The organism is Ructibacterium gallinarum (assembly GCF_014982785.1).
GTDB classification, from domain to species: domain Bacteria; phylum Bacillota; class Clostridia; order Monoglobales; family Monoglobaceae; genus Ructibacterium; species Ructibacterium gallinarum.
Map to the genome: position 1 here is coordinate 1 of NZ_JADCKB010000018.1, position 57671 is coordinate 57671.

Annotated in this window: 40 protein-coding genes and 1 pseudogene (1 of these 41 running past the window's edge); 33 read left to right on the forward strand and 8 right to left on the reverse strand. The window is 39.5% G+C overall.

The window, feature by feature from the left end; all coding sequences use genetic code 11:
- The first annotated feature begins 153 nt into the window (after positions 1-153).
- The 4 genes from INF28_RS08835 (at position 154) to INF28_RS08850 (ending at position 5449) form a co-directional block, all read left to right on the forward strand.
- Complete coding sequence (locus INF28_RS08835) at positions 154-567, forward strand: PrgI family protein (RefSeq protein ID WP_226393107.1); 414 nt, start codon at positions 154-156, stop codon at positions 565-567.
- Positions 485-2821 (forward strand): VirB4-like conjugal transfer ATPase, CD1110 family, encoded by a 2337-nt coding sequence (locus INF28_RS08840; RefSeq protein ID WP_226393108.1) that lies wholly within the window; start codon positions 485-487, stop codon positions 2819-2821. The genes INF28_RS08835 and INF28_RS08840 overlap by 83 nt, the downstream gene beginning before the upstream one ends.
- 13 nt (positions 2822-2834) lie before the next feature.
- Positions 2835-3011 carry a hypothetical protein gene (locus INF28_RS08845; RefSeq protein WP_226393109.1) on the forward strand — a complete coding sequence of 59 codons (177 nt, stop codon included), beginning with the start codon at positions 2835-2837 and terminating at the stop codon, positions 3009-3011.
- Positions 3012-3235: 224 nt separating this feature from the next.
- Positions 3236-5449 carry a C40 family peptidase gene (locus tag INF28_RS08850; protein ID WP_226393110.1) on the forward strand — a complete coding sequence of 738 codons (2214 nt, stop codon included), beginning with the start codon at positions 3236-3238 and terminating at the stop codon, positions 5447-5449.
- Between the two features lie 393 nt (positions 5450-5842).
- On the opposite strand, the gene INF28_RS08855 is transcribed toward INF28_RS08850, so the two are convergent.
- The 3 genes from INF28_RS08855 to INF28_RS08865 all read right to left on the reverse strand — a co-directional run bounded on the left by INF28_RS08855 (position 5843) and on the right by INF28_RS08865 (position 10640).
- Positions 5843-6796 (reverse strand): Gfo/Idh/MocA family protein, encoded by a 954-nt coding sequence (locus tag INF28_RS08855; RefSeq protein ID WP_226393111.1) that lies wholly within the window; start codon positions 6794-6796, stop codon positions 5843-5845.
- Between the two features lie 506 nt (positions 6797-7302).
- Positions 7303-8889: a response regulator transcription factor gene (locus INF28_RS08860; RefSeq protein WP_226393112.1), complete on the reverse strand. Its 1587-nt coding sequence runs from the start codon at positions 8887-8889 to the stop codon at positions 7303-7305.
- Positions 8886-10640 carry a sensor histidine kinase gene (locus INF28_RS08865; RefSeq protein WP_226393113.1) on the reverse strand — a complete coding sequence of 585 codons (1755 nt, stop codon included), beginning with the start codon at positions 10638-10640 and terminating at the stop codon, positions 8886-8888. The genes INF28_RS08860 and INF28_RS08865 overlap by 4 nt, the downstream gene beginning before the upstream one ends.
- 183 nt (positions 10641-10823) lie before the next feature.
- Between INF28_RS08865 and INF28_RS08870 the strand changes: the two genes are divergently transcribed.
- The 18 genes from INF28_RS08870 (at position 10824) to INF28_RS08955 (ending at position 40357) form a co-directional block, all read left to right on the forward strand.
- The gene (locus INF28_RS08870; protein ID WP_226393114.1) at positions 10824-11912 is read left to right on the forward strand and encodes an extracellular solute-binding protein; all 1089 of its coding nucleotides are present in this window, start codon (positions 10824-10826) and stop codon (positions 11910-11912) included.
- 14 nt (positions 11913-11926) lie between these two features.
- A complete protein-coding gene (locus tag INF28_RS08875; RefSeq protein ID WP_226393115.1) occupies positions 11927-13411 on the forward strand; it encodes an ABC transporter substrate-binding protein in 1485 nt (494 codons plus the stop codon).
- Positions 13412-13703: 292 nt separating this feature from the next.
- Entirely contained in the window at positions 13704-16067 is a 2364-nt protein-coding gene (locus INF28_RS08880) for a hypothetical protein (protein WP_226393116.1), read from the forward strand.
- Positions 16068-16084: 17 nt separating this feature from the next.
- On the forward strand, positions 16085-19447 hold the full coding sequence (locus tag INF28_RS08885; protein WP_226393117.1) for an endo-1,4-beta-xylanase: 3363 nt from the start codon (positions 16085-16087) through the stop codon (positions 19445-19447).
- Between the two features lie 8 nt (positions 19448-19455).
- On the forward strand, positions 19456-22239 hold the full coding sequence (locus INF28_RS08890) for an endo-1,4-beta-xylanase (protein ID WP_226393118.1): 2784 nt from the start codon (positions 19456-19458) through the stop codon (positions 22237-22239).
- Between the two features lie 14 nt (positions 22240-22253).
- Positions 22254-23867, forward strand: a complete 1614-nt coding sequence (locus INF28_RS08895; protein ID WP_226393119.1) for an S-layer homology domain-containing protein — start codon at positions 22254-22256, stop codon at positions 23865-23867.
- 10 nt (positions 23868-23877) lie between these two features.
- Positions 23878-26430, forward strand: a complete 2553-nt coding sequence (locus INF28_RS08900) for a hypothetical protein (RefSeq protein WP_226393120.1) — start codon at positions 23878-23880, stop codon at positions 26428-26430.
- A gap of 52 nt (positions 26431-26482) precedes the next feature.
- Positions 26483-27442, forward strand: coding sequence for an ABC transporter permease (locus INF28_RS08905; RefSeq protein ID WP_226393121.1), 960 nt, complete (start codon positions 26483-26485; stop codon positions 27440-27442).
- An 11-nt stretch (positions 27443-27453) separates the two neighbouring features.
- Positions 27454-28341, forward strand: coding sequence for a carbohydrate ABC transporter permease (locus INF28_RS08910; RefSeq protein WP_226393122.1), 888 nt, complete (start codon positions 27454-27456; stop codon positions 28339-28341).
- Between the two features lie 69 nt (positions 28342-28410).
- Positions 28411-30876, forward strand: a complete 2466-nt coding sequence (locus tag INF28_RS08915; RefSeq protein ID WP_226393123.1) for an Ig-like domain-containing protein — start codon at positions 28411-28413, stop codon at positions 30874-30876.
- Between the two features lie 121 nt (positions 30877-30997).
- Positions 30998-32323, forward strand: a complete 1326-nt coding sequence (locus INF28_RS08920; RefSeq protein ID WP_226393124.1) for an endo-1,4-beta-xylanase — start codon at positions 30998-31000, stop codon at positions 32321-32323.
- A 27-nt stretch (positions 32324-32350) separates the two neighbouring features.
- Complete coding sequence (locus INF28_RS08925; protein WP_226393125.1) at positions 32351-34600, forward strand: polysaccharide lyase family 8 super-sandwich domain-containing protein; 2250 nt, start codon at positions 32351-32353, stop codon at positions 34598-34600.
- 752 nt (positions 34601-35352) lie between these two features.
- Positions 35353-35565: a hypothetical protein gene (locus INF28_RS08930; RefSeq protein ID WP_226393126.1), complete on the forward strand. Its 213-nt coding sequence runs from the start codon at positions 35353-35355 to the stop codon at positions 35563-35565.
- Complete coding sequence (locus tag INF28_RS08935) at positions 35565-36935, forward strand: mandelate racemase/muconate lactonizing enzyme family protein (RefSeq protein WP_226393127.1); 1371 nt, start codon at positions 35565-35567, stop codon at positions 36933-36935. The genes INF28_RS08930 and INF28_RS08935 overlap by 1 nt, the downstream gene beginning before the upstream one ends.
- On the forward strand, positions 36935-37624 hold the full coding sequence (locus tag INF28_RS08940) for an MBL fold metallo-hydrolase (RefSeq protein ID WP_226393128.1): 690 nt from the start codon (positions 36935-36937) through the stop codon (positions 37622-37624). Before INF28_RS08935 ends, INF28_RS08940 begins: the two co-directional genes overlap by 1 nt.
- Position 37625: 1 nt before the next feature.
- The gene (locus INF28_RS08945; protein WP_226393129.1) at positions 37626-38354 is read left to right on the forward strand and encodes an SDR family NAD(P)-dependent oxidoreductase; all 729 of its coding nucleotides are present in this window, start codon (positions 37626-37628) and stop codon (positions 38352-38354) included.
- Entirely contained in the window at positions 38351-39253 is a 903-nt protein-coding gene (locus INF28_RS08950) for an RraA family protein (protein ID WP_226393130.1), read from the forward strand. Before INF28_RS08945 ends, INF28_RS08950 begins: the two co-directional genes overlap by 4 nt.
- 18 nt (positions 39254-39271) lie before the next feature.
- Positions 39272-40357 (forward strand): serine hydrolase domain-containing protein, encoded by a 1086-nt coding sequence (locus INF28_RS08955; RefSeq protein WP_226393131.1) that lies wholly within the window; start codon positions 39272-39274, stop codon positions 40355-40357.
- A gap of 93 nt (positions 40358-40450) precedes the next feature.
- Here INF28_RS08955 and INF28_RS08960 read toward each other — a convergent pair whose 3' ends face one another.
- Entirely contained in the window at positions 40451-40687 is a 237-nt protein-coding gene (locus INF28_RS08960; RefSeq protein ID WP_318961751.1) for an IS3 family transposase, read from the reverse strand.
- A 33-nt stretch (positions 40688-40720) separates the two neighbouring features.
- Between INF28_RS08960 and INF28_RS08965 the strand changes: the two genes are divergently transcribed.
- The 9 genes from INF28_RS08965 (at position 40721) to INF28_RS09005 (ending at position 51272) form a co-directional block, all read left to right on the forward strand.
- Entirely contained in the window at positions 40721-41893 is a 1173-nt protein-coding gene (locus INF28_RS08965; RefSeq protein ID WP_226393132.1) for a glycoside hydrolase family 2 protein, read from the forward strand.
- Positions 41894-41963: 70 nt separating this feature from the next.
- Positions 41964-43205 (forward strand): FAD-dependent oxidoreductase, encoded by a 1242-nt coding sequence (locus INF28_RS08970; RefSeq protein WP_226393133.1) that lies wholly within the window; start codon positions 41964-41966, stop codon positions 43203-43205.
- Between the two features lie 25 nt (positions 43206-43230).
- Positions 43231-43395: an aldo/keto reductase gene (locus tag INF28_RS08975; RefSeq protein WP_318961753.1), complete on the forward strand. Its 165-nt coding sequence runs from the start codon at positions 43231-43233 to the stop codon at positions 43393-43395.
- Positions 43396-43639: 244 nt separating this feature from the next.
- Entirely contained in the window at positions 43640-44050 is a 411-nt protein-coding gene (locus INF28_RS08980; RefSeq protein ID WP_226393134.1) for an RNA polymerase sigma factor, read from the forward strand.
- Positions 44051-44639: 589 nt separating this feature from the next.
- Complete coding sequence (locus INF28_RS08985) at positions 44640-46109, forward strand: hypothetical protein (RefSeq protein WP_226393135.1); 1470 nt, start codon at positions 44640-44642, stop codon at positions 46107-46109.
- A 17-nt stretch (positions 46110-46126) separates the two neighbouring features.
- Entirely contained in the window at positions 46127-47770 is a 1644-nt protein-coding gene (locus INF28_RS08990; protein WP_226393136.1) for a hypothetical protein, read from the forward strand.
- 59 nt (positions 47771-47829) lie between these two features.
- Entirely contained in the window at positions 47830-49173 is a 1344-nt protein-coding gene (locus INF28_RS08995; RefSeq protein WP_226393137.1) for an S-layer homology domain-containing protein, read from the forward strand.
- Positions 49174-49423: 250 nt separating this feature from the next.
- Positions 49424-49600 carry a hypothetical protein gene (locus INF28_RS09000; RefSeq protein WP_226393138.1) on the forward strand — a complete coding sequence of 59 codons (177 nt, stop codon included), beginning with the start codon at positions 49424-49426 and terminating at the stop codon, positions 49598-49600.
- Between the two features lie 58 nt (positions 49601-49658).
- Positions 49659-51272 (forward strand): recombinase family protein, encoded by a 1614-nt coding sequence (locus INF28_RS09005; RefSeq protein WP_226393139.1) that lies wholly within the window; start codon positions 49659-49661, stop codon positions 51270-51272.
- On the opposite strand, the pseudogene INF28_RS09010 reads toward INF28_RS09005, so the two are convergent.
- The 3 genes and pseudogenes from INF28_RS09010 to INF28_RS09020 form a co-directional block, all read right to left on the reverse strand.
- A pseudogene (locus INF28_RS09010) lies at positions 51259-51444 on the reverse strand (manganese catalase family protein); the annotation flags it as partial. The gene INF28_RS09005 and the pseudogene INF28_RS09010 overlap by 14 nt on opposite strands.
- 14 nt (positions 51445-51458) lie before the next feature.
- Positions 51459-51707, reverse strand: coding sequence for a spore coat protein CotJB (locus INF28_RS09015; RefSeq protein ID WP_226393140.1), 249 nt, complete (start codon positions 51705-51707; stop codon positions 51459-51461).
- Positions 51704-51913 carry a spore coat associated protein CotJA gene (locus INF28_RS09020; RefSeq protein ID WP_226393141.1) on the reverse strand — a complete coding sequence of 70 codons (210 nt, stop codon included), beginning with the start codon at positions 51911-51913 and terminating at the stop codon, positions 51704-51706. The genes INF28_RS09015 and INF28_RS09020 overlap by 4 nt, the downstream gene beginning before the upstream one ends.
- 254 nt (positions 51914-52167) lie before the next feature.
- On the opposite strand from INF28_RS09020, the gene INF28_RS09025 reads away from it, so the two are divergent.
- Together INF28_RS09025 and INF28_RS09030 are read left to right on the forward strand one after the other, a co-directional pair.
- On the forward strand, positions 52168-52590 hold the full coding sequence (locus INF28_RS09025; protein WP_226393142.1) for a MarR family winged helix-turn-helix transcriptional regulator: 423 nt from the start codon (positions 52168-52170) through the stop codon (positions 52588-52590).
- 52 nt (positions 52591-52642) lie between these two features.
- A complete protein-coding gene (locus INF28_RS09030) occupies positions 52643-56977 on the forward strand; it encodes a 2-hydroxyacyl-CoA dehydratase (protein ID WP_226393143.1) in 4335 nt (1444 codons plus the stop codon).
- Between the two features lie 58 nt (positions 56978-57035).
- Here the strand turns inward: INF28_RS09030 and INF28_RS09035 are convergent, their stop codons facing one another.
- A protein-coding gene (locus INF28_RS09035) for a Gfo/Idh/MocA family protein (protein WP_226393144.1) crosses the window boundary here: on the reverse strand, positions 57036-57671 show its 3' portion. 558 nt of this gene lie beyond the right edge of the window; the window shows 636 of its 1194 coding nt (coding positions 559-1194); its start codon lies beyond the right edge, outside the window; its stop codon occupies positions 57036-57038.

Consider the following 57671-nt stretch of genomic DNA (forward strand, 5'->3'; position numbering starts at 1 on the left):
GGTATAATTTTATCCATGAGATCTTGATCTCCTTTCTCTGATTTTCAGGGAGGTATTCGGGTTTGGGGTAAAACCATTATACCATAAGGAGTTCAAGGTCTCAATTTTCATTTAACTTAACAAAACGGTTTGGAACATAAGGAGGGAAACGTTGTGGAAATACGAATCAACAAAGAAATCAAGGACTATCACGAAAGTCTGTTTTTCGGACTGTCGGTACGGCAGTTTGTGTATTCCGCTCTGGCAGTCGGTGCGGCGGTCGGGATATACTTCGGGCTAAAAGACATTGTCGGCAAGGAAACGGTGTCGTGGCTGTGTATTGCTGCGGCTGCTCCCATTGCCGCTGCCGGATTTTTCAAATACAACGGAATGAACTTGGAAGAATTTATTAAAGCCTTTATTTACAGCGAATTTCTGTGCGCCGGTGTGCGGAAGTTTGAAAGCGAAAACTTTTTATTCAATATGTGCAAGGAGGGGTTAAGCGATGTTGCTGTTCGGAAAAAGAAACCGCATAAAAAAGCAAAAGCGAAAAATACCAAAGACAGTACAGCAGTCAATCCCGATTGATACGCTGTACCGCGACGGAATATTCAGAACAGGCAGGCTGTTTTCAAAGACTTGGAATTTTACGGACATCAACTATGCCGTTGCTTCCGATGAAGATCAGCTGCAAATGTTTCTTGCACATTCTGCGATATTAAACGGGTTGCCCACCGACGCTATGGCGGAAATCACCATCTATAACCGTCAGCTTCACAATCAATACTTTGAGCAGATGACAACACCCAGCGAAGATAAAAACTATTTGAAGTATGCGCACGAGCTAAACGGGATTTTGTGCGATAAAATGGCGGAAAGCAATAACATTGTTCACGAGAAATATATCACCGTCGCAACAGACAAGAAAAATGTTGAAGAAGCCCGCACATTCTTTACCCGTGTCGGCAATGACTTAACCGCCGATTTTGCAAAGGTATCATCAAAGGTGACAGAGCTTGGGTATAAAGACAGGCTTCGTGTGTTTCATGATTTTTTCAAAACAGGGGAAAATGAAGAATTTAACTTTGACTTAAAAAGTGCTATGGCAAGAGGCATAGATTTTAAGGACTGTATCTGCCCCGACAGTTTGGAGTTTAAGAAAGACCATATACGTATCGGTGATAAATTTGCCCGAACGATCTTCTTGAAAGAATATCCGTCCTTTTTAAAGGACAGCATGGTTTCAGAACTGACCGATTTTTCAAGAAGCATGATGCTGTCTATCTCCATTCAGCCGCTCCCCACCGATGAGGCGGTTAAGATTGTTCAGAAAAAGCTGCTTGCCATTGAAACAGATATTACAAAATGGCAGCAGAAACAAAATATGAACAACAACTTTTCTGCCAATATTCCGTATGAAATGGAACAGTTGAGAAAGGAGATCAAAGAATTTTTGGACGACCTCACTACCCGCGACCAGCGAATGATGTTCGTGACCGTGTCACTTCTGCATATTGCGGATACTTTGGAACAGCTCGACAATGATACGGAAACGTTGATGTCCATCGGCAGAAAACATTTGTGTACCTTTGGTGTATTGAAATATCAACAGGAGGATGGTATGAAAACAGTACTGCCCTATGGCTTGCTTGAGATTAAAGCGACAAGAACGCTAACCACCGAAAGCACGGCGGTATTGTCGCCGTATAAAACGCAGGAGATTATTGATAAAAACGGCTTGTATTACGGTATCAATGCCATTTCCCATAACCTTTTGATGTGTAACCGCAAACTGCTGTTAAACGGAAACGGCTTTATTCTCGGCGTGTCCGGTTCGGGTAAATCCTTTGCGGCGAAAATGGAAATCCTGATGGCGGCGCTGTTCTCAAACGACGATATTATTATCGTGGATGCAGAACGGGAATACAGATCCCTTGTGGGAAATTTGAACGGTGCAATTATCAAGCTGTCGGCTGCATCGGAAAACCACATCAATGCGCTTGAGATCAACAACGACATTGATATGGACGAAAGCCCGGTATCAATCAAGTCGGAATTTTTAATTTCGCTGTTTGATCAGCTACTAAAAAGCGGCGATGCGCGCTTGGGAGGCGGGGTTGGCGCAAAAGACAAGTCGATTATTGATCGCTGTGCAATTAAGGTTTACAGTGATTTCCTAAACGGAAAATCCGACTATATGCCCACACTTGCGGATTTCAGAAACGAGCTTTTACAGCAGCCGGAGGACGAAGCGCAAGACCTTGCTCTGTCGCTGGAGATGTTCACCACCGGCTCGCTCAACGCCTTTGCGCATCAAAGCGACGTCAACGTCAACAGCAGAATTGTCTGCTATGATATTTTGGAACTTGGTGAACAGATGAAGTCCATCGGTCTTTTGATTATGCTGGACAACATCTTTAACCGTGTGATGGCAAACAGGAAACGAGGAAAGTATACAAGAGTTTATGTAGATGAAGCGCACTTGTATTTCAAAAATCCATACAGCGCCGACTTCCTGCTCAAATGCTGGAAGCGTTTCAGAAAATACGGAGGACTGTTAACGGGTATTACACAGAATATTTCCGACTGTCTGCTGAACGAAACGGCAAGAGGTATGCTTGCAAACAGCGAATTTCTGCTGCTTTTGAATCAGTCAGCTTCGGACCGGAAGGATTTGTCGGAACTGCTGAGTATATCCGATACGCAGATGAGTTACATTACCAACGCAGGAGCCGGACGGGGACTTATCAAGGTGGGCGGCTCTATCGTTCCTTTTGTGAACGAGTTTCCAACCGATACGGAGCTTTACCGTCTGATGAGCACCAAACCTGGTGAAAACTGATAGGGAGGCTGCCATGAAAAAGAAAAAATATAACCCACAGCTTTGTCCTATATGCAAAAAAGGCAGAGACAGTTATCTGATGGATAACCACAGCCCTTTTTGCCCATATCTGCACTATCATAATGGTAAAACTTGCAGCCGGTTTGAAGAACTAAAGAAAAGTAAATTTAATATAACCATTGATGAATAAAATATAATTTACGCACAAGATGTTCCTCTCTGCCTCTTTAGGTGGAGGGGAACAGTGGAATTTCAAGAATACAAATTCCACTAAATAAAAGAAAAAAATAGAATACATATTTTACAGCGTACAGAGCGTTGACGAACAATCAGTGCTCTTTTTTTTATGTGTAAGGCGAGGTGATACCGTTGAATGAAAAGGATATAAAAACAAAACCACAGAGTTCGCCGAAAATGAAAAACAACCCGAAAACCTCTGAATATGGAAAAAATGCCGCAAGAGATATTAAGGCGGTTGCAAAAGATGTTCTGGTAAAAAATACTGTTCGGCAAAAGGCAGATGAGGTTAAACAGGAAAAGCAGTCAGAGCGAGCCGAGGTACAGGCAACCGAAAGCGTTGAACATTCTGCATATTCTGCTGTAAATACAGTTTATGCAAAGGGTAAGGCTTTTGCTCAAAATAAAATCAAACAGCATTATGAAAACAAAAAAATACAGAGCGTAAGCGAAACAGTAAACGAGACGAAAACGTCGGATAATCTTCTAAAAGAGCGTGTTGTAAAACAGGTGCAGGAGAAAACGCAAAATGCACAGGTTAAGACAAAAGAAAATTATCTGAAAGCACAATTAAATACCACTATGCCCAATTCTGCTCCTGAAATGAAAGTGAAAACAAAGCAGAACGATATACAAACCCATTTTGCGAATACCAAGCCGGCAGATTATGGAAATTCCTCTTTCGGTCAAGCAAATCAAAAAAATCCCCAACAGGCACGTCGGGAATATGTAGAAAATAAATTGAAAACAAAAACGGAATATGAGCGTATGCACGCTGAAAATGCTACAGACATTACGCCGCATACCGAACCTGTCGATACTATCATTCTGCCCAAGGATAAACGGTTGATGCAGATTGAAGCGACACATACAAGCCAAACTGAACTGCTTCCGAAATCGCCGGTCAAGACCAAGGCAAGCTATATGCAATCTTTGCGCAAAGAAAAAGCGGAAAATATAAAAGTACAAAGCAATCAAACCGTACTTTCTTCGCCAAAGGAAAAACCACAGAGCGCTTTGCGCAGTACAGCAAACAAAAATAAAGAGGTCAAGACAAAACAAAGCGTTTCAAAAACCAGCAAAGGTGTGAAAATTGGTAATATCTATCAAACCCCGAAATATGCTCGAAAATCGGCAAATAAAGCAAAAAAAGTAGCCGTGAAAACCCAGAAAGAAGTTACTAAAAAGGCCGCAAAGCAAGCGGCGAAATGCTCAAAAGAAATGGCACAAAGGGCGGCACAGGCAACAAAAGCGGCAACAAGAGCCGCTGTAAGAATAACGGTTAGAACCGCGCAAATGGTAGCCGCAGCGGCAAAAGCAATCATTTCCGCATTGTCTGCGTTCGGCGGCTGGGCGGTACTGCTGATTGTTTTAATTATTATTATCATTGTTGCGGCGATTGCCGCAAGCCCGTTTGGCATTTTCATCTCTGATGAAGCGGCGGACAGCGACAGTATCCCTGTTTCCTCCATTGTGGCAGAGTGTAATCTGGAACTGTCCGCACGACTTGATGAGATTGAGAACGGCGCAATGGCGGACCGTGTTGAAATGGAGGGTGAACAGGCAAACTGGAATGAGGTGCTGGCGATCTTTGCAGTGAAAGTTGCCGGTACAGACGACGGAACCGCCGAGGATGTAGTCGTCATTGATGAAGCGAAAAAGCAAAAGCTGAAAGCGGTCTTTTGGGATATGAACAGCATTGCGTCAAGGACGGAAACTGTTCAAAACGGCGAAACCTCCGAAACAGTCCTTTATATCACCATCTACGCAAAGACAAAGGACGATATGATTGACCAATATGGCTTTACTGCAAAACAGCAGGAAGCGCTTGTTACCCTTTTGGAAAACAGCGACGTATTAGACGGTGCAGTACAAAGCCTTGCCATTTCCGACGCAACCGCCAAAGAGGTTTTGAAAAGTCTGCCAGGCAGTTTAGCCGCAGACAGAAAGGCTGTGATCAAAGCGGCGTGTTCCCTTGTCGGCAAGGTCAATTATTTTTGGGGCGGAAAATCCTCCGCCATCGGCTGGGATAGTGAATGGGGCAAGCTGAAGGTTGTTTCGGCGGCGGGCAGTAAAACCACCGGTACAAAACGTCCGTTTGGCCTTGACTGTTCCGGATTTGTCACCTGGAGCTTTCTTAATGCCGGGAAATCAGCAAACGCTATCGGACATGGTACACAGGGGCAGATTGCAAAATGTACCCGCATTTCTTGGAGCGCGGCACAGCCGGGCGATTTGGCGTTTTTATCTGATTTGTCTCACGTTGGCATTGTTGCCGGCAGAGATAAAAATGGTAACGTTCTTGTGATTCATTGCTCCGGCGGCGCCAACAATGTGGTCATTACTACCAATGCTATTTTTGGCTTTGCCGCAAGACCGAATTGTTATTAATGTAAAAACAGGAAGCAGGCATCAACAGCTTGCTTCCCGTTTTTCGTCATGAGACATTCATAGAGATAATCCATGTAATGTTCAACTCTTTCTTTAAGAGTTTCGAAACATAAGATGGTGTTACGTTTAATAATTTAGCCATATCTTCTAAAGTTATTCATTCAGTCTAATGTTCATCAATATCGCTTAAATCTGTTTTAAGCTTAGATTTAATCTGAGACCGGTATAGTATAGACATAGCCGTGGGGCGACAATATAAGCAGTTCAAGATTATGTCCGCGGTTCCCGGCCATGTCCGCATACCCTGCTCAGTATGCCTGCATCCCCCGTTTCCACAAATACGAGATTCTCTCGATTATCGCCCCTTCTCGCATCTCCTTATCCCAATTCAAATTAAACAATATTTTTATATGCTTTTTCCATCATGCAAGTAAGTCTTTTCGCATCTTGAATGGAACAGCCGGGTTGAATATTATCTGTAAGAAACTGAATGATTGGTGAAGGAAGGCCTTTTTCAAGAGAGACTTTAACAACTTTTCCATTTGTAGATGATGTGCACTTAAAAACGTTTTCTCCTTCCATGCGTACATAGCCGTTTTCGCCACTTACTTCGAGGAAAAGTGGTGATTTAAAAGACACAAATCCGGTTTCGTTAATTGCGATACAACCATTTTCATAGCCCATTAGTGTTACGGCATTGTCTTCAACTTTATCACTGTTTTTTATAAGAGTCTCCTGATTTTCACAGGCAAGCGTAAATATAGAAGTAAATGTATCTGGTATTCCTAAAAGCCAATCGATAAGATACATTCCATGAGCTCCTAAGTCTATCATTGCACCGCCGCCGCACTCGGGTTTGTTATAAAAATGTTTGGGAAGCCAGTTTGCACTGCTGCCGGAATGGCAGTTGCGATATCTTAAAAAATTGATTTTCCCAAGTTCTTTGCTTTCTACAATTTTTTTTATTGTTTGTTGCGGGCCACAATATTTTTGAAAAAAAGATATGACAAATTTTACTCCGGATTGATGGATTGCCTTTTCGATTTGGACACATTCTTTTTCGGTCAATGCAAGAATTTTTTCCGTAAAAATATTTTTTTTTGCATTTGCAATTTTTATGATGTCATTTGTGTGTGTATTGGTTGCCGAACAAACAATTACCCCTTCTGCGTCACTTGATAAAAGATCTTCAAAGGAAGAAAACTCTTTTAAATTAAATTCGCTACAAAATTTTTTTCTTTTTTCAGTATCTACGTCATAAACTCCAATAACCTGTCCATGCTCTAACGCAGATTTTACATAGGATGAAGCATGGACGTGCCATACACCTAATAATGCTGTTTTCATTTGAAATATACCGCCTTTCCGGTTTTAATAATGTGTAAATTTCCGATACTACTTGCCCTTGTTTGAAAAGAACTAGCAAATTTGTGTCTTCTATAATTGACTTTATCCAGTTATATACTTCGGTATCTGCCGGTGAAGCCGATAGAACTGCATAAAAAGTAACGCCGCCTTTATTGGTATTAATTGCAAGTTAATTGTTTTTAAGAGAAAGTCAGGCTTTACTTCCGCAAAGAACGCAGCTACTATTTTCGCTGGACTCTGATGTATTAAGAGCCAGCTTGTTTCAAGAAAAATGGTTGCACCGTTTCCCATTTTTATAAATGCATATGCAGCTTCTTCAATAGGGGTTGTGCTTACCCCGTTATCGCCCCATATATTGCCTGTCTCTGGATGTTCAAGTTTTTTATGTGTTTTTCTTTAAAAATAATCACAAATATATTATATGGAGAGTAAAAGAATTTGTCCGCACACTCCGCTTGCATTATATGTGTTAAGTTTTAGTGTTACTAATCTGTATGATTTTTACGATATTGAGACGGTAAACAGCCAACAACATTGTTGAATAAATTGCTGAAATAACGAGTATCCTCATACCCGACAGCGTGTGCAATTTCATAAATTTTATTATTCGTACCTTGCAATAGTTCCTTTGCCTTTTGAATTCTTACTGAAGTAAGGTAGTCTTTAAAATTAACCCCTGTTTCTTTATAAAAACATGTACTGATATAATTTGGTGAGAGGCCAATAGCCTCTGACAGTATTTCGAGCGTTATGGTGTTTTGATAGTTATCTGAAATGTAGTTTTTTATTTTATATACAAGACTTATATTTTTCTTTTGCAGAATATTCTGAATTTGCTTGGATATATTGAGTGAAAAATAAGTTAATATATCGCACAGGGCAGATATGGAGTGGCAATTATTAATTTTATTCAGAAAATCAAAGTTGATTATTCCAGAAAAAGTTTCTGGACTGGCTTCACAAGCTACTGATGTGGCACTTGTCGCGAAGCTCAAACAATATTGACGTACAGATTGAAGCGATACATTTGAACTCTCAAAAAGAGAAAACAGATCCTTTAAAAGTTCAGAAATTTGCATATCACTTCCATGAGAAAGCAGGATTGAATATTTTTTCTGAATATTTTCGTAGATGTTAAATAAATCATCTGCAAACTCTAAGTCACCGGCATAAATAATTTGTTTATCTTTTTTTGTTAAATCATAAAACATAGTATTTTCAGCTGAAATATTACAACGAGAAATATTGGTAATTCCGTTTAAAACCTTACCAATGGCTATTGTGAAGGGATAAAATGTATTAAACGATAAAAAAGTATGAAGTTTATCGCAAATTTCTAATACAGTAACGGGTGCTTTAGAAAAATCTGAATCAAAACGAAATACCAAGGTTATAATATTATTGTTTAAGAAAGGAATCACTTCTGCATCACAAAATTGTAGAACATTCAGTAATTGCTGAAAAAGCGTATAATAAACAAACTGCTCATTCGATTTGGCAGTATCAGATTTTAGTTTTATAAGTACAACACAAAATTGTCCGTTTGAAAGCGAAGTTCCTAAAAAATCAAAATTTTCGTTTATGTCATGTGTTGAATAAAAAGCAGATACCATATCAAAAAACCACGATTTCAAAAAGAATTTGCATTCTTTCAGATTATTATAAAAAACCTCCATTTGATAATCGGATTGCTTTTCGTTTATTATTGTATCACGCGTTTTTGTGACTAATCCCAAAAGTTCGGATTTTTTTATGGGTTTAAGTATATAATCCGATACTTTTAATTGTAACGCTTTATGTATATACGCAAAAGTATTAAATGCTGTCAAAAAAATAAATTTTGTGCGAGGATAAATTGTAAGCACATTTTCAGCAAGCCATAGTCCGTTTTGATTTGGCATTTCAATATCAGATATTACAATATCCGGATGTAGCTGTTTGATTTTTTCGAGTGCATCTACGCCGTTTTCAGCAGTACCCAGAATATCAATATCGTATTCATCCCATGGCAAAGAGAGAAGTCCATTACGTATAAGTTCTTCATCATCTACAATAAAAAGCGTTATATTCATTGTGTAAAATACCTTTCTTTCAATTTGGCGGTTACATCAATACCGCCTAAATCATTTTCTTTGTAATACAGTCCGCATTCTTCGCTAAAGTATAGTCTAAGACGCTGATTTACATTGTTTATACCATATTTTTCTATAGGTTCGTTTGGAATAAAACCTTTATTAAGAAGTTTATTTATTCTATCAATATCTCCGCCTCTGCCGTTATCACTGACAGTAATATAAATATATCCTTCTTTTCTGAAGCCTGTAATATTTATTATACCTACATATTCAAATTTGTCAAAGCCGTGTACAATGCAGTTTTCAACTAATGGTTGCAGAGTTAATTTGGCAATCTGACATTTGAGTATATTATTGTCAATATCAAATGTAACAATCAGTTTATCTTTAAAACGTATTTTTTGGATTTCGATATAGTATTGGATTTGATTAAGCTCATTTTCAATAGTTGTGAGTTCCATGCCTTTGTTAAGAGAATATCTGAAGAAACTGCCCAAGGCTGTTACAATATGTGATATATCATCACAACCTGATTGCTGTGCCATCCAATTTACGGAATCAAGTGTATTATAAAGAAAGTGAGGGTTAATCTGCGCTTGCAGTGCCTTTAATTCTAATATTTTTTGCTGCTTAAACAAAGTATTAACGTCAGTAATCAGATTGTCCATAGTACTCATCATAACATTGAAAGAAGAATATAGCTTTCCTATCTCATTTGTATAGGGCACTTCGCAACGGAAGGAGGTGTCTTTTTTGAAAAGTTTCATAATGGTACACAAATTATAAATAGGCTTGGTTATTGAATGAGACATTAGCGACATCAATAACAGAGAAAGCAGAATGCTTATAATAGAGATAATTATAATAGTTCTCTCCATATATCGCCCAATAATGTTGAGGATACTTAAGTTAAAAATTCCGACAACGGAAAATTCAGTGTTACGGATAGCGGTTTTGCTCAAAATATAGCGTTGTCCGTTGTATGATTGTATTGTGTTTTGTGTGCTATTGTCCGAAAGGAAATTCACGAGGGTAGTACTGTTTTTGATATCATCGAGATATGATTTATCAAACATACACACTAGCTGCGTATTATTTAGAAGAAGAATATCTCCTGTATTGTGTAGCTGTATCTCGTTAATACTATTAAGGAATGAAGTCAAATCAATTTTAATGGTGGCAACGGCGATAGGGCTCTTAGTGTGAAAATCGCGGATAAGCTGAGATGCTTGAATATATCCGTAAGTGCCGGATGTATGAAAAACCGACCAGAAAGTTTTTCCACCGTATTCTATACTCTTTTGATACCAGACATCATTTTTAACCATTTCGTCGGATACGATGAGGCTGTCTGAATAAATCGAAGGGTATTCTGGACGATCTATTAGATATAGTTTTACTTCGGAAATTTTTTTCTGAAGAATATCTGTTTTGCTAAGCTCGTCATTGAGGATGTTGACGCTATCAAAAACATCAATGTCCCTGTTGGTAATGGTAGAGATGATACTGGAATTAATTTGAATATTAAACAACAGTGTGTCAACGTACTCTGCTTGTGCGTAAATATTGTTGGATGCTAGAACCATAATTTGATTCACCTGATCCATAAGCTGAGAGCGAGAGATAGAGTTGAGCTTAACATATATCGTGATATACGACAGTGAAGTGCAAAACAAAATAACCAGTAGATAGGAGAGAAGGAGTTGCCTCTTAATTGATATATTGTAAAAAAATTTCATTTTTTTCATGGTAAAAACCCTCCAATTACCTAAAGCATAACAAAAAAACAATACTTTTTCAAGAGGCAAATTAAAAATAAGAGATATACAACATAATTTTGTAAGATTACCTCATTATAAAAAATATTTTTCTATGGTATCATATTAACATAAAATGACTATAAGGCTTTGTATACGTAAGGAGGGAGGCATTTGAAAACAATATTAGCTTTGCTCGGAATGGCAATTATAACTTTTTCTTTATCGGGATGTATTTCGAAACAGAAGGTAACAGAGAATGCGAACGTAGAAGTTATCACTATGCTTAAGCCAAAAGGAATGAGCGGAATAGAGCAGATAGTAGACAAATACGAAAAGATGCATAATAACGTAATTATAAAAATAGTCGAAATAACCGATGACACAAACGAAGTTTATAAAACCTACACAGCAACACTGGATAGGAAGGATTCCGACATTGATATTTACCTGATAGATGAAATATGGACAGAGGAATTTGCAAAAAGTGGGTATCTTGAACCACTTGGTTTGGAATTATCGGGGGAAAAGTATGAGCCAAAGGCGATCGAAATGTTTACGTCAGAAGATACTGTATATGCACTTCCGTTCGCCTTTGATATTGGTATTCTGTTTTACAGAAAGGACAGAGTTGACAAAGCACCAATACACTGGGGGGATGTTATAAACGGAAATCCACAGCCGATTTTTACTATGAAGGAGGACGAGGATCTTTTATGTGAAAGTATTGAACTGGGCAGATATTTAAAGGCTGCATATCCGTATTTTGTAGAGCAGGGCAAGGATGGTTGCGATAACTTGAAAAACAGGTTTAAAAAGGGTGATATTAATTATTATAGAGGATGGAGCAAGGAGTATGCCTATTTCGACGATTATGATTTTGAGATTGGAGGTAATGTTGGTGTAATGATCCCCGATATGCCGGTGCTAGGGGGATATGGGTTTGCAATCAGTGGCTTTTCCGAGAATAAGAAAACGGCACGCGACTTTCTGGCATATATGTCTGACAACCGTAATATCAGGGAAATGATGAAAATAGAACGGTATATTCCTGTTCAAAAAGAATTTCTGACGGATAAAATGTTTGTAGACTATAATCCTTGTATGAGGGAAATAGAAAACACGATAAAAAGGGCAGTAATCAGAAACAGTAATGATCAATATATCAAGAAGGCTTGGGCGTTGCAAAAGGAAATTTATACTGCAATTTGCGAGAATAAAGAACCCCCTGAGTTTAAAGAAATATATATAAAAGAAAATTAGAAAGGAAGATTAAAATGAAATTCAAAAAGATTACGTGTTTAATTGCAGCTGCATGTATGTTGTCTGTTGGCTTACAGGGTTGTGGAGGCAATGAAGGAATAAGGGAGGAGGATGTGAGTTCCGTACCAAAGGACATGTATGAAATTAATTGGTACATACAAGGTACTCCGCAAAGTGATACGCCATCAGTGGAAGCAAAAATTAATGAATATCTTGCTGATAAAATCAATGCAACTTTAAAGCTGCATATACTTGATGCAAGCCAATATTCACAGAAACTTGGTGTTATGATAAATGCAGGAGAGTATTTTGATATGGCTTTTTGTGCAAGTTGGATGCTTGATTATAAAGCAAACGCAGCAAACGGTGCGTTTATTGCGTTAGATGATATGCTTCCTAAATATTTACCAGAGACTTCAAAAATGCTTGGTAAAGATTATATAGATGCTGCAAAAGTGAATGGAAGGTTGTATGCATTGCCAGTTAATAAAGAAAAAGCTTCGCAGGCAGGGTGGTTCTATAGGAAAGATATTGCTGAAAAATATAATATTGATATGAGTAGTATAAAAAGTTTTGAGGAGCTTGAACCGTATTTGCTTAAAATTCAGAAAAATGAACCAGATATGAAATATCCGATTGATTGGAAAACAGACAATACTCCTCTTGCTTTTATTCAATATGAGTTGTTGGCTGGTCCTGCGGCGGTAATATACGGAAAATATGATGGTAAGGTGGTAAACTTTTACGAAACTGAAGAATATGAACAAGCTTGCAGAATTTCTAGAAAATTCTTTGAGGATGGATTGATAAAAAAGGACGTTATGACATCAGGAGATTTTAATCAGAGAATTCAAGATGGAAAAACATTTTGTTGCGCATATCCTTTAAAGCCCGGAAAGGCAAAGGAAATGTCAGAAGATTACAAATTTGAAATGGATCAGGCGGAGGTAACTCCGATTATAGAAGATAATCAGGCGGCAACAGGCTCGATGACAGCAGTATCAAGAACATCTAAAAATCCTGTTCGTGTTCTTCGTTTCCTTGAGCTTTTGAATACAGATGAATATTTATATAATCTAGTGGTTTACGGAATAGAGGGTAAACACTACAATATGACCGAGGACGGTTCCGTAGAGTTGATTCCACAGAGTTCATATACTCTTTCCGGGTCAGAATGGATGTTTGGAAACGTATTTTTGGCAAAACTGAAAAAGGGTGAAGAATCTACGAAATTGGAGAATTTGAAGAAGTTTAACCAAGAAGCAGAAAAGCCTTTGTATTATGGATTTAAATTTGATGCTTCAAACGTAGATTTGGAAGCGGCCGCCTGTAAGAATGTAATAAACGAGTATAATCGTCAGGCGGTGTTGGGAGCAATAGACCCTGATACGGTTTTGCCGGAATTCAGAAAGAAACTTAAAGAAGCGGGCGCTGACAAAGTGGTTGAAGAAGCACAGAAACAGTATGATGCGTTTCTTGCTGAGAAAGAGAAAAAATAAGTTTTTACCTTCAAATCTCATACCAAAAATGAAAAACCTTTATTTCTGAAAAGGTCAATGTCGACTGCGGTCAAAAAAATAAAACTTTTGCTATGGTTATACCTCACCTAATTTTCCTGCTGATTATGGATGCATTGGCTGGCGGGTGGGAGAATTTTAAAAATCACATAGGAGATCTGTGCAATTATAAATAAAATTGGAATATAATAAATATTTAACTGATTAGTAGCTAAAACAATGAGCCTGCGGTTAAAAATCGTATTTAATACCGTTTCAGCAATAGGGAGGTAAAATGATGTATAAAAAAATATTTTTGCAACTGATTATTATTTTGTGTATGCACGTATTTCTCTGCTTTTATGTAAGTGCAGAGGAGACATCTGAAATATTACTCGAGGATAATTTTGAAAGCTACGGAGTAGAAGGAAGCGGTGTGGACGAGGACCGGAAAGCAATTAATCCGGTTAAGGCTGAAAACGATGGAAGCTGCTGGTTTAATCTGGAGGCCTCTTCAAAAAGAGGAACTATAATTCGTTCTGAGACAACAGGCAATCATTACCTGTCTCTTTGGAGACAAACAAAACCGGAGGTGATCTTGACAAGCATTGCAAAAGCAGTTGGGCAGGAGCATATCGTGGCGAAAAATAAAGAATATACCTTTGCTGTACGCTTAAATCTTCCAAAACACGAATCATCTCTCGCATCAGAAGGGTGCAGCTATAAGCTGGCATTGTCGGAAGCAGCCGATGCGTCAAACGCATTACCGCTTGTGGTGATTAACTCAGACAAGGACACAGCGACAATTTCTTTGGGAGGGACAGATACCGGCAAGAGGTTGTTACCGGAAAGATGGTATGAGCTTAAAGTGGTTATTGCCTTGGTGAACGGAAAAGCGTATCTTAGCACCTATATCGATTCGGAGCCTTGCGTTGAATATAGAGAAATGAGCCTGTCAGAAAACGAGCTCGAAGTGGTGAGAAAATATCTGACGGTGGAGGCGAATTTGCAAGAAATGCCTGATGAAAGATCCAAAGAAACTATAAGGATTGACGATATTAACTTTAAGGTCGACGAGATTGCTGCGCCGCCGTTGGTTGCAACATTTTCTCCTGCGACCGGAAGTATGGTAACTGACAGCAGTGCGCCGGTATCTGTGGATTTCGGAAGTGAAATAGAAAACGTTACAGAACAGCATGTAACAATTAGTAATGCTGGAAAGATAGAATCTGTTAAAATGAATGAGACTTGTACAGGCTTTGAGGTAAGGTTTGCAGGACTAAAGGAAGGTACTCTTTATAATGTTGGTTTCAGTGTGGCACGTCCGGGAGAGAATATGCAGGATTTTACATATATCTTTACATATACAGGAAACCGTGAACGATATGTTTTCGATTGGTTTGACAGCTATGGAATAGATGGAAGCGGGCTTGACGAAAACGGAAAGGGAATAAATCCTATTAGCGCAACGGAAAGTTATGGCATATGGTATGATAAAGAGGCGGCTTCCAAACGTGGGGCTGTTATATTGCAGAACGAATATAAAATTCCTGAATTGGTATTTTGTTTGCAGTCTCAAAACAAGGTTATACGGACGCAGATGTCATCGCTGTTGAAAAGTGATGCTTCAGCGTTGGGTGTTCCAAATGGTGTTTATGAGTTAAATGCAGGATTTATGATTCCGTATGGATCGGACGCAGTGGGACTTAGAGGAGATTGTTATGCAAAGGTAGGTCTTGGCAATGAGAGTACAGTAAATAATTTGTTCTGTATTGATTATGCAGACGGGAAAAATCGTATAAGCTTCCTTGGCAGCGAAAAAACAGCGGATTTAAACGAAAATCGAGCATACTATGTTAAAATAATAATTTATCCCGAAAATGGGAAGTATACAGCAGATGCATTTGTTGCGAACGAGTTTAACGAAACCGTACAGGTGTTAAATCGTGAGCCTGTTCAAATAAATGAGCTGGCACAAATGAAACGCTTAATGATAGATGTAAACGGTTATGACAGCGAGAAATTCGCTAAGTTGTTTATCCTGAAAGGGATTGATTTTCAATGCTGCTTTACTCCAAAGCTTCTTTGGTGTGATGCGAGCGGAAAAACGTTGACAATGGATAACAATACTATTATAGCTGAATTTGATACTCCTGCTCCCGAAGAATTAAATTGCTATTCAATTGATAATGGAGCACAGGTAGTTAAGGCGGAACGTTTAAATGAAAATAAAATTAAGCTGACAATAGAGGGCTTAAAGAATTCGGAAAGGTATGTGTTATCTTTCCCTGGGGTAAAGAATGACGATGGTTATAGCTGTCTTAATAGTGTAATGTTTGAAGTTGAAAATAAAATAGAAGTAACGGACATCACGCTTGGGAACAGTATGCTTGTATCAGGAGAAAACAAATTCAGCGTTAAGCTTAAAAACACTACAGATGAACAGCTTACAGCCGTATTGGTATTGCTTGTATGTTATGGTAAGGATAGTGAGTATGAAATTGAACAGATAGTGACCCGGAAAAAAGAAAGTGTATCAGGGGATGATAGCATCCATGCTTCTTTTGAGCTGGAAACTGCCGAGAATAGATTTATAAAAGCCTTTTTACTTGATAATATAACTGATATGCGACCGATTTATGGAGAGATAAGATATTAAAACAGGAGTAAGAGATTATGAAAAGAGCAATAATAGCGATACTATATGTAATTATTATAATGACAACTGTTACTGTGTATGCGACTGTTACTGCTTCAGGCTTCATAAGCATATGCGAAGAACAATGTGAACTTAAAACATCTCCTGTTACATCAAATGATATAACTTATTATCCTATAGGCGAGATTGCAGAAAAACTGGGGATGTCAGTAGCAAAAAGCGACTCCGGAATAGTTATTTCGGTTAATAACCATTATGCTGAGTTTGTACCGCAAAGCGAATCGGCGGTGATGGATATGGTGTCTATACCTGCAAAGAGTTTGTATCGCATAAATAATGATCTCCTGGTTGAAGAAGGATTTTTTATAAACTATATGAAGTATATGGGTGCAGAGTGTTTTAAGGAAACAGTACTTACGTTTTCATCAGTTCCGGGAATTGAAGATACGGGGAAAATGGAAAGCGAGGATATATTTTACGGAAAGCTGAACAAAACAGGAACACTTATTGAGAGCGAGCAGCTTTTTACCGCAACAAAAATCGGAGGCAGCAATCTGCAGACGGAGGTTGTTGAGTTAAAAGAAAATGAGGTAGAGGACTGTACCGAGGCATTAAAAATAACAACAATTTCAGAACCTACAGCGGTTTATGATTATCAGCTTAAAATGTATCCGCAGCGGGATTTGCAAAGTGGTCATTTTGCTTTATTGTCATATTGGGCAAAGGCAATTGACATTTCAGATGAGTCCGGGTATGCATATGCCGGGCCGTGTTACGAACAAAATTATGGCGAATACAAGAAAGCCGGCTCAGCAAACCATGAAATTGAAATGAGTGGAAACTGGAAAAAGTACTATATGCTTATATCTGCGAATGATGAGGATTACTTGAAAAATACCTCGCGATTTAATATGCGATTTGGATACAAGCCGCAAACTATTTTAATAGCGGGATTAAAGGTTGAACTTCTGGAGGAAGGATATACAAAGGAAGATGTTACATATGCTTATACAGAAAATCCTACATACGAGGGCAGAGAGGAAGGCGCTTTGTGGCGTGATGAGGCATTAAAACGCATAGAAAAGAACAGAAAAACCAGCATAACAGTCAATGTAAGCGATGAAAACGGAAACCCCATTAAAGATGCAGAAGTCAAAGCGGAAATGATAAAAAATGACTTTATATTTGGGACAGCGGTACATAATAATCTTCTTCAGTCATCAGTAATCGATGGTGCAAGTGATAATGCAAAACTTTATGCGGAAAATGTGCTGAAACATTTTAATACCGTTGTTTATGATACGGCAGGAAAATGGCCGACAATTGAAAGTGACCGCGCGCGGTATGCAACAGGAATTTATAACTGGTCAGAAGAAAACAATATTAACGTGAGAGGTCATGCACTTTTCTGGGACAATTTAAAGTATTATTCGGAATCATTTAAGCAGGCGTGGGATTTTATGACAGACGATGAACGATATTGGCGGGTTCAGGAACACATTAATGAAAATATGACCTATTTTGGAAACAACATAAAACAATGGGATTTGCTAAACGAGCCACTGGCAAATAGAAATTTGATTAATAGGATAGGTGTTGAAAAAACGGCCGATTTGTTTAAAATAGCAAAGAAAATAGCTCCTAATGTTTCGTTTTATGTTAATGAAACAGGCATAAATGGTAATCATGCAAATTGGTTACAGACACGAAAACTTGCCAGCTTTGTAAAAAAACTTAACGATAGCGGAGCTCAGGTAGATGGTATTGGAATACAGGCACACTGCGGAACGGTGCTGCGGTACCCACAGGAATTTTATAATCAACTTGATTATCTTGCTACAGAAAGTAGTGTTCACGAAATTGCCGTAACAGAATATGATTTTACGGTAGATGATGAAGAATTGGCGGCTGATAATCTACGGGATATGCTTATTGCTACATACAGTCATCCAAAAGCAACGGGATTCTTGACTTGGGGTTTTTGGGATAGTCAACATTGGAAAAACAACGCACCGTTTTTTTACAGTAACTGGATGCCTAAGCAGGCACTGTCCGTATGGGACAATTATGTGAATGGTGAGTGGAAAACTTCTGTATCAGGGAAAAGTGATACGATGGGTGTGTTTAGTTTCAAAGGACATAAAGGTGAATATAGTTTGACAATAAAATATGGGGATTCTGAAGCAAATGCAGTGTTTAATACTGATAAGTTGGGAATTATTAATGTAAAAATTGGAGATGAAATTACAATCATTCCGGACAGTATCCCGAATATTAAAAACATGCTTAATTCAGAGGATTATCTCAAATATCGTTCTGATTATATGCTGCAAGATAACGGAGAAATTGAAGGTACAGGTATAAAAATTCCTGCGTATCAACAGCCTGAGGAATATGACAGTAGTATTATAAAAGGAAATAATGAAGGCTTTACGCATGTTAATATATATGACGATTTCAGTGATTATGGAACAGACGGAAAGGATGAGAATGGGACATATATAAATCCGGTAACAAACTCAAATGTTTATGGTAATTGGTATGGCGCACAAGCATACGATAAGCGCGGCACGGTGATTAACAATGTTGACGGTAGATATTGCCTGAGCTTTTATAGACAGAAAAACCCCGAGGTGTTTAAGAGCTGTTTAAGCCAGATTTTAAAGCCCAACGGATTTCCAATTGATACGAAAAGTGAAGCATATGAATTCAATATGAGTTTTCAAGTTCCTTATGAAGAAAAGGCGATAGGCTTGCGTTATGGCAGATATGTACAAATAGCATTGTCAAGAACTGCCGATGGTATGGGAGAGCAGTCTATTGTTTCCGTAGTTTCTAACAGCGCAGATGCAACATCGCCTATATTGAGATACGGAATTAATGGGCAGGAATTGCTTAAAGAAAATACATGGTATACACTGTCGCTCAGCATGATTCCAAATGGAACAGGAGAAATGATTGTTTCGGGAACTTTAAATAATTCTAATGAAACTATATTCCTGCCGGAACAGACGGTATATTATGGAAATGATTTGCGGTTCCTTAGGATGATTGTAAATTCATATGCGAGTGAAGAATATACACGTAGAACTTTTGATTTGGGTAGCATAGAATTTGAAAAAATAGAGATTACACCATTGATATGTTTTGACGGACAGACGGCTATTTTCAATGGAAGCAAAGGGCAATGGCAATGTGCTGCAGTTTATGAAAAGGGTACAGATAAGCTTATTGAAGCAAGAATAAAAATGGTTGAGGTGGATGATGTTGCGGATACAGTAACTGTTACAACAGCATTAGATGATAATGTATATGCGCGGGCATTTTTATGGGAAGAAAATATGAAGCCGATTGCTTTTGCCGAATGGAAGAAGGAGTGATTATATTTATGAAAAAAGTAGCTTTGATACTTGTTTTTTTCATTTTTCTGATTCATACTTCAGCTTCAGCAGAAACGGATTTTACGTTAAAAGTTGATGACAATATTGTAAATTTAGAACACAAACCAATTAAGAAAGAAAATATGATTCTACTTCCTGTAAGAGAAGTTTTTGAAAAAATGGGTATGACGGTTAAATGGGACAGCGAAAAAAGTGAAATTATTGCTTCGGCAAATGATTTTGACTTTGTTTTAAGACCAAATTCTACAAATGCAAATATAGATAAGGTTCCCGTTAATCTGGAGGAGCCTGTATATTTGGATGAAGCCACTGCCTATGTATATACAAAGCTATTCTGTGATTACATGAAATATTGTTCAGAAGCTGCGTATTGGGAAAACAAAAGCACCTTGTGCTTGAAAAGTCCCGTTATCGTTCCGGAGGAAGAAGTGTTTGACCAGCAAAAGGTTTTGGCATCATTAAGCGGCGGCGAAGTTATTTTAAATTCGGATAAGGTGTTTTCTGCAAATGTTACCGGTGGTGACAAGCTCAGGCTGAAAACGGTTGACATCAGTGGTCAACCGTTTTCAAAAGCGTTAGAAGTAGAAACTTTGGAGAAACCCACTAATGTATATGATGCTCAGTTGGTGATGCAGGCTGATGGAGATATTAATGTCGGTGAAGTAGCGGTATTATCATATTATGCCAGAAAATTAAGTACAACTGATGAATCAGGTATGGGATTTGTAGGTCCTTGCTATGAGCAGAATTTTGGTGATTATATAAAGCTTGCAAATGTTTCGCAGGAGCTTGATGAAAACTGGAAAAAGTACTATGTTTTGCTTTCGCCAAAGGTTTTAAAAATCGAAAAGGAACAATGGCAGCTCACGCTTCGCTTTGGGTATAAACCGCAGACAGTACAAATTGCAGATTTAAAGATAGAAAACTTTCATAATAAGTACAAATATGAAGATGTGGTGCCTAAAGCAGAGCCTAATGACACATATAAGGGTATGGAAGATGATGCATTATGGCGCAAAGAGGCATTAAAGCGTATTGAAAAAATAAGGAAAAGAGACATTACAGTAAATGTAACAACGGAAAATGGTACTCCTATACCCGATGCAGATGTGGAAATCAGCATGACTAAAAATGAGTTTATGTTTGGCACTGCCGTTCATAACACATTTTTACAGGCGGGAACAAGTGAAAAAGCAATAAGCTACCGCAATGCTGTTTTAGATTTATTCAATACTGTGGTTTATGATACCGCCGGTAAATGGGCAACAATTGAGCCGAACCAAGGAGTGTATGCAAGCGGTATTCTGAATTGGGCTAACAAAAATAATATAACCACCAGAGGTCATGCATTGTTTTGGGATAAACTTGTTCATTGGCCGGAGTCGCTGCAGAAGGCGTATCCTTATATGAGCGATGAACAGATAGACAACAGGATTACAGAACATATAAATGATGTTATGACACAGTATAAAGGAGCAATTCCGCAGTGGGACGCATTAAACGAGCCGCTTAATAATCATGATATCATTTCAAGGCTTGGATATGACAATATTGTCAGGTATTTTAATCTTGCCAAGGCAATTGATCCCGATGCGTCACTTTATGTAAATGAAACGGGAATAGCAGGAAGAGAAGCGCATTGGACAAATGTTTATAAGCTGTATGACTTAGTAAAGAATGCAAAAGACGCAGGGGCAAAAATTGACGGAATTGGTATTCAGGCACATTGCGGAAATGCACTAAGCTATCCGCAGGAGTTTTATAATCAGCTGGATTACCTGTCGGAACTTGTGGACGAGGTGGCAATAACAGAATACGACTTTACTCCGACATTGGAAGCAATGGAGGCGCCTTATCTGAGGGATATCCTTCTTGTGGCGTATAGCCATCCTAAATGTACCGGTTTTATTACATGGGGATTTTGGGATCAACAGCACTGGAAAAACCATGCGCCGTTTTATAAATCAGACTGGACGCCGAGAGAGACAGTAAATATATGGAGGCAATATGTCCAAGGGGAATGGATGACTCATGAACAAGGAAAGACGGATATAAATGGGCAATTCAGAGTAAGCGGTCATCGGGGAGAATATAATATAACGGTGAAATACGGAAATAAAGCAAAGACAGAAAAACTAAAGGTTAGTGCAGACGGAGCAAATACTATGGAGGTCAAGATAGGAAGAAACGGTATATCAATGCAGGCGTCAGATTCTCCGGACGCCTATAAGGATGTGGAATTAGATGGTCTGTATAAATATCGAACGGATTATATAGTTGATGAAAAAGGAAACATTAGCGGAAGTGGGAGAAAAATTCCTATTACAAAATTTCCATGGGAAGAGGACGAAGAAATTATTTCTAAAGCAACGATTGTAGATGAAAATGTAAATGATGATTTTTCAGATGGTATGGACAAGCCAGTTGTTATGGCCGTTCGGGCGGGATGTAAAAAGGAATTACCAGCTTTAACAGATGGTAATGCTGAAACTGTATTTTGTACAAATGAAAAAGAGACGGAAATTATTTTAGAAATGGAAAAAAGCGTTAAAACGAAGTCGTTAACAATTGAGTGGTATGAAAGTAAAATATATACTTATAATTATAATATTTTTATATCAGAAGATGGTAACGAATGGGAAAAGCTGTATTCAGGACGAAGTAAAACTGAAACCGAAGCACACCCAATAAATAAAAAATGCCAGTACATCAAAATAAAAAGCTTAAATCCTACGGGATTTTTAGGTATTGCAGAGATAGAAGTTGAATAGGGGGAGTGGAAGTTTTGAAGAAAGTATTTATAGTTTTATTTGTATTTATGATGTTTGGAATTTCTGCAAATGCTCAAATATCAAAGGAAGACAGCAACATATCGGTAGTATATACAGAACTTGCGGATAAAGCATTTGATACTATCATGTATGTTTTTGAACCAGGGGTTGATTTGTCGGATGGAGAAATAGATGATGAGGATATGCAGAAACTGTTTAAAATGGAACAGAGGAACGAAGTCACAGAGTTTAAGTATAATTTTACATTACAGGCAGATGATCCGGAAGGCATATATTATGTTGTAATAGGAGGCTTTGAAGAGAAAAAGCCGCTTTCTGAGAGAAGTGATTGTTTTGTCCATCTTCGTTCGGATACAGAGACGCAAATTGTATCGGAACTAAATTCAGCGGAAGACAGCAATGCACTTAAAGCTGTATATGAAAAATATAATAAATTTGCATGGCTTATAGATAAGGAAAACGAACAATATAAGCAAGATGTAGATGCGTTTTATAATGTGATGTATGATAATTTCGGCAAATGCTTTGTGAATGCAGCCGATTCAGAAATAATATTTAATAAAACGGCTACTCTTGTAGATTTTAGCAATTTGAAGGGTGATGAGCTTATTCAGGCAATAAAGACGCTTGGGTTAACTGATAGCATATTTTATGAAGAAAATTTTGAACAGGTTGCTACTCTTTATGAAAAATACACAAATAAGGGTTCTTCGATTAATGAACTTAAGAAAACGCTTTCTGAAGCAATCGCTGTTACGGAAGTAAACATGAGTGACAGTAATGTAGTGCTTGATGTTTTAAAAAAATACTTTGATATATTTTCTGTAAATTTTGAGGGTAATTTTCCAAAAGTGTCTGAAACTCAAATGGCAAGAGCACTGTATCATAAGGATTTTGTCAGAGCAAAAGATGTCGATGATGCGTTTAATAACCGTTTGCAGCAGTTAATATCTCAGGTCAGTTCAGTTAGCGGGAGTGCAGGAGGCGGCATTTCTAACTATGGGGGAAGTCACTCTGCAATTATTTCTCAAGGAATAATTGATTCTAATATTATCAAACAGTTAAAGGGGGAAGAAATATTCTTCGATATAGATGAGTGTGAATGGGCAGCAGATTATATAAAAGGTGTTTACAGGCGTCAGATTATGATTGGTAGCGATGGATATTTTAGACCAAATGATTTTTTGACTCGAGAGGAATTGGTAAAAATAATACTGCTTGCCAAGGAACTTGATATTGAAAACGATGCAGATAGACAGTTCAATGATGTGAAGAAAGAAGACTGGTTTTATCAATATGTGATGACGGCTGTAAAAAACCAGATTGTTTTTGGTATTGATAAAACAACTTTTGGAACCGGCATGACTGTATCAAGGCAGGATGCGGCAGTAATGCTTTATCGTGCTTTTGCGGATAATGATTTAAACGAAGACGAGAATATTTCAACTTTTAATGATAGCACAAAGATAGCGGATTATGCTAAAAAGGCTGTAATGTGGATGCAAAAAAAAAGTATAATATCCGGATTCCCTGATAATACATTTCGCCCTGAGGACGGTCTGACCAGAGCACAGGCCGCGAAAATTATATTTGAACTAATTCAATAGGAGGATGACAATGAGGTGCAGAAAAATAAGTAAATTCGTTCTGACGCTTTTGGTAATTATGCTTACAGGTGTTATTGGTTATGCGGAAAAAGAAGATATATCTTTTTCAAAAGAGGTAACATTTTTATATGATATGGGGATTTTAAACTCATACAGTCCAGAGGCAGCGGTAACTAAGCAACTTGTACAAAATAATATGGAGATGCTTGGAGTTGCTTATAATTCTGAAAAGTATTTTAAAACCAATGATTATAAAGAGCCTATTACTTTTATTGAAGCTGCCGCTGTATTAGCCGATTTGACAGGACGAGGTGCAATACTGACCCCAAATAATGTAATGTCAATAGCCTCAGACGCAGGTATAATTAAAGGAATTAATCTTTCACCGAATGATTATGTGAATATGGAGTGCTATGCGAAAATGCTTTATGCAGCGCTTAATGCGGATATTATGGAGGCTAGTTTTACAAATGGACAGACAACATATAGTGTTTCTTACGGAAAGAGCTATTTATCTAGTTGTCTGCATATGCAAACGTATACTGGTGTCATAACTGCAACAAGCAGAACAGGCTTGTTTTTAGATTCTGAAAAAGCAGAAATAAATCATATCAAAGTAGATAATGAACAATTTCTTATAAATGAAGACAAAAATTATGACAACTATCTGGGAATGAGTGTTGTGATATTATATTGTGATGATAATGAAGAAAAAGAGCTTGTTTCGTTATATGTTCCTGAAAATAAAAATCAGATCGTCAAGATTGATTCCAATGATCTTGTGCAAGATAAATCCGGAGTGAAATCTGTATGCGTACAGAAAGATAAAATCAGAGAATATACTATTTCTCTAGATGCAGCATTTATATATAACGGCGTGGCGGCACCATATATGAATGATAGCGACATGTGTATTAACGAAGGATATATTATACTTATCAATAATGACAATGATCGGGAGTTTGAAACGGTTAAGGTTTTTTCTTTTGAAAGCACTGTAATAAAAAGTTCTTCGGAAACTGATTTAAGAATTATTGGCAAAAATGATGTTGTTTATAACCTGTACGATTTGAATAATGATAAAAAAACTATAATAATTGATGAGAATGAGAATGAAATGCTATTTTCAGAGTTAAAAAAAGGAGATACTTTGTCTTTGGGATATGAAAAAAATTCTGATAAAATAATTTTTATTCAGAAAGGCAGAAAAGTTTCCGGTAAGATAGAAAAAATAATTAACGAAGGAATTATTTTCATAGATGGTACGGAATATAATATGAATTATTCATTTAAGACAGGGAAAAGCGGTTATAAAGCAGACAATATTAGAGCGGGAATGGGTGTTGCAGCTTATATCGATGAAAGAAATGAAATTGTTGGAATTGAAGTAACAAGCGACGTTGATTTGTACGGATATATGACAAGACTTTATATGGATGAATCCATAGGAGGCAACGTCAAAATAAAAATCTTTGGCTCAGATGGCGAGTTTCATGAATATGAACTTAATGATAAACTGACGTTTAATTCTGTTCGTATCAAGGATAAAAAACAGCTTTTAGAAAAAAATCAATATGTTTTGTGGAACGGAAGCCAGCTAAGGCATCAGCCAATACAATATCGGGTGAATTCTTTGGGAAAGGTGACGAAAATTTCCACAGCGGTCGACAACAATAAATATTCTACCTATGACGAAAATAATTTTTCATTGGATTACTCAGGTGAGATAAGATATCTTACAGGAGATTGGCAAAGCCTTGGTGGATTGTATAAATTAAAATCTGATACTGTAATTATCAATGTACCATATAATTTAAGAGACGAAGATTTGTTTTATACTGTAGAGCCTGAAGGGTGGGGACAATGGACGTTTAATATTGAGTTATATGATGTTGATAAAGAATTTAATGTTGGTATGGCAATCTTAAGAAAACCAAATTATATATTACAACAAGCGTCATTTAAAGGTAATAAACCAATTATAGTAAAAGATATTTTAACTACAATTGATGAGAATGACGAAATAGTATATGAATTAACAGGTTGGCGAAACGGGGCAGAGTATGCAATAAAAACTAGAGTTACTGATACTTTTGCGACTTTTATGCCGCCTGAAATTATGAAAGCACAAGGGTTATCTCTCCCCTCGGAGGATGATGTGAAAAACACTTTTTCGATTGTTGATCTGAAACCGGGAAGTGTTATTCAGCCAATGCTTAATAATGACAGACTAACAGGTTTTTCTCTTTTTTATGATGGTGAAAATCCGGTATATTATGAATATTCTACATATGCACTGCCCGATTCGATAACCGAAGCAGAGTGTATGTTCTTGTCAGGGCGTGTACATACCCTAACAGAAAAAGGATTTCTATACACAAAAAATCAGCCAGGTGAAGAAGTTACAGTTATGAGAAATATTTCAATCGGTGCAAATACAAAAATTTATCTTTCAGAAAATGGAAGAGTATTTGAATGTTCTGCTGATGAATTGATGATGAATGATAAGGTATTGCTTTATTATGATTATTCGACACTGCATAGCATTGTTATTCAAAGGTAAGCACAAATAATTTTGATAAGTAAGTTATGGATAGCGGAGGAAACATAAATCTATGAAAATAAATATTAGAACACAAGCAGCTGTTAAAAACAAACTACGTTTTAGTGAGTTAAAAAAGAATTTTTCTTTGTTTACAATGCTTATTCCTGGACTAATTCATTTAATATTATTTGCATATTTACCGATGTTTGGCATAATTATTGCATTTAAAAAAATAAATTTTGGCTTGGGAATACTAAAAAGCCCCTGGGTGGGATTGGCAAATTTTAAATTTTTATTTAATACAAGCGATGCGTGGATTATTACGAGAAATACGGTTTTGTATAATGTTTTGTTCATTGCTCTTGGACTTGTACTGCATGTATTTGTAGCAATTGGTTTAAACGAGTTAAAGTATAAAATTGTTTCCAAAACTTGTCAAACACTTATGATAATGCCACATTTTCTGTCAATGGTTGTTATAAGTTATATAGCATTTGCGTTTTTCAGTAATGAAACAGGCTTTTTAAACCGCAAAATTCTGCCGATGTTTGATATTGAACCTATTGACTGGTATGTAACGTCAGGACCCTGGCCGTATATTTTAAGCATAGTTCATTTTTGGCAAGGATTGGGATATGGATCAATTGTTTATCTTGCAAGTATAGCTGGAATTGACAGGAATTTATATGAGGCTGCAGAGATTGATGGTGCAAACAAATGGAAGCAAATCATAAATATTACTATTCCGTGTCTTAAACCTGTCATTATCATTATGTTGATCCTTGCGGTAGGGAAAATTTTTAATGCTGATTTTGGGTTGTTTTATCAGGTGCCTCAAAATTCAGGAGCTTTGTATTCTACGACGTCGGTCATTAATACATATGTCTTCAATATGATGAAATCGGGAAGTGCAAACAGTCTTGGAATGTCGAGTGCCGCAGCATTTTACCAGTCAATCGTAGGATTCATTCTTGTTGTGATCGCTAATGCAGTTGTTCATAAAATAGATCCGGAAAGAGCAATGTTTTAGGAGGAGAAAGTATGACAGCGAAAAAAAATATATTTCAAATCGTGATGAATGGATTGTTTATTCTCCTGGCATTCCTATGTGTCATACCTGTAATATTGGTAGTAATCACATCTTTGACGGAGCAGTCGACACTTACAAATAATGGATACTCATTTTTTCCACAGCAGTGGAGTTTCGAAGCGTATAGATACATATGGTCATCAGCAAAACATACTATTTTAAATGCATATGTTGTGACAATTTTTACAACGGTATCAGGGACGGTGATGGGTGTGCTCATTGTGGCATTATATGCATATCCGTTGTCTAGAAATGATTTTAAATATCGAAATTTGTTTGCATTTTTTTCATTTTTCACAATGCTCTTTAGCGGTGGAATGGTATCGTGGTATATGATATGTGCAAATGTTTTGAGGTTGAGTAATACTATATGGGCGCTTATTCTTCCAAGTGTAATGAATTCGTGGTATGTAGTAATTTTGAGAACCTTTTTTGCAACATCAATTCCTGCAGAACTTATTGATTCGGCAAAAATAGATGGTGCAAATGAATATACCATTCTGTTCAAAGTGGTGTTGCCGCTGTCATTGCCTGGAATTGCCACTATTGCGCTGTTCTTTACGTTGAGTTTCTGGAATGATTGGTATAATTCACTGATGTTTATTACTAATGAAAAATTAAGAAATTTACAGTTTTTGCTTCAAAGTATGCTTTCAAAAATACAAATGTTGAATGAAGCAGATGGCAATGCATATATAACAGAATCGCTTGCAAATGTACCGACAGACAATGTAAGAATGGCACTTTGTATGGTGGCAGCAGGCCCGATTTTGGTTGTGTATCCGTTTTTTCAGAAATACTTTATACAAGGTCTGACAGTAGGTGCGGTCAAAGGATAATTGCCAGACAGCGCAAAAAGCGGGGTCATTATTTAAAATAATTGTTCTGAAATGAAAGGAGTATTTAAAATGAAAACAATGACTTTGAAGAAAATTAGCGCCGGTATCGCTGTAATGCTGTTTTTGTCGCAGGCAGTATTCGTATCCGCACAGGAAAACGACACAGTTTATTACGAAAACTATTTTGACAACCAAACGGAAATGGGCAGTGTGTTCAGCGGTGATGGTAGCACGTTTTCTGTTGAGAACGGAATGGGAAAAATTGTCACCACAAAACCAAACGGTACGGCAAGACAGGTGTTTGCAACCTTTGATTCGAATAAACCTCTGCACAGGGTGCAGGAGGGTGCAGTTGACACACTTGAGGTAAAGGTGAAATTTGAAAAAGGGACAATCAAATATCTTTTTGGTACAAGAGATAATTCTGTTCCTGAAGAAAAATCAAACAGTACATTGCTAAAGTTCGGCGATACCACAGGTAATGTATTAAGGGGAGCGGACGATGTTGACTTCGTCGGTGTGAAAATGACGCCGAATGAGTGGCAGCATTTGTATTTCGTGTTTAATAATGACAGCTATGATTTATACATTGACGGAAATAAGGCAAACACCACCCCTGTTAATTTAAAAGGAAAGACCATGAACCCGCTTAATATAACGCAAATTGATAAGCTTTTGTTTCAAGGGAATAAGGATACTACAGTACAACAAACAACGTGGATTGACGATTTTATTTCTCAGAAGCTTGTCCCGATTTGTCTGACCAAAAGCACAATTGCGGATAATGCAAGCGGTGTTTCGGTTGATACTAAGCAGGTAACTCTTGACTTTAATACGATAATCGATGCAAATAGCCTCAGCGCACTGAAGGTGTATGCAGGTGAACGCGAACTCAGCAGTGCGGAATATACTGCGGCGATAGATAAGAGTGATGCCACAAAGGTGGTTGTTACATTTGTTGGGAACCTTACCGGCAGCACGGTATACAAAATTAACTATATCGGTGTCAGGGATGTTATCAATGAAGTAAGCTCAAATGAGGCAAACGGACAAATCCAATTTACAACAGAAGCTATAGAAACTCCGTTTGAGATTGTGTCTGCGGAGCCTATATCAGATGTTGGATTAAGCACACCTGTAGTAATTACCTTTAATAAGGCAGTGTCGCCAGAGGGGCTGGAGGAGAAAATTACATTGAATCCTTCAAATGAATTTACTGCCGTTGTTGATGGAACCAAGGTAACAATCAGCCCCAAATATAATTGGCTGGCAAATAAAACATATGAAGTTTCTTTTGATGGCTTGACAGCGCTTGACGGCACGGTAATTAATAACAACACAAGCAGTAAATCTTTTTCAACAGTTGCAGATCCTTATGCGGCAGCTGCTAAATCTGGTGACTTTTCGTGGTATAGTGGCGGCGCAGACAAAATTGGTAAGGTAGATGCGGCTGAGGCAAAAGCAGCAGGAGTTTGTGGCGTTTCCTATGGCGGTGTTAAGGAGATAGATATGCTTAGCGGGAAAACCGATCTGCCATTTGTTTACAGAAATACCATGGGCAGCGATGATGATGTACTTAGCGGTAATATGCTATACTTGAAAAGTAAAAATGTGTCTGAGTGCATTGTATACGAGGTTGAAAACGGACTCGGTGAATTTATATTAACCACAGGAGAAAAAACTGGAGCAGACAGCGGTGTTATATCGTTCTATACAGCTGATGAAGGACAGGATTTTACGGATGATAGCGTATATACTCAGGTTACAGCTGTAAAATCCAATGATCTTTTGACAGACAAATGGAATGGAAATATTACATATAAAGTAACGATGAATGATCCGAAAGTAAAATATATTAAGGTAGTTATAAGTAAACAGCCTGATTTAACTGCTGAGGCACTTTATATACCTGTGCTAATGAGAACGGAGATAAAGCCGTATACACCAAAAACAAAAATTTATAAGGCTATTAATTCGTCGAACAATACCGTAGACGTTACCTTCGACGGTTTGCTTGATAAGTCATCTGTAGCGAAAGAGTGCTTTACTATTAAAAACAATGAGGTGATGTCGGCAAAGGTGATAGAGCAAGGAAGCAGATATCGCCAAACAGTAAGACTAACTCTTAAAAATAAATTGACCTTAGGCAATGAATATAATGTATCAGTAACAGGAGTTAAGGACATATACGGAAATAATAAAGAAGAAAGCGTTGTTTCATTTACTGCACAAGATCAAACAATAAAATTTGAGAATATTATCGAACTAAATGGCAGTGTGAGCGGCACAATTAATATTCCTACTGGGAACAAGTCTGTTGGCGAAACCGTTAAGGTTATTGCAGCATATTATGAGAACGACTGTATGAAGGATGTTGGAATAATGGAGATTGCTCTTTCGGAGGACGAAAACAATTTTAAAGTGATGCTTAATAATATCAGTAGAGATGCGGTAAATACTACAGTAAAGGTTATGCTGTGGACATCCTTAGAGGAACTTGTGCCCCTTTGCGAAGCAGCGACTCCGGCAAAATAAAATAACGTTTCAAGCCTGCGTCTACTACTTCTTTTTAAAGCAACAGACGCAGAATTTGTGCTACAATTATTAATATTACAGCAGATATGCTGCGTGAATTTGAGTCGATGGAGTGATAAATTTGAATAGAAATAAAATAATGTGCAGCTTTCGCGAGCAGGCGGATATGATGGAGGATAGAATTAATTTAGGCATAGAAAGCAACAGAAAAGGGTATATACGGCTGAATTTCATTGACAGCGAGGGAAAACCGATAAACGGTGTTTCGGTAAAAATCAGGCAGAAAAGTCATCATTTTAAGTTCGGTTGCAATCTGTTCAAGTACAAATGCTTTGACAGCGAGGAAGAAAACCTTTTGTATGAGCAAAAATTTTTAGGACTTTTTAACCTTGCTGTTGCACCGTTTTATTGGAATGATTTCGAGCCGCAAAAGGGTAAACCGCGTTTCGAAAAGGACAGCGTATGGATTGACAGACGTCCGCCGTCCGAAGCGGTGCTGGAGTTCTGCGCCGAAAACAGCATTGAAGCAAAGGGTCATCCACTGTTTTGGCCGGTAATGTCACCGGAATGGCTTCCGGAAAATTGGGACGGGCTGAAGCATTATATCACAAAACGGCTGAAAGAGATTGCCACGCGATATGATGGGGTCATAAAAAGCTTTGATTGTATTAACGAAGCAACAACTGTTGTGTTGAGGGATCATGAGCCGCATATCATTGAGGGGCATTACAGAAACTTTAATCCTCTTTCGGGCAATTATCCCGAGTGGGTGTTCAAGCAGACGGATAGGTTTTTTGCGGAGTCAAGGCTTGTGCTGAACGAAACAACCGCACTGTCGTGGGGCAGTTATAACAAGGAATTGTCTAATTATTATCTTTTGGCGGAAAAGCTGATAAAAAGTGGATGTCGGGTGGACACAATCGGACTTCAGTACCACAACTTCTGTGCACCTGATAATATGGAGGAGCTTGCTAATTGGGCATATAATCCGATAAGGCTGTTTAAGGTTATGGATTGCTACGGAAACCTGCAAAGACCGCTGTCCGTGTCGGAAATTACAGTCCCGGGTTATGATGACGACATGCAGGCGGAGGTTTTGTATAATCTGTATCGCATTTGGTTCAGCCATCCAAATATGGAATCTATCATTTATTGGAATTTAGGGGATAACTGTGCGATAAAAAAGAATGAAACATGGACAGAGCAGAAGTATATGAGTGGTCTGGTTCGAAATGATTTTAGTGAAAAGCCGTCATATAAAGTGTTGGACAGGCTTATTAATAAGGAATGGCAGACGAATGCGGAATATGATAGCCGTGAAAATTTCTTATATGCAAAGTGCTTCTACGGGAAATACGAGATTGAAGTGTGTAAGGGCAATACACGAATTAAAAAAGAAATTGATTTTACCCCGACGGGATATGATGAGTTTTATATCGTGCTGTAAGGAATGTAACAGATAAGGAGAAATTCTGTGGACGAATGGAAAAAACTAAGACAACAATGGACAGATATGCTGCTGGGAAAGGCTGATGATGTTCGTATGCTACCTGATAAAGTGGCAGAGACGAATAAAAGTGCTCGGCAGCATCTTGATAAAATTAATATAGGTGAGGATATACGAGATTTATTTGAGGAACAACCTATAACAGCAACAACGCAGATGACAATGCAATATTGTAGGTTGCGTGAAATGACACTAGCGTACAAAGCCTATGGCGGAAAGTATTTTAAAGACGAGGGAATGCGTAAGGTTTTGCTTTTTGCGTTGGACTGGTTGTATAATAATCGATATGGTGAAAAGGAAATTAACAATACAGGCTGGCGTGATACAACTCTTCATAATTGGTGGGATTGGAAAATAGGCACACCGAGATACCTAATTGATATTTTAATGCTTATGTATGACGAGCTTTCTGAAGAGCTCATAAAAAAATATCTTTCATTGTTTCATGTGCTTGTTCCGAAGCCTGAAATGACTGGTTCTAATTTTTTGAATTTGTGTAGATTGATAATTGGTGCGTCCATTCTTGAAAAAAACGGCAAAGAGTTGCTTGCAGTTATGGAACAAATGAAGGATATTTTCGTCCCATGCGGCAGTGAAAAGAAGGAGGGATATTATAAAGATGGTTCATATCTATTTCATATGCATCACGCAATGAATGCAACCTATGGTTTGGAACAGGTGCAATACATTGCAATGCTTATGGGAGTGCTTAAAAATACGCGATATGATTTTAGCCCTTCGGATAAAGAAGCTGTTATTGAATGGATTAATAACGGGCAGATACCGTTTTGCTTTCACGGCTATTATATGCGCTGCGTTATGGGGCGCTATCCCGATAATATAAAAAAATTTGCTGAAAATTTACTTATTTCTGCGGTAGAAATGACTGAATATGACAAGAATAATACGCTAAGAATTCTGATAAAAGAAATTACGGAGGGTGGTGCGTGTAAAAATTATGAAAACACATTGAGTTTTTCGCAGTGTAGAAGAATAAAAGAGCTTGCTGATATAAAGGCTCGCACTGTGCCTAGTAAATACGTCCGTGCGTTTCCGCACATTGACCGCATTTTACAAAAAAAAGAGAATTGGGCAATTTCGGTTGCGATGAATTCAAGCCGTATATCAGGTTATGAAAGTATTAATGGTTTAAACCAATACGGCTGGTATCATGGTGACGGAATGACACAACTGATGTTGAAATTCGACTTGGAACAGTATAATAGCAGTTTTTGGGAAAAAATTAATCCATACAGAATACCGGGAACAACGGCGGACAAACAGAAAAGATACCCGGTGTCAATAAGTCTTATTAATGATTATCTTTCGGGTGAAAATTTTGTAGGCGGAGCTTGTATTCGTGACAAAGCAGTCGTTGCTACTATGCACCTGAGAACATTTCATAACGAAGATAGTGAATATTCGCCAGACATTCAAAACATTAATACAGTTATTCCGTATCACAAATCAGGACTCCGGGCTAAAAAGGCATGGTTTGTGTTTGACAAAGAAGTAGTTGCCTTAGGATGTGATATTTCAGCTAGTGACGGCTTTGGGGTAGAAACAATTGTTGAAAATAGATGCTTACCTTTTGAAAATGTAATTATGGCAGACGGAATACCAGGCATAACTCTTGATAAAACAGGTACAATTATAGAGTTGACAAGCAAACGTTGGGTAAATTATGGTAATACAATTGGATATGTTTTTTTGAATGATGAGCAGATAAGACTTGCAAGAAATCCGTCAAATCCTGAGTTTGCTGAGCTTTGGATGGAACACGGCATAAATCCTAATTGTGCAAGCTATGCTTATATTATTCTGCCATATTATACAGCCTCAGAAACAAAGGGCTATGCAGAGCAACCTGATGTAAAAATACTTTCCAATACACCTTCTGTGCAATGTGTGTATCAACAAGTCATGGGAATAAAGGCATATGTTTTTCATAAAGCAGGAAAATTTGATGCTGTTGAAACTTCACAGCCACTTTTACTTATTTTACAACAACAGAAAAACGGTCTCAGAATAGCCGCTGCAGACCCGACGTGGAAACTGAAGAATGCTAAGGTAAGAATAAATGGCAGTTGGAGGCTGCAAAGTAGCTGTAAGCGTGCAGCTTTTGCGTATAAAGACGGAAAAACAATTATTTCACTTAATCTGATAAAAATGGAGGGCGAAAGCGTGGAGTTTGGTGTGACTGAGATTTGTCAATAGAAAAGTGAATCATACAAATATTATTTTCAAGAATAAATACTTAGAAACTGGCTGTAATATATTGAAATAGGACACATGACTGTTATTAACATGCGAAAGGAAAAAGGTTATACTTATTGAAAAGACCATAAACCCCAGCGGTTTGGCAACAATTGGTCTTATATCTGTTTGTGCCTATGTGTAACGGCGTGAACAGATTAAAAGTGTATGGCTGATGAATTTTTGAAGTTGTTTGCACAGCACAGACATCATACTATACTTAGGGTGGAAAAAGGTAAGCCTGGTTATAGAAATGACGATATATGCTTTGTATGCAATATATTGATATGGTAATTCACTGATTTTTATAGAGCTAGAGTAAAGATTATGTTTGATACGACAGCTATAGCTTCCCATTATGGGAAACGGATATTGTAAAGTGTAGTTGAAAAAAGTCGCAGCATTATGAGGCAACGGTTATTATTAACACAACGCGTGACAGTGATAGATTACTTTGTGCCGGGGCACCTACGCTGTTAAGGAAAAAATTATCATATACTTTGCTTTTGGAATAATATTTGACCTATGTAAGATTGCTGTTGAAACAGGAAAGATTGAAAAATATATGCAAACGGTTTTAACGTTGAGTGTGCATCGTTATACGTTGGCAATTAGCCTTAAAGCATTTCTTTTATGATGTTTTAGATGCAAATGATATAAACATATACATTTACACTATCTCTAATCACATAGATACACTTTATAAGTTTAAGGTGAACGAAAAAGGAAGGTTTGAAAACCCCTATATGGCTCAATTTGGGATAACAAGTTGTATCGCTGAAGATTATGTGTTTATTGAAGAAGATAAGTATAAGCATTCTGATTATATAACAATGGTGATATATGGTATTAATAATATTAAAGCCCTGCAAAACAAATTGAAGGCACAAAATAATGAAAAATCAAAGCTTAGGAGGACAAATTAATGGAGAAAAGAATGAAGGAAGCGATTGAACAGAATATAAATACATACTCATCACCGTCAAAGCTAAGAATAACAGATATTCGTGTGACAAATATTGACGGGGCACCAAAGCATTGTCCGCTCATAAAAATCTATACAAATCAAGGATTAGTGGGATACGGAGAAGTGCGGGATGCTTCAAGCGCAACTTATGCGTTGATGTTGAAGTCACGGATTATCGGGGAAAATCCATGTAATGTTGATAAGATTTTCCGCCGTATTAAGCAGTTTGGCGGACATTCACGCCAAGGCGGAGGTGTGTCGGGAATCGAAATTGCCATGTGGGATTTGGCAGGCAAGGCATGGGGTGTACCTCTTTGGCAAATGCTTGGAGGAAAATTCCGCGATAAGGTCAGAATGTACTGCGACACTGATGTTGATGGCAAGCATACCGGCACTGATATGGGAAAAGTGTTGAAAAAAAGAATGGAGCAGGGCTTTACCTTCTTGAAAATGGATCTGGGTATTGAACTGATGTTAGACGAGCCTGGATGTCTAAATGCACCATTGGGGTTTTTGGAGGATATAAAAAAATATTCAATAAAAGCAATCAATCATCAAAAAGGCTCCATAGACAGAGATATGATGATGGGCAAAAACTACAAAATATTTACTATCCCACATTATGCGACAGGAATTCACCTTACTCAAAAGGGCATGGATTTTCTTGAGGACTATGTAAAGCAGGTACGCGATGTAATAGGATATGAAGTACCTTTAGCAATTGACCATTTTGGGCATGTGTGCATAGAGGATTGTATTCAATTTGCAAAGCGTATGGAAAAATACAATATTGCTTGGATTGAAGATATTGCACCGTGGCAGTATACCAAGCACTACGAAAAAATTTCTAACGCTGTGAATGTACCTATTTGTACCGGCGAGGATATATATCTTGCAGAGAACTTTGAACCGCTGATGAAAAACGGAGGCGTTTCGGTTATTCACCCTGATATGCTGACGGTAGGCGGTGCGCTTGAAATGAAAAAGTTGGGCAATATGTGCGATAAATATGGTGTTGCAATGGCTATTCATATGGCAGAAAGCCCGATTGCGTGTATGGCAGCTATTCATGCGGCAGCGTCAGTGCAAAATGTGATGGCTGTTGAATTTCATTCAGTCGATATTCCATGGTGGAATAATTTGGTAGTCGGTATTGATAATCCGTTGCTTAAGGAAGGCTTTGTATTTGTGCCAGATAAGCCTGGACTTGGCATCGACTGCCTTAATGAGGAGCTGATAGCAGAGCATATCCACGAAAAGTACAAGGGGCAATGGGAGTCGACAACGCAGTGGGATGATGAATGGGCAAATGATAGGGAGTGGAGCTGATGCTGAGAATTAAATGGCTCGGGCAAAGCGGATACCTATTGACCGATGGAAAATATACCATTTGCATTGACCCATATCTGTCAAACTCAGTTGAAACGGTAACGGGTGCAAAAAGATTGATAACGATACCGATTATGCCGGAAGAATTACAGGTAGACATGATAATTTGTACCCACAACCACTTAGACCACCTTGATCCGTGCACAATTAAGGCAGTGGATAAATCGAATACTATATTTTTTGCACCGCTGGATTGTGAGATGCTGTTGAAAGAGTTGGGAGTCTTGCGTTATACGCCTTTTGATGTTGGCACAAATGTAAGGTTTGGAGAAATAGAGTTACGAGCAGTGCATGCGAAGCATACAGTCCCTGCGGTTGGTGTGCTGGTGTGTGCTAATGGACATAGATTATATTTTACGGGAGACACTTTTTATGACTCAAAGCTGGAACAGATAAAATGCGATATTCTGTTTGTTTGTATTAACGGCAAGTTGGGGAATATGAGCGTATCGGAGGCGATAAAGCTTACACAAAAGTTACAGCCAAAAGTCGCAGTGCCGAATCATTACGGAATGTTTGTTGAAAATACAGAAGAGCCGACTAAATATCTCAGTGGTGTAGATTGCGGTTTTGCCATGCGACCTAATGTGTGGTATGAAATTTATGATATATTAGATAAGAAGGTGTAATATGTTTGATTTAACTGGCAAAAGGGCACTTGTGACCGGTTCAACGCAGGGGATTGGATTTGCCATTGCCAAAACATTGGCAGAGTATGGCGCGAGCGTTTGTGTCAATGGCGCGAGCAGTATGGAAAAATGCAAAGCGGCAAGCGCCAAAATCGAAAATTGTGTTCCGATATTGGCAGATTTATCAGACAGCAGCGGTGTTGATAGGCTGTATGCTCAATCGGGCGATGTTGATATTTTGGTTTTAAACGCTTCCATACAGCAAAAAAATGACTGGCAGATTGTTACAGCAGAGGAATTTGACCGCCAGATGATTTGTAATGTGAGAAATTCTTTTCTATTGATACAAAAATATATTCCGTATATGAAGCAACGTGGATGGGGGCGAATTTTGACGATTGGAAGTATCAATCAATATAAGCAACATCCGGAGCTTGTGGCATATGCCGCTTCAAAATCGGCGCAATTCAACATTGTACAGAATATGGCTCGCCAACTTGCGCCGTATGGTGTTACGGTAAACAATCTGTCTCCGGGAGTGATTGAAACGCCGCGAAATCAAGCCGCTTTGGCAGATGCAGCCTACAGAAAACGCGTTGAGGACAGCATCGCATGCGGACATACCGGCAAGACGGGTGATTGTGCCGGAGCAGCTCTGCTTTTGTGCTCGGATGCGGGGAGATATATCACCGGAATTGATTTGATAGTTGATGGAGGAATGCATTTATGAAATTCAATAGCAGAGAAGAAATTATTGAACTGACGCCGCAATGGAAGGGGAAACGGCTTCCTGACGGCAGACCTTACGTAGAGGACAGATATTTAAAGGCGCTTAGAAGCCTGACGTTAGAAGAGGTGTGGAAACCAATTTTTGTAAAAGGGTATGAGAGCCAGTTTGAGGGACGGCTGAAAACGCTTCATGATGATGGGCGCAAGCTGATAGGCAGAGCAGTAACGGCAAATTTTGTGCCGACCAGACCGGATTTACATGAAACAATGTTTCAGATTGGAATGAAGGAAGGCCGCAAGGGCAACTATAATCAATGGGTGATTGACAGCCTGACAGAAGGCGATGTGGTAGTTGCAGATATGTATGATAAGATATATAAAGGCACTTTTCTTGGTGGTAATCTTACTACGGCAATAAAAACCAAAACAAAAAACGGAGGTGGGGTTATATGGGGCGGTATCAGGGATACCGAGCAGATGAAAAAGGTAGAAGACGTTCAGGTATACTATAGAGGCATTGACCCAACACCTATCCGAGATTTTATTATGACGGGTTTTAATACCGTTACAAGAATTGGCAATGCGGTTGTTTTGCCGGGGGATATTGTATTCGGAGCCGGAGGTGGCGTGCTGTTTATTCCATCCCATCTGGTTGCGGAAGTGGTGGACGGAGCCTCAAAAACGCAGGTGAAAGACATTTTTGGATTTGAAATGATTACGCAGAATAAATTTACGACTGCGCAAATCGATCGAAACACCTGGACGGAAGAAATGCTGGACATGCTTATGGTATTTATAAAGACAGATGAGAGAGCGGAAAAATACAGAGGACTTGATTGGACGTTAGAATATGACCTTGCAAGAAACGGTGATCCGAATGATACCCAAACAGCTTTATAAGATTTGAGGAGTTTAGATATGTGGAATGCTTTGACAAATTATCTGGATCAATTTCTGGATTTGGGAATACCGGGATTTGACTGTATCGTTTATTGCAGAGGACGTGAGACATATAGACATTTCAATGGGTTTCGGGATGCAGAACATCTTTTGCCGGTTGATGGAACCGAAAGCTATTATATTTATTCCGCATCAAAACCCATAACATGTACGGCGGCTTTGCAGTTGTACGAAAAGGGAGAGTTTAGGCTTGACGATCCGCTGTATTTATACCTTCCGGAATTTAAAGATATGTACATTAAGGAAAATGGAGTCATACGAAAAGCGAAAAAACAAATAACAATCGAAAATCTTTTTTGTATGACGTCCGGCCTTTCATATAATGTGTATAGTCCTTCTTTAAAAAGAGCGCGTATAGAGACAAACGGAGCATGTCCGACTCGTGAAACTATGAAATATCTGGCGGAGGAGTCTTTAGAATTTGAACCAGGGGAAAAATGGCTGTATGGTCTTAGTCATGATGTACTGGCGGCGGTAGTAGAGGTGGTGAGTGGAAAAAGATTCAGTACGTATCTTGCAGAACATATTTTTGAACCACTTGGTATGACCAATACTTCCTTTTCACAGCCGAGAAATGATAAAATGATGTTGCAGTATGATATGTCAAGCGGAGCTTTATTGCCGGTTGATAACGGCATTTTAAAATTCAAGATCGGAAGCGAATACGAAAGCGGTGGTGCAGGCTGTGTATCGACGGTTGAGGATTATATTAAATTCTGTGAGGCACTCAGGATAGACGATTATATGCTGAAAAGAGAAACTGTGGAACTGATGAGCCGCAATCATTTAAATGCACAATGCCTTAGCACATATAATTGGGAAACAATAAAGCATTATGGCTATGGACTTGGGGTCAGATGTCCGCTTAGCGATGGAAAAAGAACTGATTTTGGGTGGGGAGGAATGGCTGGAGCATTTCTCGGAATAGATAGAAAAAATAAATTCTCTGTTTTTTATGCACAGCAGGTAGCGAACTCGCCCGTTCAAAAAGTTAGATCTAACTTAATTGATTTTGTTTCTGAGGCAATAAAATATATAGACTAAAGCATGCGAAAATCAGAAGAATATTAATTGATAAAATGTGGACCATAGTCAAAAAAGTAGACAGAGGAATGAAGAAAATAGGATAGCAGCAGTTTAATTTTGCTTCCAGTATAACAGTTCAGCTTGATTGGGAGTAAGCATGCCAAGAGAGCCATGAGGACGTCTGGAATTGTAGAAGCCATCAATATATTCAAAAACAGAAAGCTGGAGCTCCAGTAGGGAATGGTAGGTTTTGCGGTCTGTTTCCTCTTTCTTGAGATACTTAAAGAAACATTCACAGCAGGCGTTGTCAAAAGGGAAACCTTTTTTTGAAAAAGACTGCGGCATCATGCGTGTATCGGATTATGGTGTGGAAATAATGAGATGGAGGAGGCTTGGGTATACTGGGGCTGGGAGCAAAAGTACGGGAAAAAATATAAAGCAGATTATATCAAGCAGTTTGAATACGTGATTCCAAAGTTGCTGAAACTATATGATCCTGATCGTTTTTATTGGAGGTCATCACCGTCTGCAACAGGGAGCTTTGACGAGCCGCGTGATGAAAATGTGGGAGATAGGCATTATTGGTCGGTATGGCACGGATTAAAACCATTTGAAGATTATAAAAATTACCATTTCAGATTTTTATCTGAATTTGGGTTCCAGTCCTTCCCGTGTATCAAAACGATTGCGTCTTTTACAAAGCCGGAGGATAGAAACATTTTTTCAAAAGTAATGGAAAGTCATCAGAAAAATGGAACAGCAAATGAAAAAATATTAAATTATTTGGCGAAGGATTACCGGTATCCATATTCTTTGGAGGGATTGGTTTATCTGTCTCAGTTGCTGCAGGCAGAGGCTATGCGGTATGGTATCGAACATTTTAGACGAAATAGAAAATCAGACAGATGTATGGGAACCCTATACTGGCAAACCAACGATTGTTGGCCTGTGGCTTCATGGTCGGGAATTGATTACTATGGCAGATGGAAAGCTTTGCATTATAAGGCAAAGCGGTTTTATGCCCCTGTGCTGCTATCAGCAGATATCGAAGATGCAAAAGTAAAATTGGTGGTGGTTAATGAAACAGATAGCGTGTTTTCAGGCAAAGTGCAGTGGCAGCTTGCTGATACAACAGGACAAATTTTGGAAAAAGATAGTGTAGATGTCATGGCGGAAAGTTTAGGTGTAAGTGCTAATATAACGCTGGATTTTTCAAAATGGATGAAAAGCTATACAGAAAAAAGCAGACTGGTTTTTAATTACAAGCTTATAAAGGATAATGCAGTGATTTCAAGTGAATGCCAGCTTTTTGTAAAGCCGAAACATTTTACATATCAAGATCCTGAAATTAAGATAACACACCAGGGAAATGAATTGGAAATTTCAGTATCCTCCTTTGCACAGGATATTGAACTGAAAACGGAAAAAGCGGACGCAGTATTTAGTGACAATTATTTTTCTTTGCTGCCTGATGAAGTAAAGAAGATAGAGATAAGTGATAACATGGATGCGGCTGATGTGTATGCAGTTAGTTTGTATGATTATCAAAAATAAAAGGCCAAGCTATAAGCGTATGAAGTTAAGTTATGTAATGATTTGCTGGATACAAGGGAGGTATATATATATGAATGATTACATATTGTTGCCGGAAACAAGTGTGAAAACCGTATGTGAAAGTGATGTTGTAGTAGGAGGCGGAGGAATTGCGGGTATTTCTGCGGCTCTGGCGGCTGCAAGAAATGGTGCAAAAGTTTTGCTGGTAGAAAAAGGTTGTTTGTTAGGAGGCTTGGCAACGCTTGGATTGATTGCAATTTATCTCCCGCTTTGTGATGGATTGGGACATCAAGTGAGTTTTGGGATTGCAGAAGAATTGCTGAAACTTTCTATCCGACATTTTGCCGAGGGAGAATACCCCGATGCATGGATAGGCAATGGTAGGGAGGAAGAAAGAAAGGCTGTACGGTATAAAGTGCAGTTCAATCCGCATATGTTTGCGTTAGAAGCAGAAAGCTTATTGCAAGCTGAAGGAGTAAAAATTTTATATGATACGAAAATCTGTCAGGCTGTTGTAAAAGAAAATCGAATTACACATCTGATTATAGAAAATAAAGGGGGCAGACAAGCCATATCTGCGAAAAGCTTTGTCGATGCTACAGGAGATGCGGAAATTTGTTATTTGGCAGGAGAAGAAACAAAAGAGTTTGAAAAGAAAAATGTACTTGCCAATTGGTATTATTTCTTCTCCAAAGGAAAAATTGATTTGGAAAGGCTTGGCTTTGCAGAAATGTCAGATGATGAGGTGCTCAATGCAGAAAATGATGAAACGGTTGAAAGCGGCGAGCAAATTTCCGATATAAAATATGGTGGAGTAGATGGAGAAGAAATCAGCCAAATGTTGTGCGATGGACATGCGCAAATGCTGAAAAAAATATTAGCCAAGCGTCAAAATGATCCAACTTATGTGCCTGTTACCTCCCCTACAATGCCACAGCTTAGAATGATACGCAGAATCGTAGGGAAATATACCATGGACAGGCAGGAAGCAAACAAAGACTTCGATACAGGAATCGGGTGTATTGGGCACTGGCGGAAAAAAGGCCCAGTATACGCAATTCCCTTTGAAACGTTGTATGGGAATAAAATTCAAAACTTAATTACAGCCGGAAGGTGTATTTCAGTTACAGACGATATGTGGGATATCACCAGAGTGATACCAGCATGTGCTGTTACGGGAGAAGCCGCAGGAACAGCAGCTGCTATGAGCAGCAATTTTTCAGCTTCAGATATATCTTCGCTTAGAGAAATGTTAAAAAAGCAGGGAGTAAAGCTTACAATCCATGAAGTGAATATAAAAGAATATATTTAAAAATTCAGGAGTATCGGAAGAAAGCATAGCGTTTGCTTGGGTATTAAGACATCCAGCGCATATACAGCCTATAGTAGGAACAAGAACGCCGGAACGAATCAAATCTGCGGCAGCGGCAACAGAGGTTACATTAACCAGAGAAGAATGGTATAGGCTGTACTTTAGTGTCAATGGGAAAAAACAGCCGTGAGAAAAGAGAAAGAAAGTGTATGACGGATAACATAAGTTTGGCCTAAGGTTTTGTTATTCGTTAGTAAACGAATTAAAAAAAGTATATATAAGTGAAAAATATAAATGACTGCAAAAGGTTCAGGAATGAACTGATTGCAGTCATTTTTTTGTTGCAAAAAGATGGTTGGCAGTGTTACATAGCAGGATATCCATAAGCATTCTGAGTTTTTTGTTTAAAAAATTCAGAATGGAGGATATCAAAAATGCCCAAGCAATATTATATAAAAATTGCCGGATATTTCTATCAAGTCTCAAAAGAAATCTATGACGAATACAGGAGAGAAGACCGGCGGCGCAGATATTTAAAAGAGAGAGAAAAACATACAGTGATTTTCTCTTATGATGCTTTGGAGGAAAACGGCATGTATATACAGGAGCGAATCGCTGATGAAACTGTAAATGTGGAGGAAGAGGCAATCCATAATATGATGATAGAAAAACTTCGTAAGGGGTTGTCTGCTTTATCCGATGAGGAATTGTATATCATAGATCATCTAATCTATCAGGAAAGAACAGAGCGTGAACTGGCAAAAAAGCTGAACATTTCTCAGAATGCAGTACATATACGAAAGGTTAAGATTTTAGAGAAACTAAAAAAATTTTTAGAAAAATGAAAATTTTTATCTATTAAAATGCAAAAAGTTGCTCCTTATATATATAGTGAGGGGGTAATGTGTTTTTCACCCTATTGTTCTTTGAAAATTGAATACCCATACACGAAACATTTGTAATCATTCGAGCGTGCTTGTTCCATGCGCCAGGACTGCCTGTGAGGGTAAAACCCTCATCAAATGAACTGCTCCAATAAGGCACGAGCGTAGATCCATGGAACAGCAGCACAGCTATTGGTACGCTGTGTGCGAAGACGGTGATTACAGATAATGATACTCCTGCAAGGCGCAGCCCGGGCGGATGTCGGGGAGGTGAAATTCCTGTGATGCTTGATACTAAGAGCAGTTCGTGTATTGCCCTAAGGCTTTCCGGTCAAAAGGCTTGATTGGAAAAAGAACAGCAAAGGAAAGATGATTTGTCAATCTGAGCTTGTTCTTCCAGCATCAGGGGACGGGAAGAATACTGATGCTTTCGCAATGAAGTGTGACCTATGGGCAGGTTCTGTCTTGCCCGTATACGTATGTTTTATGGAAAAATAAAAAATACAGTAAAAGTGGACATGAACGTAACACGCTTTGCTGTAAGGAGGTCATGATGAAACAAAAACTGATATGGATGGTTCTGTACTGCCTGTGTGCTGCACAGGTTTGCGGAATCGACGGAATCTATGCGGCGGAGGATGCAGAAAGCGTGATGCAATCCGAGCAAATAGAAAAGACAGAGCAGGAAGGAACCGAAGTAAAATTGGAGTTAGAACAAGTCCCGCTTTTGGGTTTTGAGGTGCAGTCTAAGAGTATCCCTTTTGCAGGCAGCGGTACGCAGGAGGACCCGTATTGCATAAACTCGGAAGAGGATTTAAGGCTATTCGCGGAGCTTGTGAATGCAGGTGAAACCTTTGCATCGCAATATTTGTATCTCACAGCAGATATTACTTTAACGCAGTTGTGGACACCCATTGGACTTTCACAAAATGGCAAGGTTATTGCACCTTTTCAGGGGAATTTTGACGGCGGGAAGCATACCATTTATCAACTGCAAGGTCCGGAAGAAGTCTCCGATTTTGGCCTGTTTGGCTGTGTGCAGGGCGGCGCTGTGCATGATCTTGCGGTTACCGGAAGGATTTCAGCAGTATCCTACACGGGCGGGGTCATTGCCTATGCAGAAGAAGCCCAGGTTTATGCCTGCCGCAGTGAAGCGGAGATTACGGCATCGGGGCAGTTTGCAGGCGGAATTGTGGGGTATTTCAAAAATTCGTTTATGGAATCCAACTGTAACAAAGGAGAACTTACAGGAACCGGGATCGGCGTAGGAGGTCTGGCGGGCGGCATACAGGAGAGTATTGTTCGAAACTGCTACAATCTGGGAAATATTACCGGAAATGAATATACTGCCGGCATTGTGGGGATGACGTGTGATACTAGTGTAATGCGGTTATCAACCATTGACTCGTGCTATAGCTGTGGGGAGATTGTTGCCCAAAAGGTTCCATCCCGCGGCAATGCAATAGCAGATGGATTGTTAACAGCACAAATGGATAACAACTATTATTTAATGGGTTCTGCAGTATCCGGTGCATTTGGAACAAATGCACCAGGGAAAATTACTCCAATGCCTCAGGAGGAAATGCAAAACCCAGACTTTGCGGAGATGCTGTCAAGCAGCTATGTATATCTTCCGGAGATGAATCATGGTTATCCCGAGCTTAAAGTATTTGCGTCCTGGAATTCTCCGCAGGAAGTTGTGATTGAAGAACTGCCATCTGCAGGAGAAATCACTTATGGACAAGCTTTGTCTGCATCCACGCTCAGCGGAGGGAAAGTGACAGGAGCATCGGGCGTATGGTCATGGGTAGATCCGACCTTTTACCCCTGCGCCGGAACGGCTTCCTATACAGTGATTTTTACACCGGATTCTGAGATGCCAAAACCGATATCTGCTGAGGTAACATTGACGGTGCATAAGGCCACACCGGTTCTTGAAGAAGTCGAGGTCGCAGATATTACTTATGGACAAGCGCTTCAATTATCTGAAATCAGGGGCACAGTCAGAGCCCCGTTTTGAAAGAAAGGAAGAAAGAAATGAAAATAGCAAAGAGATTTTTAGGGCTTATTATAGCAGTGAGTATGGTATGGAGTGTTTCCGTAGCAGGATTTGCGGACGAATCTGTAACGCAGACAGAAACCGCAGTTTATGGGGAATCCTTGGAGGAGGTTCCTTTTTTGGAATCTTCGGTCAGTGGTGTCCCGGGCCGCTGGACATGGGAAAATCCGGAGGTTATGCCGGAAGCGGGAACGGCAGAGTATCCTGCTGTTTTTACTCCCAATGATACCGACAATTATAACAGCATTACTGCCAATATTTCGGTCACGGTTTTGCAGGCAACACCGGTGGTGGAACTTGTGCCCAGTGCCTTGCCGATAACATATGGTGAAACACTTGGGCAATCACAGATAGAAGGGGGCACAGTGAAAGGTGCAGACGGTAATGTTTTGTTAGGTGCGTGGACATGGAAGAATGCGGAAATCCGTCCGGCAGCCGGAACCAATACGTATCCTGCTGTCTTTACGCCCAACGATACAAAGAATTACACGATTGTTGAAGCGGAAGTTGAAATCACCGTAGGGCAGACTTCCATCGACCCTGAAAAGGTTACACCGCCCTCTGCCAGCGAGATTACATACGGACAGTCTCTGGCAGATTCCATTTTAACCGGCGGAAGCGTGGAAGGTATGGAGGGAACATGGGCTTGGCAGGATCCCAGTATTAAGCCAAACCGGTATGATAACGAGGATTATGCTGATCTTTTCACTTATGCAGTGGTCTTTACGCCCGCCGATTCCGGTTATTCACCGATTACGGAGCAGATTACTTTAAAATTAAATACTGCAGAACCGGTGATTGAATCAGCACCAATGGTAGAGACGCTTTACTATGGTCAGTCTTTGACAGAAGCAGAGATAACAGGCGGAAAAGTGATTGGAGTCAATGGAGAAGAATTATATGGAACATGGTCGTGGAACAATGAAGCGCAGATCCCGGAGGTAGGGACGGCAGAGTACCAAGCGACATTCTATCCTGACAGCGTAAACTACCATGCAGTTTCCTGTGAAGGGGTTTCTGTTACAGTGAATAAAGCCAGCCTACAAACAGCGGATACCCCATCTTGCACCGAACTTTCCTATGGCCAAAGTCTGGGGCATTCGGCAATATCCGGTGCGGTGCAAACGCTTTCCGGTTTGCCGGTGGAGGGAAGCTGGAACTGGGAAGATGCAAGTACAGTCCTTCCTGCCGGTGTTCATGAGTGTCAGGCTGTCTTTGTCCCAAATGATACCGAACACTATGAACCGCTGCAAGCCAGCATTGCGGTAACCGTGCAGAAAAAAATCATTGATCCGGATCAAACAGATATTGTGGTACTGCCTTCTGCCAGCGAGATTACATACGGACAGGCTTTGGCAGATTCGATGCTAAGCGGCGGAAGTGTGGAAGGCGTGGAAGGAGTATGGTCTTGGCAGGATCCTGAATTAAAACCGAATGCTGGAAGCAGTCTTTGTACGGTTGTATTCACTCCGGCAGATGCAAATATTGAAGCCTGGACAGGAGAGGTTACTGTTACAATCCATAAAGCTACTCCCGTTTTAACCGAAGAAGAAATACCAACTGCTTCTGATATTGTCTATGGTCAAAAACTTGGTGACAGTATTTTATCGTTGATGCGGTGAAGAAAGAGGAATGATGCATGCAGAATAGGAAAAGAATGTTTTATCTATTTATATTTGCTTTGATAGTAAGCGGTAAGGTTGCCGCGGCTTCTTTAACATATGGTCAGCCGCTGGAACAAACAACGCCTTTTTCAGATGAGACAAACAGCATTGCAGGCAGTTGGACATGGGCAGAGCCGGAAATATGTCCTAAGGCGGGGACGGATGCGTATTTGGCTGTGTTTACTCCGGAAGATACCGCAAACTATGAGCCAGTGACGATGCGTGTCCATGTCACGACGCATCCGGCAGTGCCGCAGATTTCAGAAGTCAGCGCCAGAGTCAAAAGCGGTGCAAGACTTTCCTCTGCTTATAATTTTGTGTATACGGCACAAGGGGTGGCAAATGAAAAGATTTCAGGTACTTTTGTGCCGGCAGAACCGGATCGCATTATCACCCACAGCGGTGTATTTGCTTTTACGTTTTATCCGGATGATTCTAATTATACCAGCATAGAGACGCCGGTATCTCTTGCCGTTTCTTCGGTTTCCAATGTAACAGGAGGAAGCGGAGGCCGGCCAGCCGGTACGACCTATACGGTTGTTTATGACCCTGGGACAAAAGGGAGTCTTCTTTCCGGAAAGCGGACAGAAACAGTAAAGACGGGGGAAATGCCGCAGGCTGTTCCGCTGGTCAAGCCAAACGTAGACGCAATGTTTCTGGGTTGGAGTTTGGATGGTGAAACATTGGTTCGGCCGGAAACCATTGCGATTTATGAAGATACGGTATTTACGGCAGTTTACCAATCCGATGCAGAAAGCAGACAGCATATTGCCTACATACAAGGAGACGAAGATGGATGCTTTCGACCGGACAGCAGTATATCAAGAGCGGAGACGGCGGCAATTTTTTCAAGGATCTTAGAGGATACAAGAGAACATCGGACAACACTGCCCAAGTATGCTGATCTGCAAGGCGGCGCATGGTACATTGCTGATGTCAGCAGAATCCTCAGTGCGGAACTGATGCGGGGGTATGGTGACGGAACGTTTCGGCCGGAACTGCCTATTACCCGGGCGGAGTTTGCGGTGATAGCGGCGCGGTATCTCTATCTATCCCCAATCGACAAGAGTGACTTTGCTGATTGTGATAGGCACTGGGCAGATGGATATATTGGCGTTTTAAATATGTGCGGATTGATTTGCGGTTATGAGGATGGGACCTTCCGGCCGGAACAGTATATGACTCGGGCTGAAGCTGTGAAAATCATCAATGGAATTCTTGGCCGTGCAAAGGTTTGTACCTTTGCCATGCAAAATCCTTTCCGGGATTTGAGCCCAAACCATTGGGCTTATCTGCAAATTTTAGAGGCGGCGCAGACCCATACCTGTACTGGGGAAAGTCCTATCCTTGTTGAGGATTAAGATGGAAAAGAGGAAGAACAGAACTTGTAACGAAATGGATGCCTGGCTTCAAGTTCTGTTCTTTTGCAAAGGAGGATTCAGATCGTATAATTCCCTAATTACCAAGCGGTGCGAACTCTCTGTGTTTGCTTATTTTTACTGGCAGACAACAACAAATTATAGGATTAGTCTGGTGTTTTGTAGTATTAAAAACCTTATCTAATATCGTACAAGCGGTTCATCATATACTTTAAGAAAGGTGGTGTTGTCTTTGAAAGAACAATATAAATTGAATGCAAAATGCAATTTTATAGATGTTGCAGATAATAAAAAATTTCTAATAAGCTTTCAAAAAACAATGCTGCTTTCGCTGCATGAGGATGGTTGGCTCACATTTGCGCAATATACCAATGCAATTCGTTTGCTTGAGAAAAAATACAGCATGTAAATTTTTTGCACATTACGCCAATATGCTGTAAAATTGAAAGGAAAGGAGTTGTTTTGAAATGATAAAAGTTGCAGCATATTGCAGAGTTTCGACTGATTCAAGCGATCAAGCAAATTCGTTTGAAAGTCAACAGAGATATTTTAGAGAATATATAGAACGAAATCCCGATTGGGAACTTACAGAAATCTATGCCGATAAGGGACTCAGTGGTACCAATACAAAAAAACGTGTTGCATTTCAAAAGATGATAAACGATGCCGAGCTCGGTAAATTCTCACTGATTCTTACCAAAGAAGTGAGCCGTTTTGCAAGAAATACCGTTGATACATTAAATTATGCAAGGCTTTTGAAAGCGCAAAATATAGGTATTTATTTTATGGTAGATAATATACGCACCCTCGACCCTGACGCAGAATTTAGGCTGACAATTATGGCATCCATTGCACAAGAGGAAAGCCGGAAAACAAGCGAACGTGTGAAATGGGGACAAAAGCGCAGAATGGAACAAGGCGTTGTGTTCGGACGGGATATGCTTGGATATGATGTGATTGATGGAAAGATGTATATCAACGAAAAAGGCGCAGAAATTGTCCGGCTGATTTTCCATAAATTTGTGGAAGAAAAAAAGGGTACATATACCATTGCAAGAGAATTACGTGAAGCCGGCTATAAAACCATCCGCGGAAATGTCATGTGGACCAATACTGTCATACTGAAAGCAATCCGCAATGAAAAATATTGCGGAGATTTGATACAAAAAAAGACCTATACTCCTGATTTTTTGACGCATCAAAAGAAATATAACAAAGGTCAAGAGGATTTTGTAACAATGAAAGACCATCACGAGCCGATTATCAGCCGTGAACTTTGGCAGCGGGCACAAGAGGAACTTGAACGCCGTTCACCGAGCCAAGAGATAAAAAACAAGCACTCTAATCGTTATCCACTGTCCGGCAAAATTTTTTGCGGCTGCTGTGGCGGTCATTTTGTATCAAGGACAAAAAAACGAAAGGACGGCAGTCGATACAAAGCATGGCGATGTTATGAAGCTGCGCAATTTGGCACAAAAAAATTAGATAGCGCCGGAAATGAAATCGGATGCGAGGTTAATTCGCAAATTCGTGACGAGGATTTCATGTTAGCAATTTCGGAATGTGTCAAACGGCTTGTGTTCGATAAAAATAAGATTATTGATAATCTGTGTAACATCATAGAAATCGTACTTTCAAACGATGAAAGGTTGATGATCGATACCGACGAAATAAAAAAACGTATGACTGTCTTTCAGAATAAAATCGATCGATTGCTTGATTTATATACAAGCGGCGATTTAAGTAAAGAAGAATACCGCAATAAAAAAGCGGAATATGAAGCTGAAATTTCAGAGCTTGAAAACAGCTTAGAGGCTTTCGAAAAAGGCTGCGACATCTCTTATGACAAAAAACAGCTTATAAAAAGCCTGAAAGCAAAAATCAAGGCTACCGTAACCGGCGCTGAGCAAGACGAAACGTTTTACAAAAACATTCTTGATAAAATCATTGTGCATGACAGAGAAAACATTGATATTTTTTTCAATTTGCTCCCATACGAGGTGACTTCCGCGTTGAAAAGCGCACGGGAAAGAGCGGATGCGTATGGGAGCATTCTGAACACGAAATCCCTATATCGGTAAGAAGTGCTTTGGTCATATTGTTTGGCATGGAGTAGCGTTGGGATAAATAACGCAGACTTGCACCAAGTTCGCCGTTCGGTCCACCGTACTGAGCAACTATATACTGCGCCAGACGAGGATTGGTATTTTTAATATTTACGGGATATTGCAGTCTTTTTTGATAATTCCACATACTTTTTCTCCTCCTTATATTTTTTCCCAGGGCCATGGGTCATCCAGCCAGTTCCACCGTTGCATATCCATGGACGCTTCTGCTGTCAAAGGCCCGTATTTTGATTGAAATTCCTTTTTTAGTTCGTTGGCTTTATTAGCCATTTTATGGAACATAGCAATAGCATCCTGGTCATTCGGATGCGTGTCCAGATATAGATTCCAATCATAGGCTGCAAAGGCATAAGCGTTTAGTTTTTTCAGCAATGCTGCTCGTTCATTCATTTCTTTTCCACCTCCGGGAAAATTTTATCGCCGGATACTTGTTTCCCGTATACGCCGAGGGGTTTGACTAAAATAGGGAAAATACTTCCATATTCCAACCCTTCCTCAGGATCATACAAGTTTCGCATTTCAGCTGTTTGCATAGGCACATATGCATAGCCTACCATCGGCATAGTAATCGGTTGGGTTTCATGTGCAAAGGGCATTGTTTTTCCTTCCTTTCTCCTTCATTGTACCGTCTGGTGTAAATAACAAAAAGAGACAACTTTAGACGGTCATTAACATAATATGCGTTTTTATGAATTATGTTCGCTAATACTGAGGTTTAATCTTTTGTGGAATGTTCACTTTGCTGGAGAATGGCAGCTATTTTTCGATGGATTTTGTTGAAATAGGTATTGACAAATACGACAGAATTCGATATTCTAATATAGAATACTCATAGTGTGAGGTAATTGCCATGAATTATCAAAAAAGCGCGCAGGAGTTATTGTCGATCATGATTAGCAGTGAGCAAAATGGTGATTCAATTCAGCCGTATGTTTCGGAACTGGTCAGAGGCGAACTGGCTGTTTTGATTTTTTTGCTTGACGGTCACAATGGTGCTAGCGCCAATGATATCAGCCGAAAATTTCAAATTAACACTTCGCGTGTGGCGGCTATTTTGAACAGCTTATGTAAAAAAGGATACGCTGTACGGCAAAAACATCCGGCAGATCGGAGAAAAATACGGGTATATGCTACAGAGAGCGGTCGGGAGTTTGCTTTGCTGCGGCGTGATGAAGTATTGGGTCATATTTGCTGCTTTTTAAAGAAATTGGGAGAAGAGGACGCAAAGGAACATATTCGCATTATGAGAAAAATTATGAATATATTAAATTAGACGATAAAATTTTATGGATGAAACAACAAAGACAAACAAGAGGAGGATTTTCATGAGATTAGGCCTTGATGTAGGATCTACAACGGTCAAGCTTGTTTTGCTCAACGAGGATAACCACGTCATTTATCAAAGATACGAAAGACATATGTCAAATGTATTTGATAAAGTAAGTGAAATGCTGACAGAATTTTCCCGGCATTTTATGGGTGAATATCAAATGACGATCACTGGTTCCGGAGGATTGTCTTTGGCCAAACAAATGCAAATTCCGTTTGAGCAGGAAGTGATAGCGTGTTCGGCGGCCGTGGAAAAGCTGATTCCCGAGACAAATGTTGTCATTGAACTGGGCGGTGAAGATGCAAAAATTACCTTTTATGACGGAACGATTGAACAGAGAATGAACGGAACCTGTGCCGGCGGTACGGGAGCTTTTATTGATCAGATGGCATTATTGCTGAATACGGATGCAGCGGGGTTGAATGAAGCGGCCAAGCATTATACTACCATTTATCCGATTGCCGCGCGTTGTGGGGTATTTGCTAAAACAGATATCCAGCCGCTAATTAATGAAGGTGCTGCTGCTGAAGATTTGGCTGTTTCGATTTTTCAGGCAGTAGTGAACCAAACCATCAGTGGACTGGCCTGCGGACGTGTCATTAAGGGGAATGTTGCTTTTTTGGGTGGACCGCTTTCCTTCTTGTCAGAACTTCGCAAGCGTTTTGCACAGACCCTTCATTTATCAGAGGAACAGGTGATTTTCCCAGAAAATGCGCAGTATTATGTAGCTATTGGTGCGGCGTTGCTGGCGGAAAAAGCAGCGCCAGTAAGTGTGCCTATGCTTTTATCACGTATACGTAATGCCAAGCAAAGCGGGGGTGAATTGACCAAAGCGCTCCCAGCACTGTTTTCTTCTAAATCAGAATATCTGAATTTTTGTAACCGGCATGCGGCGCATTCTGTTCCTAAAAAAGAGTTGAGCGAAGCGAAGGGAGCTTTGTTTTTGGGGATTGATGCTGGATCTACAACGACTAAAGCGGCAGTTACGGACGAAGCAGGAAATTTGCTGTATACTTATTACAGCGGGAACGAAGGAAGCCCGGTAGAAACTACCAGACGGTTTTTAAAAGAATTTTATGAAAAACTTCCCGAAAATACATATATTGCATATACGGTAACTACGGGATACGGTGAAGAATTACTGAAAGCAGCTTTTCATGCTGATTTTGGTGAAATTGAAACGGTGGCGCATTATACTGCGGCCAAAGCTTTTCTCCCGGACGTGGATTTCATTTTAGATATTGGCGGTCAAGATATGAAATGTATCCGAATTAAAGATCATGCGATTCACAGTATTATGCTGAATGAGGCGTGTTCTTCTGGCTGTGGGTCTTTTTTGGAAACCTATGCAAAATCGGTGAACATGACAGTAGAGGAGTTTGCGAAGCAGGCTGTTAGCGCAAAGTACCCCGTCGATTTGGGTACACGTTGTACAGTGTTTATGAATTCCAAGGTAAAACAGGCACAGAAAGACGGGGCGTCGGTTGCGGATATTGCCGCGGGACTTTGTTATTCTGTGATCCGTAATGCATTGTATAAGGTAATTAAGCTGCGGGACACTTCAGAGGCTGGTAAAAACATTGTTGTACAGGGCGGGACTTTTTTAAATGATGCGGTTTTACGCAGCATAGAACATATTTTAGACAGGGATGTGATTCGCCCGGATATTGCAGGGACAATGGGAGCGTACGGTGCCGCCCTGATTGGAATAGAACGGTGGAACGATGAGATCCGTACCGGACAAAGAGAGAATGATCAACCTTCTGGCATTTTGAATGCAGGGGCATTGAAAACATTTTCCATGAAAACGCAACATGCTCGCTGTGGCCGCTGCCCGAATAACTGTCAGCTGACCATTAGCCAGTTTGGCGATGGAGAAAAATTTATTACTGGAAATCGCTGTGAAAAAGGGGCAGGCGGACATACTGCACAGAAAAATACAGATAATCTCTACCAATATAAATATGAGAAACTGTTTCATTATCAACCTTTGGAAGAAAAGGAAGCAAAACGGGGGATCATTGGTATCCCAAGAGTGCTGAATATGTATGAAAATTATCCGTTTTGGTTCCGATTTTTTACGGAACTGGGTTTTCGTGTTGTGCTTTCTCCGCCTTCCTCAAAAGCAATTTATGAAATGGGGATGGATACCATTTCATCCGATACGGCATGTTATCCTGCCAAATTGGTGCATGGTCATGTAAAATGGCTTATAGAGCATGATATTAAAACGATTTTTTATCCGTCAATCAATTATGAGAAAAAAGAGGATGAAAAAGCGGATAATCATTATAATTGTCCTGTAGTGGCCATGTATCCCGAAGTGATTGCGGGAAATATGGACGATTGTATGACGGAACGCGGTGTGCGGCTGCGGCATCCTTTCCTGCCGTATGACAATGATAAGAGGCTGGAGGAGCGGTTGACGGAAGAATTTTCTGACTGTGGTATAACCAGGACAGAAGTTCATAGTGCACTGGAGGCAGCTCGAAAAGAGGATCGAGAATTTAAAGAGGATATTGCCAAAAAAGCTGATGAAATTTTAGAGCGTATTGCAAAGAATGGCGGCCATGCTGTTGTACTTGCTGGTCGGCCGTATCATTTGGATCCTGAAATCAATCATGGGATTGACCAAGTAATTGCTTCTTATGGTTTTGCGGTGTTGACAGAGTCTTCTGTAGCCCATTTGAGTCATTTACCACGCCCCATCCGGGTTTTAGATCAGTGGATGTATCATTCCAGATTGTATAAAGCGGCTGACTTTTGCGGGCAGCGCAATGACGTTGATCTTGTACAGCTAAATTCTTTTGGATGTGGAATTGATGCGGTTACCACCGATGAGGTGGAGGAACTACTGTCTGCCCGTAATAAGTTGTACACCGTATTGAAAATAGATGAAGGATCTAATTTAGGCGCGGTTCGTATACGGATCCGCTCTTTAAAAGCGGCTATTGAAGAGCGTAAAAGAAAACAAATTACACCAAGGAAGGTGACAGAGCCGTTTTCCCGTGTGGTTTATACCAAATCCATGCGGCAGGAATATACTTTAATCATTCCGCAGATGGCGCCTATGCAGTTTGATCTAATGGAAAGCGCTTTTCAAAATGCGGGATACCGTGCGGTGGTTTTACCGGCGGTAGATAAAAAAGCGGTGGAAACTGGTTTGAAATACATCAATAATGATGCATGCTATCCTACCATTGTGACGCTGGGACAAATTATTAGTGCTTTGCAGTCAGGAAAGTATGATTTACAAAAAACTGCAGTTCTGATGTCACAAACGGGTGGTGGTTGCCGTGCCAGCAACTATATCGCATTGCTGCGAAGAGCATTGAAGCAGCTGCATATGGAACAGGTGCCAGTGGTTTCCCTCAGTTATGTAGGCCTTGAAAAAAATCCGGGGCTTAAATTCAGTAAGAAGATGGTTATGGGTCTTCTGTTTGCTGTGTTATACGGTGACCTTTTTATGAGGTTGACCAATGCGGTACGTCCTTATGAGCAAACAGCCGGCAGTGTGCAGAAGCTGTATCAGCATTGGAATCGTATTGCGCGGGAAAATGTATTAGACCGCAGTTTCAGCACATTTAAACAGAATGTAAAAAAAATTGTGGATGATTTTGACCGGCTTCCAATAAAAGAAGGTGTGAGAAAGCCTAAAGTGGGTGTGGTTGGTGAAATTTTGGTGAAATATCATCCCAATGCCAATAACGATATTGTGGGAATTATTGAAAAAGAAGGCGGAGAAGCTGTTGTTCCGGATTTACTTGATTTCTTCATGTATTGTTTGAAAAACCATGAATTTAATTATGAAAAGCTTGCAGGAACCAAAAAACAGTATTTGCTTTGCCGTACAGGTATGAATATTATTTATCATTACCGTAAACCTGTTGTTGAAGCGTTGCAACAAAGCAAACGGTTTACTGCGCCAATGCATATTGATAAGATAGCAGAGAAAGCGGAGGAAATTACTTCTTTGGGAACACAATGTGGTGAAGGTTGGATTCTTACTGGAGAAATGATGGAATTGATTGATAGCGGCGTAGAAAATATTGTTTGTCTGCAGCCATTTGCTTGTCTGCCCAATCATATTGTAGGCAAGGGGATGATCAAGCCGCTTAGAAAACATAATCCAATGTCAAATATTGTAGCGATTGATTACGATCCGGGTGCCAGTGAGGTAAATCAGCTGAACAGAATTAAACTTATGATGGCAACAGCGCATAAAAATTTGCAGAAAAAAATAGAAAAAGAAAATAAATTTTACGCTCGGGAATTGAATCAAGCCAGCCATGAAAAAAAACAAAGACGGCAGAGTATAGCTTCCTTATAAGCGAAAGCAAACCGGTCCGATTTGTGTTTTCAACACAAATCGGACTGGTTTTTGTATTTTAACGGGTCATCCATGCTCCGTTGGTGAAATCTGGAATTGTCACCGGCATGCTTCCGGTAGCAATGGAGTTTTCGGTTAAGCAGCCAATGCACATCCATGCTGCGGCGTCGTAAACATCAATGTCCATTGGCTGATTGTTTAACAGCCGGTCAAAGAAATCTCCAAATATCAGCCAATCCATTCCATCATGTCCGCCCTGTATACCTTCTTTTAAATATTTTTGCCAAATTGGGTGTTCGTATTTTTCACAGTATTTTTCAGCGTTCCCAAATTGCTCTTTCCAGTTATAATCAAATTCCTCGTCCTGATCGGTCAAAAATATGGAATCGGTTTGTTCCTCGTACATTCCCTTTGTGCCTCTGACTGTGAATCCGCGGCTGTAATACCGAGGAAGGCAAGTGTCAAGTGTAAGGGCGATGGTTTCTCCTCCTGCGCATTGAATGGTGGTGCTGACAATGTCGCCTTGGCGGAAAGAGCGGTTCAATAACTGAGTATCATTTGGTCTTTTTTGGATGACATATTCGTGCAGCCCTGCTGACTTTGATGCGGTGGAAGTTAGGGTAAGCATTCGATTTCCATGATTGATATTCAAAATTTTGGCAATAGGACCCAATTCATGAGTGGGGTAATTTTC

What these genes read in the sequence shown, in the direction of transcription:
- INF28_RS08875 (WP_226393115.1), top strand. Translation starts at nt 11,927, where the DNA reads ATGAAATTCAAAAAGATTACGTGTTTAATTGCAGCTGCATGTATGTTG.
- INF28_RS08945 (WP_226393129.1), top strand. Translation starts at nt 37,626, where the DNA reads ATGTTTGATTTAACTGGCAAAAGGGCACTTGTGACCGGTTCAACGCAG.
- INF28_RS08955 (WP_226393131.1), top strand. Translation starts at nt 39,272, where the DNA reads ATGTGGAATGCTTTGACAAATTATCTGGATCAATTTCTGGATTTGGGA.
- INF28_RS08980 (WP_226393134.1), top strand. Translation starts at nt 43,640, where the DNA reads ATGCCCAAGCAATATTATATAAAAATTGCCGGATATTTCTATCAAGTC.
- INF28_RS08990 (WP_226393136.1), top strand. Translation starts at nt 46,127, where the DNA reads ATGAAAATAGCAAAGAGATTTTTAGGGCTTATTATAGCAGTGAGTATG.
- INF28_RS08855 (WP_226393111.1), bottom strand. Translation starts at nt 6,796, where the DNA reads ATGAAAACAGCATTATTAGGTGTATGGCACGTCCATGCTTCATCCTAT.
- INF28_RS08935 (WP_226393127.1), top strand. Translation starts at nt 35,565, where the DNA reads ATGGAGAAAAGAATGAAGGAAGCGATTGAACAGAATATAAATACATAC.
- INF28_RS08885 (WP_226393117.1), top strand. Translation starts at nt 16,085, where the DNA reads ATGAAAAGAGCAATAATAGCGATACTATATGTAATTATTATAATGACA.
- INF28_RS08840 (WP_226393108.1), top strand. Translation starts at nt 485, where the DNA reads ATGTTGCTGTTCGGAAAAAGAAACCGCATAAAAAAGCAAAAGCGAAAA.
- INF28_RS08845 (WP_226393109.1), top strand. Translation starts at nt 2,835, where the DNA reads ATGAAAAAGAAAAAATATAACCCACAGCTTTGTCCTATATGCAAAAAA.
- INF28_RS08905 (WP_226393121.1), top strand. Translation starts at nt 26,483, where the DNA reads ATGAAAATAAATATTAGAACACAAGCAGCTGTTAAAAACAAACTACGT.
- INF28_RS09020 (WP_226393141.1), bottom strand. Translation starts at nt 51,913, where the DNA reads ATGCCCTTTGCACATGAAACCCAACCGATTACTATGCCGATGGTAGGC.
- INF28_RS08970 (WP_226393133.1), top strand. Translation starts at nt 41,964, where the DNA reads ATGAATGATTACATATTGTTGCCGGAAACAAGTGTGAAAACCGTATGT.
- INF28_RS08940 (WP_226393128.1), top strand. Translation starts at nt 36,935, where the DNA reads ATGCTGAGAATTAAATGGCTCGGGCAAAGCGGATACCTATTGACCGAT.
- INF28_RS08915 (WP_226393123.1), top strand. Translation starts at nt 28,411, where the DNA reads ATGAAAACAATGACTTTGAAGAAAATTAGCGCCGGTATCGCTGTAATG.
- INF28_RS08960 (WP_318961751.1), bottom strand. Translation starts at nt 40,687, where the DNA reads ATGATGCCGCAGTCTTTTTCAAAAAAAGGTTTCCCTTTTGACAACGCC.
- INF28_RS09025 (WP_226393142.1), top strand. Translation starts at nt 52,168, where the DNA reads ATGAATTATCAAAAAAGCGCGCAGGAGTTATTGTCGATCATGATTAGC.
- INF28_RS08850 (WP_226393110.1), top strand. Translation starts at nt 3,236, where the DNA reads ATGAAAAACAACCCGAAAACCTCTGAATATGGAAAAAATGCCGCAAGA.
- INF28_RS08950 (WP_226393130.1), top strand. Translation starts at nt 38,351, where the DNA reads ATGAAATTCAATAGCAGAGAAGAAATTATTGAACTGACGCCGCAATGG.
- INF28_RS08985 (WP_226393135.1), top strand. Translation starts at nt 44,640, where the DNA reads ATGATGAAACAAAAACTGATATGGATGGTTCTGTACTGCCTGTGTGCT.
- INF28_RS09030 (WP_226393143.1), top strand. Translation starts at nt 52,643, where the DNA reads ATGAGATTAGGCCTTGATGTAGGATCTACAACGGTCAAGCTTGTTTTG.
- INF28_RS08865 (WP_226393113.1), bottom strand. Translation starts at nt 10,640, where the DNA reads ATGAAAAAAATGAAATTTTTTTACAATATATCAATTAAGAGGCAACTC.
- INF28_RS08860 (WP_226393112.1), bottom strand. Translation starts at nt 8,889, where the DNA reads ATGAATATAACGCTTTTTATTGTAGATGATGAAGAACTTATACGTAAT.
- INF28_RS09015 (WP_226393140.1), bottom strand. Translation starts at nt 51,707, where the DNA reads ATGAATGAACGAGCAGCATTGCTGAAAAAACTAAACGCTTATGCCTTT.
- INF28_RS09005 (WP_226393139.1), top strand. Translation starts at nt 49,659, where the DNA reads ATGATAAAAGTTGCAGCATATTGCAGAGTTTCGACTGATTCAAGCGAT.
- INF28_RS08900 (WP_226393120.1), top strand. Translation starts at nt 23,878, where the DNA reads ATGAGGTGCAGAAAAATAAGTAAATTCGTTCTGACGCTTTTGGTAATT.
- INF28_RS08965 (WP_226393132.1), top strand. Translation starts at nt 40,721, where the DNA reads ATGGAGGAGGCTTGGGTATACTGGGGCTGGGAGCAAAAGTACGGGAAA.
- INF28_RS08890 (WP_226393118.1), top strand. Translation starts at nt 19,456, where the DNA reads ATGAAAAAAGTAGCTTTGATACTTGTTTTTTTCATTTTTCTGATTCAT.
- INF28_RS08910 (WP_226393122.1), top strand. Translation starts at nt 27,454, where the DNA reads ATGACAGCGAAAAAAAATATATTTCAAATCGTGATGAATGGATTGTTT.
- INF28_RS08880 (WP_226393116.1), top strand. Translation starts at nt 13,704, where the DNA reads ATGATGTATAAAAAAATATTTTTGCAACTGATTATTATTTTGTGTATG.